Below are 56344 nucleotides of genomic sequence, written 5' to 3' on the forward strand. Positions count from 1 at the left end.
GTTGAACAGCCGCTCGCGGAAGTTGGGGTTGCGGAACTCCAGGGCGTCCATGACGACCTGGAGCGACGTCCGGTCGTACGGCTTGCGCTCCAGATCCTCGGGCCGGGCGGGCAGCTCGACGTTGCGGTCGAGCTCGGTGAGCCGGCGGTTGAGCTGCACCGCGTCGAGATGGTCGCGCAGGTTCTGCCCGGCCTTGCCCTTGACCTCATCGGCACGCTCGGCCAGCTCCGCGAGCGAGCCGAACTGCCTGATCCACTTGGCCGCCGTCTTCTCGCCGACGCCCGGGATGCCCGGCAGGTTGTCGGAGGGGTCGCCGCGCAGGGCGGCGTAGTCCGGATACTGCGCGGGCGTCAGGCCGTAGCGCTCCTCGACCTTCTCCGGGGTGAAGCGGGTCAGCTCGGAGACGCCCTTGGTGGGATACAGCACGGTCACGTGGTCGGAGACGAGCTGGAAGGAATCCCGGTCGCCGGTGACGATCAGCACCTCGAACCCGTCCTCCTCGGCCTGCGTGGCCAGCGTGGCGATGACGTCGTCCGCCTCGAATCCCTCGACGGCGAAGCGCGGCACGTTCATCGCGTCCAGCAGCTCGCCGATCAGCTCGACCTGGCCCCGGAAGTCGTCGGGCGTCGAGGTCCGGTTGGCCTTGTACTCCGCGAACTCCGCGGAGCGCCAGGTCTTCCGCGAGACGTCGAAGGCGACCGCCAGATGCGTCGGCTGCTCGTCACGCAACGTGTTCGACAGCATCGACGTGAAGCCGTAGATCGCATTGGTGACCTGCCCGCTGAGGGTGGAGAAGTTCTCCGCGGGCAGCGCGAAGAATGCCCGGTATGCCAGAGAATGTCCGTCCAGCAGCATCAGGCGGGGGCGATGGGTCTTCGATGCGTTCTCAGCCACGGCTCCGATCCTGCCATGCCTCAGTGACAACGGAGCCCGCGACGGTGTGGCATGGCAGGATCGGTCCCGTAGGCCCCACCGGAGAAAGGGTGACCGTCATGGCCGGAAAACCGCCCGTCGGCGACCCCGTCCAGGACTCCCCGGAGGTCACCCCTCCCCGGCAGTCCGCCGTCGGCGCCGCCGCCATCGCGCAGTCCCTGCGCGCCGGACAGGAGCAGATGGGCGTACGGCGTACGGCCCGTACCCTGCTGCGCGTCAACCAGCGCAACGGCTTCGACTGCCCCGGCTGCGCCTGGCCCGACCCGGACCGGCCGCACACCTTCGAGTTCTGCGAGAACGGCGCCAAGGCGGTCGCCGAGGAGGCGACGCTGCGCCGCGTCACCCCCGCCTTCTTCGCCGAGCACCCCGTCGCCGACCTCGCGGGCCGCAGCGGCTACTGGCTGGGCCAGCAGGGCAGGCTCACCCATCCCGTGTACCTGGCGGAGGGCGCCGAGAAGTACGAGCAGGTCTCCTGGGAGCGGGCGTTCGCCCTCGTCGCCGAGGAACTGACCGCCCTCGACTCGCCCGACGAGGCGGTCTTCTACACCTCCGGGCGCACCGGCAACGAGGCCGCGTTCCTCTACCAGCTCTTCGCCCGCGAGTTCGGCACCAACAACCTGCCGGACTGCTCGAACCTGTGCCACGAGTCGTCCGGCTCCGCGCTCACCGAGACCCTCGGCGTCGGCAAGGGCAGCGTCCTGCTCGACGACCTCCACCGGGCCGACCTGATCATCGTCGCCGGCCAGAACCCGGGCACCAACCACCCGCGCATGCTCACCGCGCTGGAACGAGCCAAGGACAACGGCGCCCGCATCATCACGGTCAACCCGCTGCCCGAGCCCGGCATGGTCCGGTTCAAAAACCCCCAGACCGTACGCGGTCTCGTGCGCGGCGGCACCGCGCTGACCGACCTGTTCCTCCAGGTCCGCACCGGCGGCGACCAGGCGCTCTTCCGCGCCCTGGCCCGGCGCGTCCTCGCCGCGCACGACTCCGGCGCGAAGGCCGTCGACGAGGAGTTCGTCGCCGAGTACACCCACGGCTACGAGGAGTACGCCGCCGCCGCCCGCGGCTACGCCGACGCCGACGCCGAGCGCGCCACCGGCCTGACCGCCGCCGACATCGACCGCGCCGCCGACATGGTGCTCGCCGCCGACAAGATCGTCGTCTGCTGGGCGATGGGCCTCACCCAGCACAAGCACGCCGTGCCCACCATCAAGGAGATCGTCAACTTCCTCCTCCTCGGCGGGCACATCGGCCGCCCCGGCGCCGGCGTCTGCCCCGTGCGCGGCCACAGCAACGTCCAGGGCGATCGCACCATGGGCATCTTCGAGCGGCCCGCTCCCGCCTTCCTGGACGCGCTGGAGCAGGAGTTCGGCTTCACGCCGCCCCGCCACCACGGCTACGACGTGGTACGCGCCATCCGCGCGCTGCGCGACGGCGACGCCAAGGTCTTCTTCGCGGTCGGCGGCAACTTCGTCTCCGCCTCGCCCGACACCGAGGTCACCGAGGCCGCGATGCGCCGCGCCCGGCTGACGGTGCACGTGTCGACCAAGCTCAACCGCAGCCACGTCGTCACCGGCGCCCGCGCGCTCATCCTGCCCACCCTGGGCCGCACGGAGCGCGACCGGCAGCCCGGTCCCGACGGCCGCGGCCACGACCAGTTCGTGACCGTCGAGGACTCCATGGGCGTCGTGCACGCCTCCCGCGGACGGCTCGCGCCCGCGAGCGACGCGCTGCTGTCGGAGGTCGCGATCGTCTGCCGGCTCGCCCGCGCGGTGCTGGGGGAGGACAGCGCCACGCCCTGGGAGGAGTTCAGCAACGACTACGCGCGCATCCGCGACCGCATCGCGCGCGTGGTACCCGGCTTCGAGGACTTCGACGCCCGCGTCCGCCGCCCCGGCGGCTTCACCCTCCCGCACGCCCCGCGTGACGAGCGCCGCTTCCCCACGAGCACCGGCAAGGCCAACTTCACCGCGGAACCGGTGACGTACCCCCAGGTCCCCGAGGGGCGGCTGCTGCTGCAGACGCTGCGCAGCCACGACCAGTACAACACCACGATCTACGGCCTGGACGACCGCTACCGCGGCGTGCGCGGCGGCCGGCGCGTCGTCCTCGTCCACCCCGACGACGCCGCGGACCTCGGCCTGGCCGACGGCGCGTACGCGGACATCGTCGGCGAGTGGCACGACGGCGTCGAGCGGCGCGCGGACGGCTTCCGCGTCGTGCACTACCCGACGGTCCGGGGCTGCGCGGCCGCCTACTACCCGGAGACCAACGTGCTGGTGCCGCTGGACTCCACCGCGGACACCAGCAACACCCCCACGAGCAAGTCCCTGGTGATCAGGCTGGAACCGGCCGCGTCTACGGTGGAGCCCGACACGACGGCGTAAAGGACGGAGCCGGGCGCCCATGGGCGAGCACACCACGACGAAGTTCCCGCAGGAGATCCTCGACGACTTCTCCGGCGTCGGCGTCGACCTGGAGAAGCTGTTCTCCGCCGGCGCCCTCGGGCGGCGCATGGGTCTGACGGTGCTGGAGGCGGCGCCCGACCGGGTCGTGGGCACGCTGCCGGTGGAGGGCAACACCCAGCCGTACGGGCTGCTGCACGGCGGCGCCTCCGCGGTGCTCGCCGAGACCCTGGGCTCGGTCGGGGCGATGCTGCACGGCGGCCCGGCGAAGGTCGCCGTCGGCGTCGACCTCAACTGCACCCACCACCGGGGCCTGCGCTCCGGCGTGGTCACCGGCGTGGCCACGCCGCTGCACCGCGGCCGGTCCACCGCGACGTACGAGGTCGTCGTCAGCGACGAGGAGGGCCGCCGGGTGTGCACCGCACGGCTCACCTGCCTGCTGCGCGACGCCTGACCCGCGGCGGACCGGCACACGGCGGCGACGGCCGCCCGGTTCGGTCAGCCGCGCGGCGCCCGCCGGCCGTCCCTGACGACGAACCTCTTCACGATCTTGCGGTGCCCGCGGGCGTGCGTCCGCCCGGGCTTCTTGCAGTGCCCCCGGGGCGTCTCCCGCACGTGCACCCGCCTGCCGGCCTCGCCCGACCAGCCGGCGGACCCGTGGGCGACGTGCTTGGTCTGCCCGCACGGCCGGTGCGGCGCGGGGTGCGACCCGGCGGCGCTCGCGGCCCCCGCGGTGCCCAGCAGGACCGACAGCGCCGCGGCCGCGGTGACCGCGGCGCGCTTCATCGTGATGCTCATACCGAGATATCCCTTCCGTGCCGGTCCGTCCGGCACCGGGCACCACGATCGACCGCGCACCCCGCCGACCCGGGCTCCCGCCGTCCGCCCGCGTGTCCCGCCGCGGACACCCGCCGCGGAAGCGGGGATGAGAAGCCCATGAGAATCGCTCACCCGATACGCTCAGACCGGCCGCCTCCGGGGCCGTCCCCTCTCATCCCGCTCTCATGATCCTCAGCACCCCCTCACCCTCGGCGGCGCCGACGTCCCGTGCGGAATTCACCCGTCCGGGCGGTGAGAGGCAGTGCCTGCGGCGGGATTCCGCAGGTCCCCGCGGGTCCCCGGGGGGCGCTGTGACCAGCGCCACCCCGCATCAATGAAACTAGCCATGACCTGCACGTTTAGCCAACATGGCCTACGGGTACGTTGCCCGTCTCACAAACGCCTTCTAGCCTCGGGGCGCATGAACCTCCTCCGGAAGCTGAATCACAAGCTCGGTGCAACCACGGGTTTCGAGATCCGTAAGGCCGGGCTGCCGCAACCGCCTGCCCCGAAGTCAGCCAAGGCCAAGGAGCGGCCCGCGGAGCCGAAGCCGCCCGTGCAGGTCGCGTACCGCCCACCGGAGGATCCCGAAGTCGACCGGCTGCTCAGGCAGCCCGTGTTCATCATGTCGCCGGTACGCTCCGGCTCCACCCTGCTGCGCCTGCTCCTCAACGCGCACTCCCGGCTGCACTCCGCCCACGAACTCCACTTCCGCCGGCTGGAGGTCAACGCCGGCACCAAGCTCGCCGAGCGCGCCATGGCGGAGCTGGGCCTGGAGCGCGGTGACCTGGAGCACCTGATCTGGGACCGGGTGCTGCACCGTGAGCTGGTCCGCTCCGGCAAGGACTTCCTGGTGGAGAAGACGCCCAGCAACACCTTCGCGTACAAGCGCATCGCCGCCTGCTGGCCCGACGCCCGGTTCATCTTCCTGCTCCGCCACCCCGCCTCCATCGCCCGCTCCTGGTACGAGGCCGACCCGGAGAAGCGCACCGAGGAGGAGGCCGCCCTCGACGCGCTGCGCTACATGCGCGCCACGGAACGCGCCCGCCAGGCCCTGCCCGGGCACGTCGTGCGCTACGAGGAGCTGACCGACGACCCCGAGTCCGCCATGAAGGGCATCTGCTCCTACCTGGAGATCGACTTCGAGCCGGAAATGCTCGACTACGGCTCCCGGACCCAGACGAGCTACAAGAAGGGTCTCGGCGACTGGAAGGACAAGATCCGCAGCGGCCAGGTGCAGGCCGGCCGCGCACTGCCCGCCGAGGAGGAGATCCCCGAGCCGCTGCGCGAGGTCAGCGCCGCCTGGGGCTACGTCGAAGGCAGGAGCGGGGACGCCCTGGCCGCCGCCCGCGAGCCGCACGCCGAGATCGCCGAGGTCTGGCCCCGCGACGGCGCCGTGCGCCTCACCGGCAGCCTTCACGGCGTCACCGACGGCAGCCGCGGCCCCTGGACGATGCTTCTCGTCCGGCGCGACCACGAGGACCAGCAGCTTCGCTACCCGGCGGAGCTCGAGGACGGCAGGTTCGACGTCACGGTGCCCGTGGCCGACCTGACCCCCGCGGGGCTGACCCCCCCGGCCCAGTGGGACATCCACCTGACCACGGGCGAGGGCGACGCGGAGGTCCGGCTGCGCGCCGGCCGCCACCTCGACGGGATCCCCGGCAAGAAGAACATCATGGTCTTCCCCGGCCAGACCGCCGAGATCGACGGCGCCGGCGTCGAGGTCAAGCCGTACTACACCATCAAGGACAACCTCTCCGTCGAGGTACTGCCGGCCTCATGAAGATCCGTTATCTGCTGATGCACGCCTTCGGCACGGGCGGGACCATCCGCACCGTGTTCAACCAGGCCGGTTCCATGGCCGCCGCGGGCCACGACGTCGAGATCGCCAGCATGCAGCGCACCCGCGACGAGCCCCACTTCCCCCTCCACCCCAAGGTCACCATCACCACCCTGGTCGACCAGCGGCCCGGCGCCCGCGAGGCCGAGCTGGCCGCGGCCGGACCCCGGGCGGCGGAGAAGCGCATCGAGCGGGAAGGACAGCCGCCCCGGTACATCCCGCCGGGCGAGTTCGCCTACGAGCGCTACAACCGGTACGTCGAGGACACCGTCATCGGCTGGCTGGAGCGCCAGCGCGACGCGGTGATCGTCCCGACCCGCCCCGGGCTGAACTTCCTCACCGCCCGGTTCACGCCGCGCTCCTGCAAGAAGATCGCCCAGGAGCACATGAACCTGGGTACGCACCCGGCGGACATCCGCGCCGCCATCCAGCAGGAGTACCCCGGCTTCGACGCCGTCGCCGTCCTGACCCACGGAGACCGGGAGGACTACCAGGAGCTGCTGCCCGACACCCGCGTCGTCCGCATTCCCAACGCCGTCCACACCGGTGAGAAGAAGCTCACCACCTACGCCAACCGCATCGCCGTGGCCGCCGGCAGGCTCTTCCCGCAGAAGGGCTTCGACATGCTGATCCCCGCGTGGGCGCAGCTCGTGGAGAAGCACCCGGACTGGCAACTGCGGATCTTCGGCACCGGTGAGAAGAAGGCCGAGCTGCGCCACCTCATCAACGAAAACCACCTGTACAACCACGTCTTTCTGATGGGGCACACGCACAAACTGGACGATGAACTTGCGAGAGCATCCTTTTATGTGCTCAGCTCGCGGTTCGAGGGTCTGCCCATGGTGATGATCGAATCGATGACCCACGGTCTGCCCGTGGTCAGCTTCGACTGTCCGACGGGTCCCGCCGACGTGCTCACCCACGGGAAGGACGGCCTGCTGGTGCCCCGCAAGGACGTGGACGGGCTGGCAGAGGCCATGGGACAGCTCATGGACGACGAGGGCCTGCGGGCCGACATGGGAGCGGCGGCACTGCAGACGTCGCGCTCCTACACTCCCGAAGCGGTCCATCCGCAGTGGGAGACACTGTTCGAGGAGATTCACGGGAGTGGGAGTGCCTGACAACGCACCCGGCACCGACGGCGTACACGCGCGCGGCGCCACGATCTGGCTCACCGGCCTGCCCAGCGCGGGCAAGACGACGCTGGCGCGCACCTTCGGTGAGCGGCTCCGGGAGGCCGGCCACCGGGTGGAGGTGCTGGACGGCGACGAGATCCGGGAATTCCTCACCGCCGGCCTCGGTTTCTCCCGCGAGGACCGCGACACGAACGTGCAGCGCATCGGCTTCGTCGCCGAACTGCTCGCGTCGCACGGCGTGAAGGTCCTGGTGCCGGTGATCGCCCCGTACGCGGACAGCCGTGAGGCGGTGCGCAAGCGTCACCAGACGGCAGGAACGACGTATGTGGAGGTGCACGTGGCGACGCCCGTCGACGTCTGTGCCGAGCGGGACGTGAAGGGCCTCTACGCCGCGCAGGCGGCCGGCGAGATCTCCGGACTCACCGGTGTGGACGACCCCTACGAGCCGCCCGCGGCCCCCGATCTGCGCATCCCCACCCACGAACAGAGTGTCGAAGAATCCGCGGCGATGCTTCACGCCGCACTGGTGGAACGAGGTCTCGCATGAGCCGGTTCGAAGAGGCCGCCGCCCAGGACTTCCAGTTGCCGCACCTGGACGTGCTGGAGTCGGAGGCGGTGCACATCTTCCGCGAGGTCGCGGGGGAGTTCGAACGTCCGGTGATTCTCTTCTCCGGCGGCAAGGACTCCATCGTGATGCTCCACCTGGCGCTGAAGGCGTTCGCGCCGGCGCCGCCGCCGTTCGCGCTGCTGCACGTCGACACGGGGCACAACTTCCCCGAGGTGCTGGAGTACCGGGACCGCGTCGCCGCGCAGCACAACCTGCGGCTGCACGTCGCCTCCGTCCAGGACTTCATCGACCGCGGCGAGCTGAAGGAGCGCGCCGACGGCACCCGCAACCCGCTGCAGACCGTGCCGCTGCTGCGCGCCATCGAGGAGGGCCGCTACGACGCGGTCTTCGGCGGCGGCCGCCGCGACGAGGAGAAGGCCCGCGCCAAGGAGCGCATCTTCTCCCTGCGCGACGAGTTCGGCGGCTGGGACCCGCGCCGTCAGCGCCCCGAGCTGTGGCAGCTCTACAACGGCAAGCACGCCGTCGGCGAGCACGTCCGGGTCTTCCCGCTGTCCAACTTCACCGAGCTGGACGTCTGGCAGTACATCGCCCGCGAGAAGATCGTGCTCCCGGAGATCTACTACGCGCACCGCCGCGAGGTCTTCCTCCGCAGCGGCATGTGGCTCGCCCCCGGCGACTGGGGCGGCGCCAAGAAGGGTGAGCGCATCGAGACCCGCATGGTGCGCTACCGCACCGTCGGCGACATGTCCTGCACCGGCGCCGTCGACTCCGACGCCGACACCATCGAGAAGGTCATCGCCGAGATCGCCGCCACCCGGCTCACCGAGCGCGGCGCCACCCGGGCCGACGACAAGCTCTCCGAGGCCGCCATGGAAGACCGCAAGCGCGAAGGTTACTTCTGACATGACCGTGAACCCACCCACCGCCACGGAGCCGGCCGCGCTCACCGAGGTCTCCCTGCTGCGCTTCGCCACCGCGGGCAGCGTCGACGACGGCAAGTCGACCCTCGTCGGCCGGCTGCTGCACGACTCCAAGTCGGTACTCGCCGACCAACTGGAGGCCGTCGAGCGCGCCTCCGCCAGCCGCGGGCAGGAAGCCCCCGACCTGGCGCTGCTGACCGACGGGCTGCGCGCCGAGCGCGAGCAGGGCATCACCATCGACGTGGCGTACCGCTACTTCGCCACCCCCCGGCGCCGCTTCATCCTCGCCGACACCCCCGGCCACGTGCAGTACACCCGCAACATGGTCACCGGCGCCTCCACCGCCGAGCTGGCGGTCATCCTCGTCGACGCCCGGCACGGCGTCGTCGAGCAGACCCGCCGGCACGCCGCGGTCGCCGCGCTGCTGCGCGTGCCGCACGTGGTCCTGGCGGTCAACAAGATGGACCTCGTCGGCTACGCCGAGGACGTCTTCGCCACGATCGCCGCCGAGTTCACCGAGTACGCCAAGGCCCTCGGTGTGCCCGCGGTGACCAGCATCCCCATCTCGGCGCTGGAGGGCGACAACGTCGTCACCCCCTCCGCCGTCATGGACTGGTACGCCGGGCCCACGGTGCTGGAGCACCTGGAGACCGTCCAGATCGACCACGACCCGCGCGGGCGCGTGACCCGCTTCCCCGTGCAGTACGTGATCCGCCCGCAGACCCCGGAGCACCGCGACTACCGCGGCTACGCCGGGAAGATCGCCTCCGGCATCTTCCACGTCGGCCAGCCCGTCACCGTGCTCCCCTCGGGCCGCACCTCCAGCATCGAGGCCATCGACGTGCTGGGCGAGAGCGTCGACGCCGCCTGGGCGCCGCAGTCGGTCACCCTCCGGCTCGCCGACGACATCGACATCTCCCGCGGCGACATGATCGCCCCCAGCGAGCAGGCCCCCGGCGCCACGCAGGACATCCAGGCCACCGTCTGCCATCTGCACGACACCGCCCTCACCCCCGGCGCGAGGGTGCTGCTGAAGCACACCACCCGCACCGTCAAGGCGATCGTCAAGCAGATCCCCGACCGGCTGACCCTCGACGACCTCTCCCACCACCCCGCCCCGGGGTCCCTGGAGGTCAACGACATCGGCCGCGTCGTGCTGCGCACCTCCGAGCCGCTGCCGGTGGACGACTACGGCGACTGCCGGCGCACGGGCTCGTTCCTGCTGATCGATCCCGCGGACGGCTCCACCCTCGCCGCGGGCATGGCGGGCGCGGCGTTCGCGGGCGCGGACAGCCGGAAGCGGGCCGAGCTGGACGACGCCGACTGGGACTTCTGACGGCACCCCGCCCGGCCACGGGCGGCGTACGCAGGCGGCGGCGGGAACGGGGCCCACGGCCCCCGCCGCCGTCGCGTACGTTCGGTAGTCGAACGCGGGTGCGTCCGGCCTCCTGCGCCGCGGCGCGTACGCCCTTACTCTGTCCGCCATGAGCCCGCCCACCCGGCCCGAGCCGGACCCCGAGCCGGACCCCGGCCCGCCCGCGGAGGTGATCGGCGGCGGCTCCGCCGGGCCGCGCCTGAGCGAGCGCTGGACGGCGCTGCCGCCCCGCTCCCGCCGGGTCGCCGTCGCCGGCGCCGGACTCGCCGCGCTGGCCGTTCTCGGCGCATACGCCCTGGCCACACGGCCGGAGCCGGAGCCGGCAGCGCTCGCGCCCTACCCGCTCCAGTCGACGGACTTCTCCTTTCTCGGAATACACACCCCCAAAGCGGGCGAAACCTTTTTTGACGCGCAGCTCATGGCCACCTCCGACAGTGGCGCCTCACTGGAGAAGATCACCCAGGGATACAGCGGGCTGAAGCTGTCCGTCCGGCCCGCGCTGCCGCTGGAACTCCCCGAGGGCCGGCCCACCCGGGTCACCGTCCGGTTCGAAGTCGTCCGGTGCGCCGGCCTCCCGCTCGACGCGAGCCTGCCCTCCCTGCGCGTAACGCTGCGTAACACGCGCGCAATACAGGACTACAGCTCCATCCTCGGCGGCACCTACGCCGCCGAACTGTCCAGGGCGCTGCGTACGATATGCGAACCCGCCGAGCGGGCCGCGCCCGGCGCATAGGACATCAGCAGCGGCTTCGCGCCCGTTCGGGCGTCCGGACTCCGTGAATCCGGCACAGACCGCGCCCGCCGGCGCGGAAGGCCGCTGTAAGGGTCATAACAAGAGAGTCACAGCATGGCCTGCCCCTCTGCCCCCCCGCCCCGGGGCGGCTTAGAGTCACGCCCAGTCACCGCGCAGCAGGTCACCTTCCGACGCCTGCCGCGTGCACCGGCCCACTCTGCGCAGTCGAGGCCGCGCCAGGGGAAAGGACTGATCGTGCGTCACCGCTCCTTGCTCATATTCACCACTGCGGTCACCGCAGGGGCACTCACTCTGTCTGCTTGCGGTTCCCGCGACGACGACAGTGAAGGCGGAGGCGGTGGCGACGGAACGACCGTCGTTATCGGCCTCGACGCCCCGCTGACGGGTGACCTCTCGGCCCTGGGTATCGGCATCCAGAACTCCGCCGAGCTCGCCGTGAAGACGGCCAACGACAACGAGGAGGTCAAGGGCGTCACGTTCGAGCTCGAGCCCCTCGACGACGTGGCGCAGGCCCAGCAGGGCCAGCAGAACGCCACCAAGCTCGTCGGCAACGAGGACGTCATGGGCGTCGTCGGCCCGCTGAACTCCGATGTCGGCCAGTCCATGCAGAAGGTCTTCGCCGACGCCGACATGGTCCAGGTCTCGCCCGCCAACACCAACCCCTCCCTGACCCAGGGCGAGAACTGGCAGTCCGGCGAGAAGTCGCGTCCGTTCGACACCTACTTCCGCGTGTCCACCACCGACGCCATCCAGGGCCCGTACGCGGCGCAGTACCTCTACAACGAGGAGAAGCTGAAGAAGGTCTTCGTCATCGACGACAAGAAGACCTACGGCGCCGGCCTCGCCGGCACCTTCGCCCAGGAGTTCGAGAAGCTCGGCGGCAAGGTCGTCGGAACCGACCACGTCAACCCCGACGACAAGGACTTCGCGGCCATCGCCACGAAGGTCAAGAACTCCGGCGCCGACTTCGTCTACTACGGCGGCGAGTACCCGGCCGGCGCCCCGCTCGCCGCCCAGGTCAAGAAGGCCGGGGCCAAGATCCCGACCGTCGGCGGCGACGCCCTGTTCAGCGCCGAGTACGTGGCCCTGGCCAAGGAGAACGCCGAGGGCGACATGGCCAGCTCCGTCGGCGCCCCGCTCAACGAGCTGGACACCGCCCAGGAGTTCATCAAGAACTACGAGGCCGCCGGCTACGAGGACTCCTACGAGGCCTACGGCGGGTACTCCTACGACTCCACCTGGGCGATCATCCAGGCCGTGAAGGCCGTCGTCGAGGAGAACGACGGCGAGCTGCCCGGTGACACCGACGAGGCGCGCTCCGCCATCGCGGAGGCCATGGCAGACATCTCCTTCGAGGGAGTGACCGGCACGGTCGCCTTCGACGAGTTCGGCGACACGACCAACAAGCAGCTTTCGCTGTACCAGGTCAAGGACGGCGAGCACGTGCCGCTGACCAGCGGCGAGTTCGAAGGCTGACCGGGGCGACCACCACCGCCCTTTGATCACACAGACCGCAAGCGGCGCGGGGGGCGCACACAGCGCCCCCCGCGCGGCCATATCTGACACCCACTCGGAGGCCCAGCGGTGAACGATCTGCCGCAGCAACTTGCCAACGGCCTGCTACTCGGCGCCTTGTACGGGCTCATAGCCATCGGCTACACGATGGTGTACGGCATCGTCCAGCTCATCAACTTCGCCCACGGCGAGATATTCATGATCGGCGGCTTCGGCGCCCTGACGATGTGGTTGTGGATGCCCGACGGCACCAGCCTTCTCGTCGCCCTGCCGCTGATGATCCTCATGGCCGTCATCTGCTCCGTACTCGTCGGCGTCGGCGCCGAACGCTTCGCCTATCGGCCCTTGCGCGGCGCACCCCGCCTCGCCCCCCTCATCACCGCGATCGGCCTGTCCATCGCCCTTCAGCAGGCCATCTGGGCCTGGTACCCCGACGCCACGAAATCGCGGCCCTTCCCCGAGTTCTCCGGCCCCCGCATCGACTTCGGCGCGTTCACCATCGAACGCGGTGAGCTGTACCTGCTCATCGCCGCCCCCGTATGCATGATCGCCCTCGGCGTCTTCGTCTCCAAGACCCGCACCGGCCGCGCCATGCAGGCCACCTCGCAGGACCCGGACACGGCCAAGCTCATGGGCATCAACACCGACCGCATCATCGTCATGGCCTTCGCCATCGGCGCCGCCTTCGCGGCCATCGCGGCCATCGCCCACGGCCTGCGCTACGGCGAGGTCAACTTCAAGATGGGCTTCATCGCCGGCCTCAAGGCGTTCACCGCCGCCGTCCTCGGCGGCATCGGCAACATCTACGGCGCCATGATCGGCGGCGTGGTCCTCGGCCTCGCCGAGGCCATGGCCACCGCCTACATCGCCGACATCCCCGGCATGGAACAGCTCGGCGGCGGTGCCTGGAAGGACGTCTGGGCGTTCGTCCTGCTCATTCTCGTACTGCTCTTGCGGCCCCAGGGCCTGCTGGGCGAACGCGTCGCGGATCGGGCGTGATAGCGATGACCACCCTGGACAAGACCACCGCCCCCGCGGCCGGCGTACTGCCCCTGCCGCCGGGCCCCGCCCGGCTGCTCGCCTACGCCGGCGCCCTCGGCACCTTCGCCTCCACCTTCCTCTCCTGGACCTACACGGAGGAATTCCCGGGCAACCTCACCGTCTACGGCTACCCCGGCGGCCTGCAGCTCCTGACGCTCACCGGCGCCCTGCTCACCCTGCTGTTCCTGCTCTCCGGAAGCGGCCTGCGCGGACTGCGCTGGCTCACCCCCGGCGGACCCAACAGCGCGGTACGGCTCCTCGCGCTCGGCACCCTCGGCGTCACCGGCTACTCCATCGGCGCCATCATCAAGAACCTCGGCGGCCTCATCAACGTCGACCCCGGCGGCTACATCGCCGTGGCCATGGCCCTGATCGCCGCCATCGGCGCCCTCGGACTGCCGTCGGACGTCCCCGTGGACACCGAAAACCCGCCGTCCGGCCCCTGGGCACACCTGGTGCACTCCCTGAAGGCGCCCGTCCCGCCGCGGCTGCGGCAACTGCCCGGCTGGGTGGAGATCGTCATCATCTCCGCCTCCTTCGCCCTCGGCCTGTACGTCTTCACCTTCGGGATCGACACCGACTACGCCGAACTCTTCATCGGCTACATGGTGCTCGTGTCCTTCGCGTTCCCCGCCGTGGGCCGCGCAGGACTCACCCGGCAACTGGGCCAGCTCACCGCCAAGCACCGCAACGTGACCGTGACCGCCGCCTTCGTCGCCGCGTTCGCCTTCCCGTTCACCCAGAGCAACGACGCCTACGCCAGCATCGGCACCAACATCCTCATCTTCGCCACCGTCGCGCTCGGCCTCAACGTCGTCGTCGGCCTCGCGGGCCTGCTGGACCTCGGCTACGTCGCCTTCCTCGGCGTCGGCGCCTACACCGCCGCCCTGGTCTCCGGCGCACCCACCTCCAGCATCGGGGTCACCTTCCCGTTCTGGGCCGCCGTGCTCACCGGAGCCGCCGCATCACTCGTCTTCGGCGTGGTCATCGGCGCCCCGACACTGCGGCTGCGCGGCGACTACCTCGCCATCGTCACCCTCGGCTTCGGCGAGATCTTCCGCATCGGCGTGCAGAACCTCGACGGCGACTCGGGCCCCGACGTCACCAACGGGCCCAACGGCATCCCGAACATCCCCGAGCTGGAGATCCTCGGCTTCAACCTCGGCGAGGAACACACCATCCTCGGCACCGAACTCGGCCGGTTCTCCAACTACTTCCTGCTGATGCTGCTGTTCACCGTCGTGATCGTCACGATCTTCCGGCGCGCGGACCAGTCACGCATCGGCCGCGCCTGGGTCGCCATCCGCGAGGACGAGACCGCAGCCCGCGCCATGGGCATCAACGCCTTCCGGCTCAAGCTCCTCGCCTTCGCGCTCGGCGCCACCCTGGCCGGTATGGCGGGCACCGTACAGGCGCACGTGACCTACACCGTCACGCCCACGCAGTACAAGTTCGTCGAAGCCGTGCCGCCGAACTCCGCGTTCCTCCTGGCGGCCGTCATCCTCGGCGGCATGGGCACCGTCAGCGGCCCGCTCATCGGCGCGTCGCTGCTCTACCTGATCCCCGCCAAGCTGCAGTTCGTGCAGGAATACCAACTGCTGCTCTTCGGCGTGGCGCTCGTCCTGCTCATGCGCTTCCGCCCGGAGGGCCTCATCGCCGACCGCCGGAAGCAACTGGAGTTCCACGACACCGGGCAGCTCGACGTGCCCAAGGAAGATACCGGCCTGACAAAGAAGGTGGGGGTGTGACCCCGATGGCCAGCGACACCATCCCCGCCCAGGGACCGGCGGTCGGCGGAACAGTCCTGGACGCCCGCGGCGTCACCATGCGCTTCGGCGGGCTCACCGCCGTACGCAACGTCGACCTCACCGTCGGCCAGGGCGAGATCGTCGGCCTCATCGGCCCCAACGGTGCCGGCAAGACCACCTTCTTCAACTGCATGACGGGGCTCTACATCCCCACCGAGGGCACGGTCCGGTACAAAGGCACGGTCCTGCCGCACCGCTCCCACCGCGTCACCGAGGCGGGCATCGCCCGAACCTTCCAGAACATCCGTCTCTTCGCCAACATGACGGTCCTGGAAAACGTCCTCGTCGGCCGCCACACCCGCACCCACGAAGGGCTGTGGTCCGCGCTGCTGCGCGCCCCCGGCTTCAAGCGGGCGGAACGCGAGTCCGAGGCGCGTGCCATGGAACTCCTGGAGTTCACCGGGCTGGCCGCCAAACGCGACCACCTCGCCCGCAACCTCCCCTACGGCGAACAGCGCAAGCTGGAAATCGCCCGGGCACTGGCGAGCGAACCCGGACTGCTGCTCCTCGACGAGCCCACCGCGGGCATGAACCCGCAGGAGACCCGCGCCACCCGCGAACTGGTCTTCGCCATCCGCGAACAGGGCACCTCGGTACTCGTCATCGAGCACGACATGCGGTTCATCTTCGGGCTCTGCGACCGCGTCGCCGTCCTCGTCCAGGGCGAAAAGCTGGTCGAAGGCACCCCCGACGTCGTCCAGAGCGACGAACGCGTCGTCGCCGCATACCTCGGCACCCCCTTCGAAGGCGCCCCCGAGGACGACGACGCCGCCGAGGTCGCCGCCGCCGAGGACGCGCTCAGGAAGAACACCGGGAGCGGCAGCACCCCCGAGAAGAGCAAGGAGGGCGACGCGTGACCCCGCTACTGCAGGTCGAGGACCTGAAAGTCGCCTACGGCAAGATCGAGGCCGTCAAAGGCATCTCGTTCAGCGTCCGGAGCGGCGAGGTCGTCACCCTGATCGGCACCAACGGCGCCGGCAAGACGACGACCCTGCGCACCCTGTCCGGACTGCTGAAGCCCGCGGGCGGCAAGATCTTCTTCGACGGCACGCCGCTCAACGGCGTCGGCGCCCACAAGATCGTCGCCATGGGCCTCGCCCACTCCCCGGAAGGCCGCCGGCTCTTCCCCCGCCTCACCATCACCGAGAACCTCCAACTCGGTGCCTTCCTCCGGAAGGACGCGGCGGGCATCGAGCAGGACATCAGGATGTGCTACGAGCTGTTCCCCATCCTCGGTGAACGGCGTAAGCAGGCCGCGGGCACCCTCTCCGGCGGCGAGCAGCAGATGCTGGCCATGGGCAGGGCCCTGATGTCCCGGCCCAAACTGCTCATGCTCGACGAACCCTCCATGGGCCTCTCGCCGATCATGATGCAGAAGATCATGGAAACGATCCGGGAGCTGAAGGCCCAGGGCACCACCATCCTGCTCGTCGAGCAGAACGCCCAGGCCGCGCTCTCCATCGCCGACCACGGCCACGTGATGGAGGTCGGCAAGGTCGTCCTGTCGGGCACCGGAGAGGAACTGCTGCACGACGAGTCCGTCCGCAAGGCATACCTCGGCGAGGACTGAGAACCGAACCGCACACACGAAAGCGGCCCGCGCCCCGGGGAGGGGGGCACGGGCCGCTTCCGTCTCCGGAGACTACCCCTGCTTCTTCTTGGCCTTCTTCTCCGCGTCGTCCTCGATCACGGCCTCGGCCACCTGCTGCATCGACAGCCGGCGGTCCATCGACGTCTTCTGGATCCACCGGAACGCCGCGGGCTCCGACAGCCCGTACTCGGTCTGCAGGATGCTCTTCGCCCGGTCCACCAGCTTGCGCGTCTGCAGCCGCTGGGTGAGGTCGACGACCTCCTTCTCCAGGGTCTTCAGCTCCGTGTAGCGCGAGACGGCCATCTCGATGGCCGGGACCACGTCACCCTTGCTGAACGGCTTCACCAGATACGCCATGGCCCCCGCGTCCCGCGCCCGCTCGACCAGCTCGCGCTGGGAGAACGCGGTGAGCATCAGCACCGGCGCGATGGAGTCGGCGGCGATCTGCTCGGCGGCGGAGATCCCGTCGAGCACGGGCATCTTCACATCCAGGATCACCAGATCCGGCTGGTGCTCCCGCGCCAGCCGCACCGCGGTCTCCCCGTCCCCCGCCTCCCCGACGACGGTGTACCCCTCCTCCTCCAGCATCTCCTTCAGATCGAGCCGGATGAGAGCCTCGTCCTCGGCGATGACGACCCGGGTGGTCTGCGGCGGCACGTGTTCGTCGCCTCCGGCGCTGGCGGCGGTGATGTCCTCCGGGGTTTCGGGGGTCTCGGGGGCGCTCACGGTGCTCCTCGGGGTATTGCCTGGCTGCGGGTGGGGCACCCACGAGGGTACCGACCCCGCGAGAGGAGGCGGGTACACGGTAGGCTTGGGTCCGCACCGAGCGAGCCCGGTTGGTGGAACTGGTGAGACACGCGGCTCTCAAACAGCCGTGCCTTCGGGCATGTGGGTTCGAATCCCACACCGGGCACTTTTTCGCTCCAGCGGAACGCACCGTTCTCGTGAATTCCAGCGGTGAAGCGGTGTGATCGCGTCCAGTCGCGCACAGTTGTTCCATGTACACGCACGGCACAGATGCACGTGATCGGGCACTTGCCATGCTGCGCGGGGGTGTGCGGAACGCCGGCGTCGCCCGGGCCCTCGGTGTTCCCGCAGGGACGGTCGGCTACTGGCTCCACCGGGACCGGGCCGCACGCAGCGGCTTGCCCGGTGTCCCGGACCGGCCGTGCCCACGATGCGACGGCCGGTTGCTGGACGACGCGGCCTACGCCTATCTCCTCGGTCTCTACCCGGGTGATGGCCGGCCCTTCATCCGCGGGCTCATCCACTCCGACGGGTGCCGGATCACGAACTGGACCACCCGGCTCGTCGCCGGGGTGCGTGCGCGCTACGAGTACCGCGTTACTTCTTCAGCAACAAGTCCGACGACATCCGCAAGCTGTTCACCGACGCGCTCGACCGGGTGGGTGTCGAGTGGACGACCGCCGCTCGCGGGTGCGATCCGTTCAGCATCTCCGTCGCCAGGCGCGCGTCCGTCGCTCTCATGGACGCGAACGTGGGGCCGAAATACTGACGTCCCGCCCCCGGTTTCCGCGGATGTCCGGGGGCCGTCACCGTTCATCCACAGGCGGTAGAACGCGGCATCAACTTGACGTATGGTCGCGAGCATTGCTGTGCGGGGGACCCTGCAGACCTACGGAGGGGGACGGGTAGGCGATGGCTGCGCCGACGCGACGACGACTGCGCAAGGGTGCGATGACCGCGGCGGTGGCGGCCGCCGCGATGGCCGCGCTCACGGCCTCACAGGCGCCGGGGCTCTCGGCGGGGCCGGAGGCCCCCGGGAAGAGCGCCCCCGACCAGGCGCCGGGGGGCGGGGAGGACTCGATCACGGGTGGCTCTCCGTACTACACCGATCTGCCGCCGCTGGAGAGCGCCAACCCCTCCCCGGGTGACGAGGTGGAGGACGAGGCCGACGAGTCCGGTATCCCCGCGACGGTCCTCGACGCGTACAAGCAGGCCGAGAGCCGGCTCGCGCGCAGCAACCCCGGGTGCAACCTGGAGTGGGAGCTGCTGGCGGCCATCGGCCGGGTGGAGTCGGGGCATGCCCGCGGCGGTGACGTGGAAGCGGACGGGACGACCCGGAACCCCATCCTCGGCCCCGTGCTCAACGGCAACGGCTTCGCCACTATCACGGACACCGACGGCGGCGAGTACGACGGGGACGCCGACTACGACCGTGCCGTCGGCCCGATGCAGTTCATTCCCTCGACGTGGGCCACGTGGGGCAGTGACGGCAACGACGACGGTGAGCGCAATCCGGAGAACGTCTACGACGCGGCGCTGGCCGCCGGGCGGTATCTGTGCGCGGGCGGGCGTGACCTGTCCTCGCAGTCCGATCTGGAAGCCGCCATCCTGGGGTACAACCACTCGCAGTCGTATCTGCGTACGGTCCTGACCTGGTACGACTTCTACAAGGAGGGCGGCGCCGACCCGGTGCCCGACGGCACCGGCGCGGACCCGGGCGACCGGAGCGACGGCATCAACACGCCGACGCCTTCGCCGAGTCCCTCGGAGAGCGACAAGCCGGGGAGGGGCGACGACGACGGCAAGGGCGGGGACAACGGCGGCGACAACGGCGGGGACAACGGCGGGGACGGCGGCAACAGTCCCGGCCCCGGCCCGAGCCCCAGCGACCCGCCCGGCGGGGAGGACCCCGAGGAGCCGGCGCCGGCGATCTCGGATCTGCGGGTGGTGAGTCCGCAGTCGTCCACCGCGTACACCGGCGCCGACTTCGCCGAGCGCCCGAAGGTGCGGGGCGTGACCTCGCGCGGCGCCGGCGTTTCCGGCAAGACGGTCACGTTCACGATCAGCGGCCAGACGGGTGCGGTGTTCGCCGGTGGCGAGAAGACCGCGTCGGTCACCACCGACGCGTCCGGTTACGCGACGGCGCCGGTGGTCAACGCGGGGAAGCTGACCGGGGAGTTCACGATCCGCGCCACGACGGGCGGCGAGGTGAGTCCGGTGGACTTCGCCGCCGAGGTGAAGGCGTCGTACGGGCTGGTCCGCATCGGTGACGAGGCGCTGACGGCCGCGGCGGGCGGCGAGTTCGGCGCCGTCGAGGCCAAGGTGACGTACCGGGGCGGCCCCGCCGCGGAGGCACCGGTGACGGCGGCGATGGTCACGGAGGCCGGCGAGCCGAACGACAAGGGCCCGTACTTCGAGGACGCGGAGGGCAATCCGGTCCGCAAGCTGAACCTGACGACGGAGGGGGACGGCACGGTGAAGCTGCCGGCGATCCAGGCGGGCGACGAGACCGGGACGTTCCTCCTGCTGCTGACGACGAGCGAGGGCGTGACGCTGACGCTGGAGCTGACCGTCGAGTAGGACGTGGTGGTGCCCGGGCGGCCGGTCAGCGGCCGGCGCCCGGGGCGGCCCGTCAGCGGCCGGCGTTCGTGCGGCGCGTGGTGTGCCGGGTGGGCGTGGCGGCGGCCGGGTCCTCGGGCCAGGGGTGCTTCGGGTAACGGCCGCGTAGGTCGGCGCGGACCGCGGGGTAGCCCTGTCGCCAGAAGGATGCCAGGTCGGCGGTGACGGCGGCGGGGCGGCCGGCGGGTGACAGCAGGTGCACCAGGAGCGCTACGCGGCCGTCGGCGATCCGCGGTGTGCGGTCGAGGCCGAAGAGCTCCTGGAGCTTGACGGCGAGTACGGGCTGCTGCGGGTCGTCGTAGGCGACGCGGATGCGGGAGCCGCTGGGTACTTCGATGCGTTCCGGGGCGAGTTCGTCGAGCCGGGCGGCTTCGCCGCGGGCCCAGGGGAGGAGCCCCTGGAGGACGCGGCCGGCGTCGATGCGGCGCGGGTCGTCGTCCAGCCAGTCGTCGGCGCGGGTGAGGAGGGCGTCGTCGGAGACGTCGGGCCAGGGGTCACCGAGTGCGTGGTGCAGGAACGCCAGCCGGTGCCGTAGCGCGCGGGCCCGGTCGGACCAGCGCAGCAGGGCGGTGCCTTCGCGGCGCAGCCCGTCGAGGCGGGCGGCGCGGAGGCGGGCGGGGTCGGGACTGCGGAGGGGCCGGGCGCGGAGTTCGACGGCGCCGAGGCGGGTGACGCGTCGGGCGACGGTTTCGTGCCGTTCGGTGGACCAGGTGACGTCGTCGTCGGTGCGGAGGAGGGTTTCGGCGGCCCGCAGCGCGGTGTCCTCGTCGACGGGGGTGCCGAGCCGGAGCCGGGCGCCGGCGGCGCCGACGGGCCGGTCGGCGACGGCGACGGCGAGCCAGGGCTGGCCGCGCAGGGCGGAGTCGGGGCCGGTCTCGACGCGGGTTCCGGAGGCCATGAGGTAGGACCCGTCGCCGCGCCCGCGGGCGACGCGCTCCGGGAAGGCGAGTGCGGCGACGAGTCCGGCGACGGCGTCGTCGCCGGGCCGGTGGCCGCTCTCCCGGGCGGGGGAGGGGGGCGGAGGGGTGGGTCCGGCCGCGTCCTCGCCGGGGGCGGTGGGTGTGGGGGGCGGGCCTTCGTGGGGGTTCGTCGCCGGGGTGCCCGGCCGCGGGTGCGGTCCGTGCGGTGGGGTGTCGGTCCCGGCGTTCGGGTCGTCCGCGGGTGCCTCCAGGGCCCGCCGCAGGCGCCGGGCTTCGCGGCGCCAGCGGGCGGCGTAGGCGTCGCCGCCGCGGCGGGCCCGGCGCCAGGCGGCGGCGAGGTCGTCGCCGTAGGCGCGCGGCGGTTCCTCGCTGAGCAGCGCCACGGCTTCGGCCGCCGGTCCTGGTCCGGCTTCGGCGGCGGCGTCGAGCAGGGCGCGGCCGAGCCGGGGGTGCAGGCCGAGGCGGGCGAGTCGGGTGCCCCGGGGTGTGGGGCGGCCGGCGGCGTCCACGGCGCCGACGGTCCGCAGCACGTCGCGGGCGGCGGCCATCGCGCCGGGCGGCGGGGCGTCGAGGAGGGCGAGCCCGGTGGCGTCGGGGTCGCCCCAGCAGGCGGCCTGCAGGGCGAAGGCGGCCAGGTCGGCGACGGCGATCTCGGGTGAGGGGTAGCGCGGCAGCCGCCCGTCTTCGGCCTCCGGCCAGCAGCGCAGTGTCAGCCCGGGGCCTTCGCGGCCGGCCCGGCCGAGCCGCTGTGTGGCGGTGGCGGCGGACACCCGTACGGTCGTGAGGGCTCCGAGTCCGCGGGCGTGGTCCATGCGGGGTTCGCGGGCGAGACCGCCGTCGACGACGATCCGTACGCCGGGCACGGTCAGGCTGGACTCGGCCACCGCGGTGGAGAGGATCACGCGGCGCTCGCCGGGTGCGCTTCCGCGCAGGACGGCGTTCTGCACGTCGGCGGGCGCCTGCCCGTGCAGTTGCAGCACCTCCGCGGTGACGCCGGTCAGCAGCCCGGCCACCCGGGCGATCTCGCCGACGCCGGGGAGGAAGCACAGCACGTCGCCGTGGGGCCGGCGCAGTCCTTCGCGGATGACGTCGGCGATGTGGGCGAGCAGCGCCGGGTCGACCCGGGTGCCGTGTGCGGGGCGTACGCCGGCGGGTGGGGGGCGGTAGCCGATCGCCACGGGGTGCATCGTGCCTTCGCCGTGGACGACGGGTGCGGGTGCGGTCCCGTCGGGGGCGGTGAGGAGCCGCGCCCAGGCATCGGTGTCGGAGGTGGCCGAGGCGGCGAGGAGGCGCAGGTCGGGGCGGAGGGTGGCGCGTACGTCGACGAGGAAGGCGAGGGCGGTGTCGGCGTCGAGGTGCCGTTCGTGGCACTCGTCGAGCAGGACGGCGTCGACCCCGGCCAACTCGGGGTCACGCTGGAGGCGTTGGAGGAGGACGCCGGTGGTGACGACTTCGACGCGGGTGCGGGGCCCGGCGCGGCGTTCGCCGCGGACGGTGAACCCGACCTGTGCGCCGGTCTCTTCGCCGAGCAGCCACGCCATACGGCGTGCGGCGGCCCGCGCCGCCATGCGCCGGGGTTCGGCGACGAGCACCCGGCGGGGTGCGGCGCCGGCGCCGGGGACGAGTCCGGCGAGGGCCAGGGGCACGAGCGTGGTCTTGCCGGTGCCGGGGGGCGCCCCGAGCACGGCGGCGCCGGGGCCGTCGAGGGCCGCGCGCAGGGCGGGCAGCGCGTGGCGTACGGGCAGGGCGTCGAGTGCGTCGGAGCGGAGGGCCACGGACGCCAGTGTGCTACGGCCCGTGCCTGCGGTGTCCGCCGGCGGCCCCGTCCGGGCGGGCGGGTCTTCTCAGATCGCTTCGCAGACGAAGATCGCGGTGCCGGGGATCAGGTGTCCCCGCAGCGGCGACCAGCCGCCCCATTCCTGGTCGTGCCACTGCGGCCATTCCGGTTCCACCAGGTCCAGTAGCCGGAAGCCGCCTCCGACCACGTCGCGGACCCGGTCGCCCAGCGTCCGGTGGTGTTCGACGTACAGTGCGCGCCCGTCCTCGTCCTGTTCGACGTAGGGGGTGCGGTCGAAGTAGGACGCGGCGACGGACAGGCCCTCCGGGCCCGGTTCGTCCGGGAAGGCCCAGCGCACGGGGTGGGTGACGGAGAAGACCCACCGTCCGCCCGGCCGCAGTACCCGCCGGACCTCCCGCATCACCGTGACCGGCTCGGCGACGAACGGCACCGCGCCGTAGGCGGAGCACGCCAGGTCGAACGCCCCGTCGCGGAACGGCAGCGCCGCCGCGTCCGCCTGGAGCAGCGCAAACGGCGCGGGTGAGGTGGACGCTTCGAGGGCCAGGCGGCGCGCGTGCTGCAACTGCCGGTGCGAGAGGTCCAGCGCTACGGGCCGTGCCCCCTGCCCGGCGAGCCATCGGGAGCATTGCGCGGCCCCCGCGCCCACCTCCAGCACCGCGCGCCCCGCCAGTGACTCCACGGGCCCGAGCAGCCGCGCCTCCTCCTCGTCCAGGCCCTCGGGGCCCCAGATGAAGCGCGCGCCGTCCGCGCCGCCGAGGAAGCCGCCGTGCTCGCGCTGGTAGTCGTCGGCGTTGCGGTCCCACCAGCCTCGGCTGGCAAGCCGGGTTTCCCGCGCGGGGACGGGCCGTCGGGTAGCCTCTGCCGGAGCATCCGCGTCAGCGGGAGCGTCGGCGCTGTTTTCGTACTCGTGGACCATGGGCCGGATCGCCGTAGTACCTTCCTGCCACGCGCGTGAGTGACGGAGCGCCACTACTGCCAGGTATGGGGCGGCATGCCCCAGGTGCACTCTTCGCGCATTGACCATGCCCGGCTGCCCCCGTATGCTACAAGTTGCGCTGCGGGCCTGCGCGCCTCGGACGGAGCAGGCCGCGCTCGCATCTGTTGTATGTCCCCTCGGTTCACGAGGCGCTGCCGGACTCCCTCGGGGGTCGGGAAAGCGCCTCTTAGGCTGTCCGGCTTCGGCGGTGCGATCACAGGGCTCTCGGCGTGGAGTGACGACGACTCAACTTGCCCGTACCGGAGCCCAATCCCACATGACGAGCAGCACCGAGAACACCGCGGCCGCCACGACGCAGGTCGCGGTCAACGACATCGGTTCCGAGGAAGCCTTCCTCGCCGCGATCGACGAGACGATCAAGTACTTCAACGACGGCGACATCGTCGACGGCGTCATCGTGAAGGTCGACCGGGACGAGGTCCTGCTCGACATCGGCTACAAGACCGAGGGTGTCATCCCTTCCCGGGAGCTCTCGATCAAGCACGACGTCGACCCGAACGAGGTCGTCGCCGTCGGCGACGAGATCGAGGCCCTTGTTCTCCAGAAGGAGGACAAGGAAGGCCGGCTGATCCTCTCGAAGAAGCGCGCGCAGTACGAGCGTGCGTGGGGCACCATCGAGAAGATCAAGGAAGAGGACGGCATCGTCACCGGTACCGTCATCGAGGTCGTCAAGGGCGGTCTCATCCTCGACATCGGCCTGCGGGGCTTCCTGCCCGCGTCGCTGGTCGAGATGCGCCGCGTGCGCGACCTGCAGCCCTATGTCGGCAAGGAGCTCGAAGCCAAGATCATCGAGCTGGACAAGAACCGGAACAACGTGGTTCTGTCCCGCCGTGCCTGGCTTGAGCAGACCCAGTCGGAGGTCCGCCAGACCTTCCTCACCACCCTGCAGAAGGGCCAGGTGCGATCGGGTGTGGTCTCCTCGATCGTCAACTTCGGCGCCTTCGTGGACCTGGGCGGCGTGGACGGCCTGGTGCACGTGTCCGAGCTGTCCTGGAAGCACATCGACCACCCCTCCGAGGTCGTCGAGGTCGGCCAGGAGGTCACGGTCGAGGTCCTGGACGTCGACATGGACCGCGAGCGTGTCTCGCTGTCCCTGAAGGCCACCCAGGAAGACCCGTGGCAGCAGTTCGCGCGCACGCACCAGATCGGTCAGGTCGTGCCCGGCAAGGTCACGAAGCTGGTGCCGTTCGGCGCGTTCGTCCGCGTCGACGAGGGCATCGAGGGCCTGGTCCACATCTCCGAGCTGGCCGAGCGCCACGTGGAGATCCCGGAGCAGGTCGTCCAGGTGGGCGACGAGATCTTCGTCAAGGTCATCGACATCGACCTGGAGCGCCGCCGCATCAGCCTCTCGCTGAAGCAGGCGAACGAGACCTTCGGTCCCGACCCGATGGCCGTCGACTTCGACCCCACGCTCTACGGCATGGCGGCGTCCTACGACGACCAGGGCAACTACATCTACCCCGAGGGCTTCGACCCCGAGACCAACGAGTGGCTCGACGGGTACGAGAAGCAGCGCGAGGAGTGGGAGGGCCAGTACGCCGAGGCCCACGCCCGCTTCGAGCAGCACCAGGCGCAGGTCGTCAAGTCCCGCGAGGCCGACGCCCAGGCGGCGGCCGAGGCGGGCGAGTCGGCGCCGGCACCGTCCGGCGGCGGCTCGTACTCCTCCGAGGGTGCCGACGACTCCGGCGCGCTGGCCTCGGACGAGGCGCTGGCGGCGCTCCGCGAGAAGCTGGCCGGCGGCCAGAGCTGATCGCGCGGGCCTGCCGGCCCGGCGTGTAGACGCAGCAACAGGCGGAAGCCCGTCGTCCCCTCCGGGGGCGGCGGGCTTCCGCCTTCCGCGCGTCAGCGGGCTCCGGCACGGCGCTGGGCAGGGCTCCGTGCAGCGCTCCGGGGCGTGCGTCCGGGCACGTACGCTGGGCTCATGTCCCTGCGCGTACGCCGGCTCCGCCTGCCCCAGGGCCGTGCGGCGGACACCGCCCTCGCGGCCGGGACGGGCGTGCTCGTGGCGTTGGGCACGCTGCAGGCGTTCGTCGGTGAGCGCAAGGAGCCGTGGGCGACGACGGCGCTGGGCTGGATGCTGATCGCGCTCGCGTGCGGGGCGCTGTACTTCGCCCGCCGCCGTCCGGTCGCCGTGGGCGCGTTCGTCGTCCCGGTCGTCGGCGTCTACTACGTGACCAGCGCGTACGACGGTCCGCTGTTCGGCGTGCTCGTCATCGCGCTGTACGGCGTGGCCGCCGCGGGGCGGGTGCGCGCGGCGGCGGCACTCGGCGCGCTGGTCGTCGCCGGCAGCACCGCGGGCACGCTGTCGGGAAACGACGACGTCAACGGGGTGGCGCTGTTCATGCTCACCGGCTGGATCGTCGCCGTGGTGGCGCTGGGCGCGATGCGGCACGGGCGGCGGGCGTACGTCGAAGGCGAAGCGCGCCGCCGCGCAACGGAGGAACGGCTGCGCATCGCACGCGAATTGCACGATGTCATCGGACACAACATCTCGCTCATCAACGTCCAGTCCGGAGCCGCTCTGCACCGGCTGAGAAAGAGCGATGCCCCCGATCCGGCCGCCGCCGACGCGCTGGCCACCATCAAGGAGACCAGCCGCGAGACGCTGCGCGAGCTGCGCGCGACGCTGGGGGTGCTGCGGCAGGTCGACGACGAGGCGCCGACGGTGCCCGCGCCCGGACTGGCGCGCCTGGGCGACCTCACGGAGCGGGCGGCCGGCACGGCGGGGCTGCGGGTGAGGACGGTGGTCGCGGGTGCGGAGCGGGCCCTGCCGGCGGAGCTGGACCTGACCGCGTACCGCGTCGTGCAGGAGTCGCTGACCAACGTCGCGCGGCACGCGCGGAGGGCCACCTCGGTGACCGTTCGGCTGGACTACGGTGAGCGCGAGCTGCGGCTGGCGGTGGAGGACGACGGCCGGGGCGCCGCAGGCACCCGCGCCGGGGACGGCGCGGGAGACGGATCCGGCGCCGGGCCCGGGACCGGTGCGGCCGGCGGCAGCGGCATCGGCGGGATGCGGGAGCGGGTGCGGGCGGTCGGCGGGGAGCTGGCCGCGGGGCCGCGGCCGGGGGGCGCCGGCTTCGCCGTCACCGCCCGGCTGCCCTATGGAACGGAGCACGCCCGGGCATGATCAGGATTCTGCTCGCGGACGACCAGAAGCTGGTGCGGGCCGGCTTCCGCTCCATCCTGGCGGACGAGGACGACTTCGACGTGGTCGGGGAGGCGGACGGCGGCGCCGAGGCGGTGGCCGCTTGCCGCGAACTGCGCCCCGACGTCGTGCTGATGGACATCCGGATGCCGGACACCGACGGCCTGGAGGCCGCCCGGCGGATCGCCGCGGACGAGCGGCTGGCGGACGTCCGGGTCGTCATCCTGACGACGTTCGACCTCGACGACTACGTCTACGGGGCGCTGCGCGCCGGCGCCGCCGGGTTCCTGGTCAAGGACACCGAGCCGGAGGAGCTGATCCACGCGGTGCGGGTGGCGGCGCGCGGCGACGCGCTGATCAGCCCTTCGGTGACGCGGCGGCTGATCGCCGAGTTCGCCGGCCGGGTCCGGGCACCGGAGCCGAGCCCGCGGCTGAACGTGCTGACGCTGCGGGAGACCGAGGTGATGCGACTGGTGGCGGCGGGGCTGACGAACGACGAGATCGCGGCGCGGCTGGTGCTGAGCCCGGCGACGGCGAAGACGCACGTGAGCCGGATCATGACGAAGCTGGGCGTGCGGGACCGGGCGCAGTTGGTGGTCATGGCCTACGAGTCGGGGATGGTCCGGCCGGGCTGGCTGGCACCCTGACGGAAGCAACCGGCGGCGCGTGAGAGCTTCCCCGTCCCCCGCGCACCCGCCCCAGGGTAGGCCGCCGCGCCGACATCGACCTGCCCCGCAGAGCCCGGGCGGCCCTCCGCCGCGCCGAGGGCGGTGTGGCGCCGTAGGGGTTCCCCCGCGCTTCCCCTAGGGGAGGCGGCGGGATCCGGGCGGCGGACGCAACCCGGGTAGTACGGGGCGGGCGGCGGTGCAACCCGTGGGGTAGAGCGGTTGCCCGCGTCCGGACGATGTGCCCGCCGCGGATTCCCGGCACGCTGCCGCCATGTCCGCACACAGCACAGCTCCACCGTCCGCCACCACCGGCGTACGCCCCGGGCTCTTCGCCCGGCTCGCCGACTGGTCCCGGCGCCGCCGCCGGGCGGCGATCCTCCTGTGGATCGTCGTCCTCCTCGGCGTCACCGCCGCCTCCCAGACCGCCGGGAGCAACTGGCGCAACGACTTCTCCCTCCCCGGCACCGACTCCCAGGCCGCCACCGACCTGCTGGAGCGGCACGGCTCCGCACAGGCCGGCGACAGCGTGGAGATCGTGTTCAAGGACGAGCGGGGGGTGCGCACCGCGGGCACCGAGCGGGCCGTCGAGAGCGTGCTGGAGCAGGTGCGCGGGCTGGCGAGCGTCGTGGACGTGCGCAGCCCGTACGCTGACGGCGCGGCGGCGGTCTCCGACGAAGGTGACATCGCGTACGCCACCGTCACCCTGGACGACAAGGCGGAACTCGTCCCGAAGGCGGACGTCGAGAAGATCATCGACACTGCGCAGAACGCGCGGACCGACGCGCTCCAGGTCGAGCTGGGCGGCGACGCCGTGCGCGCCGCGGAGGAGTCGGGCGGCGGCGGCGCCGAGGGCGCGGGGATGCTCGCCGCGCTGGTGATCCTCGTGCTGCTCTTCGGCTCGCTGGTGGCCGCGGCCGTGCCGCTCGGCACCGCGCTGTTCGCGGTCGGCACCGCCGTCGGCCTGATCACCCTGGCCGGGCACGTCTTCACCGTCGCCGACTTCACCCCGCCGATCATGATGCTCGTCGGCCTCGGGGTCGGTGTCGACTACGCACTGCTCATCTTCTACCGGTACCGCCACGAGCTGATCCGCGGAGCCGACCGGGACAGCGCCGCGCGTATCGCGCTCGACGCCGCCGGGCGGACGGTCTTCTTCGCCGGCTGCACCGTGATCATCGCGCTCCTCGGCCTGGTCGCCCTCGGCCTCGGCGCGCTGCAGGGCGTGGCCCTCGCGGTGGCGCTGACCGTCCTGGTCACCATGGCCGCGTCCCTGGTGCTCCTGCCCGCTTTGCTCGCCGTGCTCGGCCGGCGCATCCAGCGCCACGTCCTCAAGCGCGCCGAGAAGGCGGCGGCCAGGGGGAGGACCGAGGGCCGCCGCTGGCGGGCCCTGGCCGGCGCCGTGCAGCGCCGGCCGCTGCCCGCGCTCGTCGCCGCCCTGGTCGCGCTGCTGGCCCTGGCGGCGCCCGCGCTCGGCATGCGGCTGGGCTTCGCCGACGCCGGGAACGACGCCCCCTCCAGCACCAGCAGGAAGGCCTACGACCTGCTCGCCGAGGGCTTCGGGCCCGGCTTCAACGGCCCGCTCGTCGTCGTCGCGCAGGGCGGCGGCGCGGCCGGCGCCGCCGAGGCCGGGGAGCAGGCGCAGGCCCGGATCGCCCGGGCCGACGGCGTCGCCGCGACGACCCCGCCGCTGCCGTCGGAGGACGGTGAGGTCGCCACCCTCATCGTCTTCCCCGAGTCGGCGCCGCAGGACGCGGCGACCGCCGACCTGGTGCACGACCTGCGCGATGACGTGCTGCCGCCGCTGGCGGCGCAGACGGACGCGGAGTACCTGGTCGGCGGCGCCACCGCCGGCACGCAGGACTTCTCCGACACCGTCGCCGACCGGATGCCGCTGTTCGTCACCCTGGTCGTCGGGCTGTCGACGCTGCTGCTGACGGTGGTCTTCCGCTCGCTGTGGATCCCCCTCAAGGCGGCGGTGCTGAACCTGCTGTCCATCGGGGCCGCGCTCGGCGTGATCACGCTGGTGTTCCAGGAGGGCTGGTTCGGCGTGGAGCCGGGGCCCATCGAGGCGTTCATCCCCGTGATGATCTTCGCGATCGTCTTCGGGCTCTCCATGGACTACGAGGTCTTCCTCGTCTCCCGGATGCACGAGGAGTGGGAGCGTACGAAGAACGCGGCCCACGCGGTACGCGAGGGCCTGGCCGTCACCGGACAGGTGATCACCGCGGCGGCGCTGATCATGATCGTGGTGTTCGCGGCCTTCATCCTGAGCCCGAGCCGGATGCTTCAGCAGTTCGGCCTGGGCCTGGCGGTGGCGATCCTGCTGGACGCCCTGGTGATCCGCTGCCTGATCGTGCCCGCGGTGATGCAGGTGCTCGGACGGCACGCGTGGTGGCTGCCCGGCCCGCTGGCCAGGACGCTGCCCAGGGTGGCGCTGGAGCGTCCGGAGGACCCGGAGGTGCGGGAGCCGTCCGGGCAGCGGGGCGTCGGGGTCCCGTAGGACGGCGGGCCACCGGTGAACGCGCGGCGGCCCGCCCGTACGGCCCCTTCCACGGCCGTACGGGCGGGCCCTGTCCGTACGCGGGGTGCGCCCGGGTCCGTACGAAGGGCGCCCGGGTCCGTACGCACCGCGTGCCGACCGCGGCCCCGCGCCTCAGCGGCGCTTCTCCGCCTCCTGCCGCCACTCGCCGCCCTCCCGGCGGTCGAGCCACACCACCGGGTGCGCCTCCGCCTCCGACAGCTCCTTCCACCAGCCGCCCAGCGTCCCGCGCACCGGCACCGTCGGCAGCGCCTCGGCCAGCGCGGCGCGCGCCAGGTCCGGCTCGTTGCTGTTGCGCTCCTCCGCCGAGACGGTGTCCCAGGCGGAGAGCATGGCGCGGGCGGCGTCGTAGGCCTCGACGGCGTACGGCCGGGTGGCCAGCTCGTCGCCGAGGGCCCGGCGGACGGCGGCGCGGCGGTCGGCGTCGGGGTCCAGACGGACGTCGTAGTGGCCGCGGACGGTCAGCCAGCCGTCCGGTACGGAGAGGTCCGCGTCGGCGGCGGCGTTGCGGCCGGTGCACGTCGGCGCCGTCGGGTCCCACAGTGTCTTCACGCCGGCGAACCCGCTGTCCTCGACCTGCTCCAGCCACTCCGCCAGGTTCCGTGCCCCGCCCTCCAGGAACACCGCGTCCGGCCGGAACCGGTCGATGCCGTCGGCGAGCTGACCCGCGTCGTCGGCGCGGACCTCGACGCCGTCCGCGCGCAGCCGGTCGACCAGGGTCCGGGTGGGTTCGGCGGCGGTGTCGCCGCGGACGTAGACCTTGCGGACGCCGGGCGTGCCGGCGAGGTGGCGGGCCAGGACGACGCCCATGTCGGCGGTGGAGGCAGAGGAACGCAGCTCGTTGGTGTCGGCGTAGCTCGGCTCGGGGCCGGCGCCGGTGCCGTCGTGGCGGCAGGCGCGTACGACGGGAAGGCGGAAGGACGTCAGGCCGCTCTTCGGCAGCTTGAGGGCGGGATCGCCGCCGACGACCCCGGTCAGGCCCGGTTCCATCTCCAGCCAGCGGGCTATCAGCCTGCGGTTCGCGGGCTCGGTGGACTCCTTGTGGGAGGTGAGGTCCGAGACGCCCAGCGGCGGTGTCGCCACACCTCCGCCACCGTTCCCGCCGCCGTGGTCGGCGAGCGCCCGGGCCACGCTCCGGGTCAGGACGGTGTCCCGCCCGCCGCCCGGGTCGGCGTCGCCGAGGGCGCCTATGCGGTACACGCCGGTGAAGGCGGCGGCCGTGGTGGTGTCGGGGGACGGCGACCCCGGCGGTCTCAGCCCGGTGCCGCCGGGCCATGCGGAGACGACGATGCTGGCGATCACGAGGATGCTGGCACCTATGGCGGCGAGCGTGAGGGAGCGCGACACACGACGCCGCCCCCCTCGGCGGGGCCGTAGCGGCTCCCGCAACCCGCCGCGCCCGCCCGGGACTTCTTCTCCCGGCCGCTGCTCAGGCACGACGACCCCCTCCTTCCGCGGAGAAGGACGCAATCCGCCGCGGCGAGGTTCCGCCGTCGCACGGCATGATCCGGCCAGTTGAGGAGGCCGGCTTCCGGCCTCGGCAGCCCGGCTGACCTGGGGCACCGGCGCCCCGGCCGGATCGCGCGCAAATCCGTCCGCGTCACCGGGAATCACCGCGGGCACGCGGGGTGTTACCTCCCCATGAGCATGTACGAATGGGACCCCAGCGGGCTCGCGGCCGTCGACGCGGTGCTGGAGCACGACTCGGCGGGGCTGACTCTGCTCTACCACCTTGAGGGCTTCATGGACGCCGGCGAGACCGGTGCCCAGATCAGCGAGCGCCTGCTGGACGACCTTCCGCACGAGGTCGTGGCCCGTTTCGACCACGACCGGCTCGTCGACTACCGCGCGCGCCGGCCCCTCATGACGTTCCGCCGCGACCACTGGGCGGCGTACGAGGTGCCCAAGCTCGAACTCCACCTCGTACGCGACGCGACCGCCAGTCCCTTCCTGCTGCTGTCCGGCCCCGAGCCCGACGTGGAGTGGGAGCGCTTCGCCCATGCCGTCCGCGAGATCGTGGAGCGGCTGAACGTGCGTCTGGCGGTCAGCTTCAACGGCGTCCCCATGGGCGTGCCGCACACCCGCCCGGTGGGCCTCACGCCGCACGGCAACCGCATCGACCTGGTGCCGGGCCACCGCGGCGTCTTCGACGAGGCGCAGGTCCCCGGCAGCGCCGACGCGCTGCTGGAGTACCGGCTCGGCGAGGCCGGGCACGACGTCCTCGGCATCGCCGCCCACGTGCCGCACTACCTGGCCCGCACCCCGTACCCGGACGCGGCGCTGACCGTCCTGGAGTCGATCACTTCCGCGACGGGACTCGTGCTGCCGGGCGTGGCGCATGCGCTGCGCTCCGAGGCGCTGAAGGTGCAGAACGAGATCGAGCGCCAGGTCGACGAGGGCGACGAGGAGCTGGTGGGCATGGTCCGCGGGCTGGAGCACCAGTACGACGCGATGTCCGGCGGTGACGACCGGGAGAATCTGATGGCCGAGCCCGCCGAGCTGCCCTCTGCGGACGAGCTGGGCAGCGCCTTCGAGCAGTTCCTCGCGGAGCGCGAGGAGGGCGACTGAGACGCGGAGCGCGCGGGGGCCGGAGCGGGGATCGTACGTTCCGGCCCCGCGCTCCTGCGCGCAGGCCGCCTACGCTGGGTCCATGCTGACGGTAGGACTGACCGGCGGGATCGGCGCCGGCAAGAGCACGGTGTCGAGGCTGCTGGCCTCGTACGGGGCGGTCGTCATCGACTCCGACGCGATCGCGCGCGAGGTGGTGGAGCCGGGCACGCCGGGGCTGGCGGCGGTCGTCGCGGAGTTCGGCGACGAGGTGCTGGCCGCCGACGGGAGCCTGGACCGGGCGAAGCTCGGCGGCATCGTCTTCGCCGACGCCGACCGGCGGCAGGCGCTGAACGCCCTCATCCATCCCCTGGTCCGTGAGCGCTCCGCCGCACTGCAGGAGGCGGCGGGTCCGGACGCGATCGTCGTGCACGACGTGCCGCTGCTGGCGGAAAACGATCTCGCCGGGCTCTACGACGTCGTCGTTGTCGTCGACGTCACGCCCGCCACCCAGCTCGACCGGCTGGTGCGACTGCGCGGCATGACGGAGGACGAGGCGCGCGCGCGGATGGCGGCGCAGGCCACGCGCGAGCAGCGGCTGGCGATCGCCGACATCGTCGTGGACAACAACGGCACGCCGGAGGAGCTGGAAGAGCGGGTGCGGAAGGTCTGGGAGGAACTGGTGGCACGCAAGGGGGTCAGGGGGCGGAAGAGCGGGGCATGATCCCGTGTTGGGAGGCGCATCGTCTCCGGCCGTCCCCGGTCGCCTCCCGGCGACCGGCGAGGAAGAAGGCGAAGAGGAAGCAGCCGCCGAAGACGCAGAGGACGAAGAGGACGAAGAGGCCCAGGAAGGAGCCCGCCGTGGCCGAGCGCAGCCCGGAGACCGACGTCGTCGACTACCGGGCGGCCGAGCAGTTGCTCGCCGCCCGCGACCCGCGAGGCGCGGTCCAACTGCTCGATCCGCTGGTCGAGGCCCATCCGGAAAAGGTCTCGCCGCGGCTGCTGCGCGCCCGCGCGTACTTCATGAGCGCCCGGCTCCGCGCGGCGGAGGCCGATTTCCGCACGGTCATCGACCGGGAGCCGGACAACGCCTACGCCCACTTCGCGCTGGCCCGCACGCTGGAGCGGGCCGGGGGCGACCCGGACGAGGTGCGGCGGCACTTCCGGCTGGCGGCGGCACTGGACCCGCGGCCGGACTTCGTGGACGCGGCGGGATTCGAGGAGTAGCCGCCGGGAGTGGGCAGGGGCGGGCCTTCGGCGCGTACCGGATCCCGGGCGGGTCGCCGGGTGGTGTTCTCCCGGCCTGACGAGGCCGCGTCCGGTACTGCAGAGGGAGCCGGTCGGCGTCGCCGTCTGCTCCCCCGCCCGCGTCGCCGTGCCAGGCGGGGCGCGCGACGCTGACGCCACGCCGAGCGCCATGCGGTTCTCCGGTAGGTGGGTGAGCGAACGCCGGGCGGCGTATCTGATTCCGGCCGGCTGCCCGGCGGACTGTGCGCCCCCCGTCGGCCTGCGCTGTCGTCCACCCGGTCGCCCCGTGTGCGTCGCAGAAGGCGCCCCGGTGCGGTCGACCCGTTGACCGCGTGACGCGGGCCGCTTACTCTGATGCGCGCATGCCAGAAAGCGCTTTCTAGGCGGGACACGGCAGACGCGGGAGAGGCGGTTGTGCGCATGAACGGCAGGCACGAAACGGACCACGGAGGCGACGGCAGAGGCACGCCCCGGCGGCCGGCGAACGGCGGCATGGGGCGGCGCGCGCTGCTCAGCGCCGCGCTCGGCGCCGGTACCGCCGCCGCCCTCGGCGGCGCGGCGGCACCCGCGGCGGCGGCCGAGGCCAAGGCGCCCGGCGGCCGGCCGGGCAAGCGGCGCATCCCGCCGGGCGGCATCGGCATGCACCTCTACACCATGCGTGGCCCCCTGGCCACGGACTTCGCCGGCACGCTGCAGCAGTTGTCCGACATCGGCTACGCCACCGTCGGCGTCAGCGGCAGGCACGGCCACAACGCGCAGCAGATCCGCGGCATGATCGACGACGCCGGGCTCTCCGCCGTGCTGGAGCACGTCGCGTGGGACATCGTCTCCGGCAGCGGACTGCCGCAGGCGATCGAGGACGTCCACACCCTGGGCGGCCAGTGGGTCGTCGTGCCCAGCCTGCCCGGCGCCATGCACACGCCGGACGGCTTCCGTGAGGCCGCGCGCATCATGAACGAGGCGGGTCGCGCCTGCCGCGACGCCGGCCTGCAGCAGGTGCTCTTCCACAACCACGGCAGCGATCACGAGACCGTCGACGGCGAGGTGCTCTTCGACATCCTCGTCAAGGAGACCGATCCCCACCTGGTCGCCTTCGAGTTCGACGTGTACTGGGCCACGCGCGGCGGCGCCGACCCGCTCACGTACTTCCGCCGCCACCCGGGCCGCTTCCCGGCGCTGCACGTCAAGGACATGGCGGAGAACGGCGACTTCGCCGACGTCGGCTCCGGCGTACTGGACTTCCCGCGGATGTTCCAGGGGGCGAAGAGCGGCGGGGTCAGGCAGTGGCTCGTCGAGCACGACAACCCGGCCGACCCGTTCGCGACGGCGCGCAACAGCTACGCGTACCTGTCGGCGCTGCGCTACTGAGGCGCGCCACGGCGCCGCGCCGCCGGTGCCGAGGAGCCGACGGCTCCTCCGGCGCCGGCGGCGTATCCGCCGCGTCGGTGTTGCCGGCTCTTTCCGGTGCTCCCGGTGCGTTCCCGGGCGGGGAACGCACCGGGCGGACCCGCACCCGGGCGGGTGTTCGCGGGTCCCGGCCGCGCGGCAGCGGCCATCCCGGCGGGCTCTCCTGACTCCCGTCGACGGCCGCTGCCGCTCGGGCCGCCACCGGCCCGAACCCCAGGCCCGGCGTCACTCCGTCCGCACGAGCCGCTTCGCTAGGGCCGGTTCAGGGCCCGTGCGGCGCCGGCGGCCACCGCGGTGGCGAGGATCCACCCGGCGGCGGTGAGCAGATACGCCACCCACTGCGAGCCGCCGTCGGGCGCGAACGCGTTGCCCTGGCCGAAGTCGACGACCGGCAGCAGCGTGTCGAGGGTGTAGACGAACGGGTTGAACCCGATCCGCTTCTCGGGCTCCAGCTCCCGCGGCGGGTCCGCCCAGAAGAGCAGGGAGCCCAGTGCCAGCAGCCCGGCCAGCCAGGCGACGGCGCGCTCCGGGCGGTAGCCGTAGCCGACGACGCCGTCCTGGACGACGCCCCAGAGACGGGCGTACCAGGGCAGCCGGACACGGCGGGCGCGCTGCTTGGCGAGCAGGACCCGGCGGGCGTCGTCGTCATGGCCGAGACGGCGGTACTCGGCGGCGAGTTGCTCGTACGGCTGCGGGACGTACGCGCTGTCGCCCCGGCTCAGCCAGGGCAGCCGCTCGGCGGCGGAGAGCGGGTGGCGGAGCTGTTCGTACACCGCGCCGTCGAGGCGGAGCCGGACCGGCCAGGTATCGGCCGCGTCGTGCAGGACGCCGAGGGTGGAGTAGCGCAGGTCCAGGATGCCGTCGAGGCGTGTGGTGCCCAGATCGGCCTCGCGGGCGGCGGTGCGGCGCAGGCTGAGGGCGGTGCCACCGGGCGTGTGACCGCTGATGCGGCTGCCCCCGGCCTGGATACGGCCGGTGATCTGCGCGCCCGACATGCGGACCAGACCGGTGGCCGTCAGCCGGTCCAGCACGACGTCGGCGCCGATCTGTATCCCGTACGCGTCGAGCGCGGCGTCGTCCGCCTCCGCCCGCAGGCGCGCCCCGCTCATCACCAGCCGGCCGCCGACGGTCGCGTCGGCCAGCCGTATCTGGCCGTGGGACCGGAAGTGCTTGTCGAGCACGACGTCCGACCCGACGTGCACACCCGGGGCGTCCAGAGTGCGTCCGGAGGGGTTGTCGAGCGTGGCACTGCGCAGGAACGCCGCTCCCGCGACGGCGGCGTTCCTCAGGCCGAGCCTGCCGGTCGCCGACAGCCGGTACGCGGAGAAGTCGCCCTCGACCTGGATCCGGGCGGCGTCGAGTGCGGCGTCGCCGGAACCGGCGTCGAGCCGGGCCGCGCGCAGGTCGATGCTGCCGCCGATGCGTGCGCTGCGCAGCACGATCGTGCCCTGGGCGGAGAAGTCGTCGCGCATGAGGATGTCGTTGTCGACCTGGAGGCGGGTGGCGTTGAGCGCCTCGCCTTCCGGGTCGTGAAGGCGGGCGCCGTTGAGGATGAGGGTGCCGGCGATGCGGGTGGCGACGAGCCGGATCCTGCCGCTGGTCGTGCAGCCCGTCAGGCGGAGGCTGCCCTCGGCCCAGAGGTGGGAGGCGAGCAGCCCCGGCAGATGAGAGCCGTTGAAGCCGAGCTGGCGTGTACGGGCCCCGAAGAGGTCGACGGACTCCTCGAACGAGCAGTCCTGGAGCCGCAGATGGTGCTCCACGTCGGCGTGGTCGAGCGAGAGGCGGCCGGTGATCCGCGCGCCGGCGAGCTGCACGGCGGCGGTGTGCCCGGACTCGGTGTCGCGTGCGCCGAGCAGGAGTGCGGCGACGACCTCGGCGCGCACGACGCGCTCCGGGCCCCAGGCGGCACCCCCGGCCGGGGCGTCCGCGACGGGATCGCCGACGCGGAGGTCGACGCGCCCGGCGGTGGGGAAGGCGTCCCACAGCCGCCGCTCGGGCGGGCTCAGCTCGTCCGGTCCCACGTGTGTCGTCCCCCTCGCTCCCCGTTCGGCCACGGTGCGCGTCTTCGTATCCGGTGCCCGTACTCAACCACTCCCGCGCACCGCCCGGTTGGGCAGCCCACGGGCCCGCGGCGCGGGACCGCGGCCTCCGGCGGCATACCGGCACCGTGGCCCGCCGCGGCAACCACCTCCGCGCCCGTCCCGCGCCCGTCCCGCGCCCCCGGGCGGCATCATGGAACCGTGCGGTTGGAAGCGATCTCCTGGGAGCGGCTCACCGAGGCGCTCGCCGAGCGCCTCGCCGAGACGAAGGCGGCCGACGGCGGCCCGTGGCTGCGCGTCGCCGTGGACGGTGCCCCCGCGGCGGAGCCGGGCGTACTCGCCGCACGGATCCGCGACGCCCTGCGGCTGCGCGGACGCGAAGCCCTCGTCCTCGCCGCGGGCGGCTTTCTGCGACCCGCCTCCCTCCGCTACGAGTTCGGGCGCGAGGACCCCGACGCCTACTACGACATCTGGCTGGACACCGGCGCACTCTGGCGCGAGGTCTTCGGTCCGCTGGAGCCCGGCGGCGACGGGCGCGTCCTGCCCGACCTCTGGGACCCCCTCACCGACCGCGCCACGCGCAGCCCGTACGTCTCACTCCCGCCCGGCGGCGTCCTGCTCCTCCACGGGCCGCTGCTGCTCGGCCGCTGGTTCCCCTTCGACCTGGTCGTTCATCTGCAGCTCTCCGCCCCCGCCCTGGCCCGGCGCACACCGGAGCGAGACCGCTGGACACTGCCCGCCTTCGCCCGCTACGAGGAAGAAGCCGGCCCCGCCGAAGCCGCCGACGTGCTGGTACGCCTCGACGACCCGCGCCGCCCGGCCTGGCGCCCCGAGCAGCCGTAGCCCCTTCTCGTCACCAGCGGGCTGTCCGGCAGCCCCGGCCGCTCACGCAGACGCGGCGACCCGGCTCAGGGCATCCGCCTCGGCCTGTGTTCTTCCTCGTCCTTACGCATCGGCTCGTACGGCGGCACGTCCCGGCCCGGCTGGAAACGCGGACCCTGCCTCATGCGCCGGAGCACCACCACGATGTCGACGATCGTGAGGGCCGCGAGAGCCGCGGTCACCGCGGCCCAGGCCGGTTCGTCGACGGCGACGAAGAACACCGTGCCCGCGATCATCCACAGCGTTCCCCACAGCGCCAGCCAGAAGCGCAAACGCAACGGGGAGCGGGCGTGCACAGGCTCGTCACCAGAGCGTATGAGCCTCATGCCTAGCACCTCCTACCCCCAGCATCCGACTCCGCGGGGCCGAGGTCCAACCGGGCACGCTGCGCGCACGGCCCCCTACCGCACGCCGCGCGCCAGGGATATCTGCCGGCCCTGCGGCCACTGCGCTTCGGGCAGCCCCTCCGCCCGCTCGGCCTCCGCGAGCCCGTCGGCCCGGCCGGCGGTCCACACCGCCGCGTCCGCCCCGTCCCGCGTCCGGGCGGGGGCGCCGGGGCGGCCCGCCCCGGTGGGTTCCGTGCGTTCCGCCAGCTCGGCGGCCAGCCCGGCCAGGTCCAGCCCGGCTCCTTCGGTCTCGTCCACGTCGCACGCGGCCAGGCCGAGCTCCTGCTCCGCTGATTCGAGCTCGTCGACGACGTCGTGGTAGTCCATGCCCTGGAAGCTACAACCCCGCACCGACACCGCTTGCCCCGGCCGCCCTCAGCGCCCCATTTCCCCCGGCATATGACGCCCTGCGCCCCCTGAGGCAGACGCCCCGCTGCGCCGCCCCGCGGCAGAGCGGTGTCGGGTGCCGGGCGCCGGCCGCCACCGCCCTGTCGCCCGCCCGGCCCCCGTTGCTACGGTGCCTCGCGTGACCACGCCGACCGATGAGAACGGCCGAGCGGCCTGGCCCGGCCAGCACGGCCCCGCCGCCACCACCGAGATAGACCCGCGCGCCGCCGGAGTCGTACGCACCTCCTACGCGCCCGACCCCGACGGCGACCCCGACCCCGGCGAGATCGTCTGGACCTGGGTCCCGTACGAGGAGAACGACGGCCGCGGCAAGGACCGTCCCGTCCTGGTCGTCGCCCGCGAGTCCGCCGGTACGGTCCTGGCCGTGCAACTGTCCAGCAGGCGCCGCGACGACGACCACGACTGGGTACGCATCGGCGCCGGCCCCTGGGACCGCGCGGGCCGCGAGTCGTGGGTCGACCTGGATCGCGTGCTGCGCCTCCACGACGGCGGTATGCGCCGTGAGGCGTGCTCGCTGGACCGCCGGCGTTTCCACCTCGTCGAGCACCGGCTGCGCCTGCGCTACGGCTGGAGCTGACCCACGGGTCCCCGGCGCGCGGGCCCTCACAGCGCCGTCAGCACCCGTGGCCCGTCGTCGGTCACCGCGATCGTGTGCTCGATGTGTGCCGCTCTGCTGCCGTCCGTCGTACGCAGCGTCCATCCGTCGCCGTCGACGCCGTAGTCGTCGGAGCCGCCGGACAGCAGCATCGGCTCGATCGCCAGCGTCAGCCCGTGCCGCAGCGGGTAACCGCGCCCTGCGCGCCCGCGGTTGGGCACGTGCGGGTCCTCGTGCATCCGCCGCCCGATGCCGTGCCCGCCGAAGTCCGCCGGCATCCCGCAGCCGGCCTCGGCGGCCACGCGTCCCACGGCGGACGAGATGTCGCCCAGCCGTCCGCCCGCGACCGCGGCCGCGATCCCGGCGTCGATCGCGCGCTGCGTGGCGGCGATCAGCGCGGTGTCCCCGGGCCGCGGTGTGCCCACGGTGAAGCTGATCGCGGCGTCGCCCGTCCAGCCGTCCAGCTCCGCACCGAAGTCGAGGGACACGAGGTCCCCGTCGCGCAGCCGGTAGCCGGTCGGGATGCCGTGCACGATGGCGTCGTTGACGGAGGTGCAGAGGACGGCGGGGAAGGGCGTGGAGGCGAACGCCGGCCGGTAGCCGAGGAACGGCGATCGCGCCCCCGCCTTGTCCAGGACCGCCCGGGCGACCTCGTCCAGCTCCAGCAGGCTGACACCGACGCCGGCCGCGGCCCGCGCGGCGTCGAGGGCCTGGGCGACGACGCGGCCGGCCTCCCGCATGGCGTCCAGCGCGGCGTCGTTCTTGATTTCGACCATGACGTGGCTCTCCCTCGGCCTCCCCAATTACTATACCGGTATTAGTATCACGCACATGGTTCGTACTCCACTGACCCCCGAGGAGCGCCGCCGCGGCGAGCGCTTCGGCGCCCTGCTGCGCACCGCCCGGGGCGAGCGCAGCATGACCGACGTCGCCGCCGCGGCCGGCATCTCCGCCGAGACGCTCCGCAAGATCGAGACCGGCCGCGCTCCCACTCCGGCCTTCTTCACGATCGCCGCCCTGGCCACCACCCTGGGCGTCTCCCTCGACGCCCTCGCCGACACCTGCGCCGCGGCCGAGCCGGACGCGCCCGCCGACCGTGCGGTGCACGCGGCGTAGCGCCTGCGGGTCAACCTCCGGGCCCCGGGCCGCCACCCGACCCGGTGAGTCCGCCGCCGCAACGCCGTAGCGGGGCGCCGCGGCGGGCATGGCGCACCCATGACGTACGCGAACGCCCTCCGTGAACCCCCCGGCGGCGGCTGGGAGACGCGCTACCGCGCCGCTCTGGAGCGGGGCGCCGGCCGCGGGGAGGCGCTGCTGACGGGAGTGGCGGCGCTGGCGCTGTACGGGTTCCGCGGCGTGCCTGCCGCCGCGGAGGTGCGCGTGGTCGACGTGCTCGTCCCGCCGCGCCGCCGCTTCACCCCGCCGCCCGGGATCCGCGTCCACCACGCCCGGCGCCGCCTGCCCCCGCCCGTCCGGCTGCCACCCGGACTCCCCGCCGCCCCGCCGGTCCGCGCCGCCGCCGACGCCCTGCGCGACGTCCTCGACCACGACCGCACCGCCGCCCTCCTGCGCGAACTGCTCGACGCCCGCGCCACCCCGCCCGCCGCCGCGGCCACCGCGCTGCGCGCCGCCGGCCTGCACACCCGCCCCGACGTCGCCGCCGCACTCGCCGCACTCGGCCCGGACGCCCGCCCACCCGCCGAGAACCGCGCCCGCACCCTTCTCCGCGCCGCCGGCCTGCCGCCCCCGCTCTGGCACACCCCGCTGCACCTCGACGGCTACTGGCTCACCACCGCGCACGCCCACTGGCCTCGCACCGGCGTCCTCCTCCACCTCACCGAGCCGCCGTACCGCACCGACGACGGGACCGTCGAGCACCACAACGCCCTCGAAGCCCTGGGCCTGCACCTCGTCCACACCACACCGCGTCAGTTGTTCCGCGAACCGGACGCCTTCACCGCTGCCGTCCGCGACGCCCTCGCCGCGGCCCCGCACGGCCCGGACCCCGGCCGCCTGCGCGCACGCCCGGGGCGCAGGCGCATGATCTGAGGCGTACGGGCCCTTGGACCCGCCCTCGTGCGCCTCAGGCCCGCCGGCCGCGCCGCTACGCCCCTTGCCCCGGCCGTCCGCCCGATGTCCGGACCGCCGTTGCCGCCGTGGCGCACCCGGCCGCCGCGGCGGTACGCGGGGCGCTGCCGGACTGCACGGCCGCCAGATAAGCGCCCGCGAACGCGTCGCCGGCTCCCGTGCTGTCGAGGGGCGTGACCGGGGTGGCGGGAATGTGCACCGCGGGAGCGCCCGGGGCGGCGAGGTACGCGCCGTCGGCTGCGGCGGTGACCACGGCGGTGGCGCCGAGGGAGGCCGCCAGGGACCGGGCAGCGGCGGCGGGGGAGGGATGCCCGGTGAGCAGCGAGGCTTCCGCGGAGTTGGGAAACACGGTGTCGGCCCCGGCGAGCGCGGCGAGGACGGCCCGTACACCCGAGCCGGCGATGAAGCCCGCCGATGCCGGATCCACGCTGACCGTCGCCCCGCGCGCGTGCGCCTCCGCGGCGGCGAGTGCCGCGAGCGCGCTGCCGGAGGCGGTGAAGAACAGGTAGCCGGAGAGGTGGACGTGCGTGACGCCGGTCAGCAGCCCCGGCTCCCAGTCCTCCGGGCCCAGCCGGACGGACGCCCCGCTGTCCGTCAGGAACGACCGCTCACCGCCGCCGTCGACCAGGGCGACCACCTTGCCGGTGGGCGCTTCGGGGTCGATACGGACATGGGCGTCGACGCCGGCGCGTACCAGCGCGGCGCGATGCCAGTCCGCGGAGTCCCGGCCCGCGCGCGCCAGCAGACGCACCCGCGCGCCACAATGCGCCGCCCATGCGGCGACGTTCGCGCCGGCGCCGCCGGGGAGGACGGCGATCTCGGCCGGCGTGTCCGTGCCGGGGGCGGGTGGCGCGGCGTGGCGGGCGACGACATCGGTGACGACGTCGCCGATCACGAGCAGCACCGCACGGCCAGCGCCGCCCCTGCGCGTCCCCGCACCACCCTGCGCGCCCGGACCCCCGTTCACAGCCGCCCCCTCAGCTCGCGTCCTGCACCGCGATCTCCGCCGCCAGCCGCACGTTCCCGCGCACCGCGGCGAGGTTCGCCTCCAGTGACGCCCCCCGCGTGTGCTCCGTGAGGTACCCGAGCAGGAACGGCGTGATCGCCTGCCCGCTCACGCCCCGCCGCCCCGCCTCGCGCAGCGCGTCCGCGAGTACCGCGTCGTGCACCGCCGGGTCCAACTGCTCGCCGGCGGGCACCGGATTGGCCACGATCACCGCCGAGGGGGACACGTCCAGTTCCCGCTGGGCGCGCAGCACCGCGGAGACCTCCGCGGGCGTACTGACCGTCCACTCCACCGGCTCCCCGGACGTGCGCAGGTAGAACCCCGGGAACTCGTCCGTACCGTAGCCCAGCACCGTCACGCCCAGCGTCTCCAGGCGCTGCAGCGTCGCCGGCACGTCCAGGATCGACTTCACCCCGGCGCAGACCACCGCGATCCGTGTCTGCGCCAGCAGCCGCAGATCCGCCGACTCGTCCTGCGACTCCGTCCACTCCCGGTGCACCCCGCCGAGACCGCCGGTGGCGAAGACGCCGATGCCGGCGCGGGCCGCGAGGAACGCGGTGGCCGCGACGGTCGTCGCGCCGCTCGCGCCGAGGGCGGCGGCCGGCGCGAGGTCGCGTACGGTCAGCTTCCGCACGGTCTCGTCGGAGGCGATGCGCGCCAACTGCGCGCTGCCGAGCCCGACATGCGGAGTGCCGTCGAGGACGGCGATGGTGGCGGGCACGGCCCCGGCGGAGCGGACGATGTCCTCCAGCTCGGCGGCCACCCGCAGGTTGCGGGGGCGGGGCAGGCCGTGGGCGATGATCGTCGACTCCAGGGCGACGACCGGTCGCCGGTCCGCGAGCGCGGCGCGTACCTCGTCAGTCAGGTGCATGCGCCCACGGTACGTGCCGGCCGTGCCCGGTGATCAGGCCCTACGTGTCGTACAGGCCGTCCCACGGTTCGTGGAACCCGAGCCGGTCCGGGTACAACTCCGCCCAGTCCGGCTCGTCTTCGCCGGCGTCCGTGGCGCCCGCGCCCCCCGGCCCGGCCGCCGCGTGCCGCTCGGCGACCAGCCCGAACCGGATTCCGTCGGCGGAGACCTCGAACGGCCGGATCGCGATGTCGCCGAACACCAGCCCCGGCAATCCGTCGAGCCAGCCCTCCAGCTTCGCGTCCAGCCGCCCGTCCGCGGGCACGCCGGGACCCGGGGTCCAGATATCGGAGCCGGTGTGGTGGCCCTCGGCGTCGAAGCGGTGCAGCACGGCGTACCAGCGCCGGTTCTCCAGCCAGTCGGGGCCCATCCGGTAGTCCGGCGGGTACGCGGCGGTGATCGAGGCGAGGAACTGCCCGTGGTCGTAACGGCCGATGTTCTCGGTGCGGTAGCCGGGCTCGTGACGTATCGGGATGACCTCAGGGATCGCCATGGCCCAGACCTTAAGGGGTGGCCGCCGGGGCCGGCATCCGGGTCCCGCCCGCCGCGCCCGGGCGGGGGATCGGGAGAGGGCCACGGAGGCGCGCGCGAGGGGGATACGCGGGCGGCGTCAGCCCTTACCTTCGGAGGATGGACGACGTTGACCGCGCTGCCGACCCTGACGCCGCCCCGGCCCCCGACCCCTGCGCACCCGGCGCTCCCGTCCGCCCGCTCCTCCTGCTCGACGTCGACGGGCCTCTCAACCCCTACGCCGCGCCCGTACAGCCGCCCGGCTACGGCGAGTACGTGGTCACCGGCATGCCCGCAGGGCCCCTCCGGCTGTGGCTGCGGCCGGCGCACGGGGCGCGGCTGCTGTCGCTGCCCTACGACCTGGTGTGGGCGACGACGTGGATGCACGAGGCCAACACCGTCATCGGCGACAAGGTGCTCGGGCTGCCGCCGCTGCCCGTGATCGAGTGGCCGTCGATGTTCACCACCGATGATCCGGACGGGTTGTACTGGAAGACGCGGCACGTCGCCGCCTGGGCCGCTTTACCGATCACTGCTCTCATCGTGTCGCTGTGAAGTGGGAAGACGCGTCACGGACGTGTCAGGGACGGGGGAGAACGAGACCAGGACCGGAGAAAAGGCCAGGCGGGGTCGAATTGGCCTCGGAGTCCTACCCCTACGCGAGGCCGCAAAGCAGACAGAATGTGATGTCTTCCACACAAAGAGCGTTCGTCGGACGGAGTGGAGGGCCGTCCTGTACCGTCTCGTGTTGCCCCTCCGGGGCATGCGCTGCGCGCGTACACGAGACGGTACAGGACGGCCCTCCAAAGCATCTGACCTGCGCAAATGAGGTTTGCGCGACGACGCGGCCTGCCCTCAGGGTGGCTGTTGTGCCCGAGCGGGCGCAACGACTTCACGGGAGGAACTCCATGGACCCCAACACCCCGAGCCCTGCTGCTGTCCCCCCGCGCCCCGTGTTGTGGGCGACGGCCGGGCTCTCTGCCTCCGCCGTCGTCGCACTGGGCCTCGCCGTCGTCCTCGCGAACCTGGAGATGGCCAGCTGGGTGGCCTCTCTGATCGGCGCCGTCCTGAGCGCGGCTGCACTCGTCTGGTCCGTCGCCTCCCTCACCCCCAGCACCCCTCAGCGTCGACGTATCCAGATTTACGGCGGACGGGCTTCCGCCGTCGGGGACATCGTCGCCCCCGGCGCCGCGTCGTCTTCGCTGTCGAATGGCGCTGCCGACGTGGATGCGGATGTGGACGTCCGATCGGGCCCCGACGGCATCGCGGCCGGGCGGGACATCATCGGCGTCAACCTGGACCGGCATCAGTGATCCGCTGGCCCTGGCGCCCCCGGAATGCCGTCGTCACCCAGGTGCACAGCGGGTATGTCGCGGCCGGGCGGGATGTCATAGTCCATGCCGGAGAGACGAATCCGGTGGTCCGCCTGTCCAATGCGGCCCGTGACTTCATGTCCCGGGCGGATCTCGTCTGGCTAGTCCACGCGAGTGCCGACCTCACCGGCGGAGGGCCGGGCTACCTCTGGGAGGACCGGGCCCTGATCCATGTTGACGATGCTCTGGTCCACCTGCGGGCGGAGGCCGCCCGAACCGGAGCACTGCGCCCCGACCTGGCCGCTCTGGCCGACCAGATCGCTACCGATGCACACAGCACCCGCAAGTTCTGCATCGAGGACTACATACCCGGGGAGACCACAACCTCGTACTTTCTGGAGTACCTGAACAAATTACGGGCCGCGCTGACCGAGTTCACCCACGCTGCGTCGGCTTCTCTCACGCTCGATCGCGCCTCTGACACCCAGGAGATCAGAACTAGATACTCAGCGTGACTGCTGCAGCTCCAGGACGTGTGCTTCGAGGTCGGCGATGCGCTTGTCGGCGAAGCGGAGGTTGGAGCGGGCGCCTTCGAGCCGCTCTTGGAGCTTGCGGTGCTCCTGGGTGAGCTGGTGGACACGGTGCTTGAGGGTGGTGTTCTCGGTGGCCAGCTGCTGGACGGACTCGCCGGGGACCATCTGGTCGAAGTCGCGGAGCTGTCCCATGAGCTCGCCGATCCGCTGCCGCTGGGCGAAGACCTCCTTCTGGGTGCGAGTCAGCTCGGCCTCGGCGTTCAAGGCTCGTTCCCGCCAGGACGCCTCGATCCTGTCGTGCTGTTCCTGCCCGAGACGGTCATGTCGGCTGCGGCTGTCGGCGACTGCGGCCTTCACGAGGGTGCGGGCGTCGGTGTTCTCGTAGAGGAACGTGGCGGACACCCCGGCCCGTTCGGCGATGGCCCGGACGGTCAGGCGTCCGCGTTCGCGGCGGAGCTGGCCGATGGCCTTCTCCACCTGGGCGAGCTTGTCCTGGGTCTGCCGCCGACGGGCGGCGATAGCGGCCATGGTGGATTCGGGCCCGGAGCTCATGCGGCTGCCCCGGTGTCTTCCCGGGCAAGTTCACGAGCCCGGAACGCGGTGCTCCAGACGCGACCGAAGTAGTCCTGGGGCCGCCGCAGATCGAGTGCAAGGGCTTCCTCGAGGAGCCCGACGGCTTCCAGCGCTCTCTCCAGGCCAGCGATCGCCCGAGCGGTGGGTTCGAAGACCTCGTGTAGGTAGTCGGCGGTTACGCTGTCCGGTGCCCGTTCTGCGAGCATCCGCCACTGCTCGCGCTTGCGGTGCCAGTAGACGAGGTCGGCGCCGGTCATGACGAACTTGTCGCAGTTATGGCAGTTGAGTTTCCAGGGGCAGGCATCTCCGTCGACGACGGGCTGGAAGGTGCAGAAGCCTCCTTCGGCCGGTGTCGACTTGCGGGTGAGATCGACGAGCATGGCCTCGGCCTCTTCCCGTGCCATCGGCTCGCCGGTGGTCAGCAGGGTCCCGGGTTCCGGGGCGCCCGGGCCGGCGACCCAGATGGCGTTGAGGGCGTCGTTGAGCCGGGGGTCGGTGTGAGCGAGATGGACGTAGTGCTCGGCCATTCGCTCGGACACCTGGCCGAGGTAGCGCTTGACGTGGCTGAGGTCCGCGCCGTTGCGCAGGAGCTGGGTGGCCAGGGTGTGCCGCGTCTGGTGGGGGACGCAGTGTCCGATGTCGAGGGTGATCACCCATGCGCGGAAGAGGCGGTGGAACCATCCGTAGCTCACGCCCTTCAGGCATTCGCGGTTGGCGGTCCGCCGTGGGAAGAGTGCGATCTGCGCTCTCTCCTCGGCGGTTGGCTCGTGCCCTTGCCGCTGGACGAAGCGGGCGATCGTGGTGGCCTGCCGTCGCTCGATGGTCTGGTAGAGGCGTTCGGGGATGCGGATCGCGGCGTCCAGGTTGCCGACCTTCGTCTGGTCGTGCCAGAACAGCGGGACTCCGTTGTGGCGGCCGATGCAGTTCAGGCGGGCGTTGAGGACTTCCTTACAACGTCGGCCGGTGAAGACGAGCGTTACCCAGATGTCCCGCAGGCCCCTGTCGCCGGGATCGCTGGCCGCCAGGCGGGCCAGGTTGTCGGGGTGGGCGAGGGCGCGGGCGACGTCGTCGGGGTAGGGGCGGCGGCGTCCGACTTTGATGCCGCTGGTGGGGAGCGCGACGATGAATGCGCGGTGCAGTCCGGCGCGTTCGGCCTCGCCCGACTCGAGTGCCTCTCGAAGGAGCTGGCGAAGGCCGTTGAGGAGCCCGCCAACGGACATCTTCGTCATCCGGGTCGGTTTCCGGCCTCCTCTTTGGGTGGGAAAGGCGAGCGAGGGCAGTCCGTGTTCGGCGCGGTGGCGCTGGTCAGTGAGGAAGTCGATCATGTGGTCTGCGGTCAGCAGCGCGGGGTCGTGGCCGCCCTCCGGTGCCTGGGCCTCAAGGTAGGCACTCAGTTCCATGCAGCCGCGCCGTCTGGTCTCGAGGGGGTTCCTGCTGCGGGGAGGAGCCTTGACCAGCCGGTCTGCCAGAGACTCCCAGAGCAGGTCACGCAGCCAGCGCTGCGAGATGCCGCTGAGGTCGAACAGGCCGTCGCATTCCTCGATCCGGACGCCGAAGTGCCCCAGGTCGATGAAGCCCGCGTCCTTGGTGTCCTGCCGGGTGAAGTAGATCAGGCGCAGGTAACGCAGCATCGTCTTCACGATCTTGCGTGAGACCTGTCGGCAGCGTCCGACGTCGAGATCTGCCAGCGAGTCGGCCCCCTGCCGACGGCAGTCCTCCGCGACGTGCTGGAGCCACTGGACAGGCCACGGGTTGCCTTCCACGGGCATCTGTGTGTGCTGGAACATCGACCACTGGATCTCACGCTTCACCAGCGGACGCAGACGAAGCAGGCTCAGGCAGCCGTTCATCCGCGCGATCGGGCCGGTCTCGGTGCACCACCGCCGGAAGCGGGCTTCGTCGGTGTAGGTCACCGGGATGGGCTTGCCGAAGTCGGCCAGCCATCTGCCCCAGTTCTTGGGCAGGTTGGCGCCGCCGGGCTGCCCCTCGCTCTTGTAGCGGTAGCGGTGCCGACTGCACAGCCCCAGAGGACTCACTGCCTGATCGGGGCAGACATCGACCCGGCACTTGCCGAACGGCACGAACGCGGACTCGGACGCCAACCACCCGTCGAGATCGGCCAGTTGTCCCTGCCGCTGCTGCCGCAGACGGTGCTGATACCAGCGGTCCACGTGCAGCTTGCACAACCCGATCGAGCTGGCCGCCGGAATCCCCGGACAGATCAGACAGTCCGGCGGGTCGTGCCACGACACGGTCGGCAAAGGCCGGGCGTTCTTGAGGAAGGCGTCCAGCCGCTTGCCTTCCCGCTTAAGGTTCCGCCACTCCACATCGTGGTTGAAACAGAAGTCGGCCGTGGCCTCCCGTCCCCGTTGGCACTCCGGAACACCGCAGATCCATCCGTAGACGGGATGGTCTCCGGGAACCTTGATGACGTCCGGGCGGAACAGCGGGTCGAAGGACGGGGCGTCCATCAAGGCGGTGAGGAGCTCCAACCGGTCCCGCGTGGTGCGTCCGTCCCGCCCAGGAACGATCAACGGCAAGGCCCGCAGTGCCGGTGCAGGGTGCGTCATTCGTCCTCACCCCAGACGGCCTGGAGAGCGGCCGTGAACTCGGGCGAGTGCACGTCGGGATGGCCATAGACCTCATCGACCATCCTGGCCGACACCCAGTTCCCGACGGCCTTGGCCACCATCGAGTCGCCGTTCGTGACGTCCAGCACGTCGTTGGTGATCTGGTGGCGAAAGGCCTTGGGCGTGATCCTCCCGGGCAACCCGGCCCTGCGGCCGGCTCGCCGCAGCATCCCCCGGGCGGCATCCGCGCTCCAGGGCTCTCCACGGTTCGGGCCGGCCAGCTGGATCAGCAGCATCCCGTGGCCCGTGGCGTATTCCGCGTACTCCGTCGTCATGTACTTGAAGTAGCTGCTGATCATCGCGGGGCTGGCGCGGTAGATCTCTCCGCCGGTGATCACCCCGTCAATCACCTTCCACTCCGGCTTGATCTTCGCGGCGGCCCGGTTCGGGTTGCCCCAGCGATGACAGACATGCAGGTGAGGGCTCTTGCATTCGCCGCAGGCCGCGTTCTCCCTCAGGTGCAGGTCCATCAGGTGAAGCCCAGCCAGCCCACCCGGCCGCAGGCTCGTGTCCGACAGCCACTGCAGGACCATGTCGTCGCGGGCCGTGTTCATGACGCCCCGCAACTCCTCCTTGGCCCCGTCCGGCAGCATCTTGGGGTGCCGACGCCGCGGCGGCCGCTTCGGAGCCAACGGGTTGGCCGTCATCGACGTCTTCACGTGCCCCAACAGAGCCCGGTCCCGGTCCACCCTCGTAGGTAGCCGGGTGACCGCCAGGGCCTGCATCAGCTCTTCGTTCACGCCGTTGCTGGCACACGCGTTGAGGTAGAAGCCCTTCAGGCATGCCGCCGCGACCTGGAGAGCCGAGGCGCCGTACGGACGCTGAGGAGGCACCCGCCACGGCTGCCCGTACGGCATCGGCACGTGGGCACCCACCGCCCCCATATAGCGGTGCAAGTCACGCATCGTGATCGTCTCGGTGGTCAGCCGTTCCCGGATCCGCCACCGCAAGTGATCCACCAACGAGTAGGCGTACGTCTTCTGTGACCCCGAGCCTTCGAACGGCCGCAGATACGAGTCCGCCTCCGCGTCGACCGTGCAGTCCGGCCACACGACGGTGTACGACCTGCCACCACCAGCCCTCTCCAGCACCTGCACCCGCAAGTCCCCGAGGACCACTCGACTACGTGCCACCCCTGCCTCCCCAACCGATCTCCTACACGTACTGAAAAGAACGGAGATAGTCGGTTAACCGGCACGGGTTGCCGGTGGAGGGCACCCAAACGAGGGACACGAACACTCACAGACCAGTTGGAAAAGGCCGCCGGCCGGACGTTCGCCTGGGTGGACGACGAGATCACGGCTGCCGACATGGCATGGATCGCCGAGCACCACCCGGGGGAGGCGCTGCTGCGGCGGATCGATCCGGCGCGCGGCCTGGTGGAGGAGGACTTCGAGGCGCTGGAGGCGTGGGCCCGGGAACGGGGCCAGAGCCGCCCGGGATGACCCCGCGGACGCGGGGCGCCACCGCGGCGCGTCTCGCCGCGCACGGACCGGGCCGGGCCGCGCCCCGGCGTCAGCCGTCCGCCATCTCCAGCAGCTTGAGGACGGTGTTCCAGTTGCGGGCGGTCGCCGTCACGGCCAGCGCGCGGCCGGAGAAGTCGCCCGCCAGCTTCGACCGGCCCAGCCCGCCGGGGCACCAGACGTAGACGACACGGTCGCCGATCTCGAACCGGTCGGGCGCGTACGACGCGGGGTCGACGGTACGGAACCACGCGTCGTCCGGCGCCGGCCCGGAGAGGAACACCGCGAGGAAACGGGCCGGTTCCGCGGCACCTTCCGGCAGCGGATTGCCGGCGACGACGGCCGCGAGCTCGTCCCGCGTGCGTGCGACGACCGGTATCCGCAGGCCGAACTCCTCCCGCACGACCGCCTCGACCGCCTCGGCGGTTCTCTCCGGCGGCGTGCCGGGGTCGTCGAAGACGACGTTCCCGCTGGCGACGTATGTGGCGACACCGCTGAATCCGCGGTCGGTCAGCGCCTTGCGCAGCCCCGCCATGGGGACCTTGTTCCTGCCGCCGACGTTGATGCCGCGCAGCAGGGCGATCTGCTTGCCCACGCCCGTCGCCTCCCTTCGCTCTCCGGCCTGCGCGCCCGTGCCCGACGGCCGGGCACGGGCCGTCCTTCTCGCACCGTCAGAACAGCGGTTCCGGCAGCACGCCTTCCAGTGCCAGCAGGCTCCGCTTGGTGTCCAGGCCGCCGCCGAAGCCGCCCAGGCCGCCGTCGCTCTCGATCACGCGGTGGCAGGGCACCACGATCGGCAGCGGGTTCGACGCCATGGCCCGGCCGACCGCCTGCGCGGCGCCGGGCTCCCCGACGCGGTCGGCGAGGAACTGATAGCTGACGACCGAGCCGAACGGCACCCGGGCCGCCAGCTCCTCCAGCACCCGCCGGCTGAAGCCGTCGGACAGCGACCAGTCCAGCTCCAGCCGGAACTCCTTCAGCTCGCCCGCGAAATACGCCCGCAACTGGCTCTCGGCCACCGCTATGTGCTCGGCCGCACGCGCCGGCTCCTCCGCCTCGCCCGCGCCCGCGGCGTCCTGCCGGGCGTGGAACCCGACCTTGACCAGACCCCGGTCCGTGGCGGCGAGCAGCAGCGGGCCGATCGGCGAGCCGACCACCCGGCGGCCCGTCCGCGGTGCGATGGCATCGGTGGCGTTCATGCCGCGAGCGTAGGACACGGCACTGACAGCCGCCTCCGCCCGCCCCCGGCCCTCGCAGGACAGGACAAATCGACCGCGTACCGATTGCGTATCGGCTGGGCCGAGCGCTGCCGAACCATTCCGGTCGCGACTCGCACAGACCTACGATTCCCCCCTGGTTGCCCACTACATCTGTCGATACGTCCGCCGCCGTCCCGTCCCCAGACACACGCCCTCAGTAGACCCGGGAGTTCCTCCGTGCTCGCTGCCCCCGTGCCCGTCGACGGGCTCACGTACGGCCTGCTCACCCCCGCCACCGCCTTCATCATGGCCGCGGCCGGCAGCGCCCTGGGGCTGCGCTGCACCATGCGCGCGCTGACCGTCGAGCCCGCGCGGCGGGCAGGCTGGCTGCTGCTGGGCGCGGTGGCCATCGGCACGGGCGTCTTCACCATGCACTTCATCGCCATGATGGGCTTCACCGCCGAGTCCGTTCACCTCAACTACGAGGTGCCGATCACGCTGGCGAGCCTCGGCGTCGCCATCGTCGTCGTCGGCATCGGCCTCTTCACCGTCGGTTACCTCGGCCGCACCGCGTTCGCCCTCACCGCGGGCGGCATCGTCACCGGGCTCGGGATCGCGGCCATGCACTATCTGGGCATGGCCGGCATGAAGATGGACCGGGGGCGGCTGGTCTATGACGGCACGGTCGTGGCGCTGTCCGTGCTCATCGCCGTGGTGGCCGCCACGGTGGCGCTGTGGCTGTCGATGACCGTCAAGAGCTTCGGCGCCGCGGTGGTCGCCGCGCTCATCATGGGCGTGGCCGTCTCCGGCATGCACTACACGGGGATGGCGGCGCTGGAGGTGCACGCCCGCGTCACCAACGCGGTGGCGGAGGGCAGGAGCCCCGCGGAGATCCTCGCGCCGATCCTGATCGGGCCCGTGCTGCTCCTGGTGTTCGTCGGTCTGTTCGTCGGCATGGACCCGCTGGAGAACGAGTGGCGGGTGCCCGTGGAGGACGAGGGCATCGCCGGGGGGTACGCCGCTCCCGAGCCGGCGGGCTCGGGAGCGGCGTCCTCCTTCGAGAGGGGCGGCGGCCGGCCGGGCGGAGTGTGACGCCGGGGGCTTACCGCCCGCCGTCCCCGGTCCGCACCCGGACGCCCCCGGCCGCTACTCCGCGGCGACCCGGAATCCGGCGTTCTCCAGTGCTTCGGCGATCACGTCGGGCTTGTTGGTGATGATGCCGTCCGCGCCCCACCCGGCCAGCTCCACGGCCCGCGCCGGGTCGTCGACCGTCCAGGTGTACGCCTCCAGCTTCTTGCCGTGCGGCCCGTCAAGGGCGTGGACGGCCGCGTAGTACTCCGCCGACATGGTGCCGTGGTTGGAGTTGATCTGGTCCGCGAAGGCGGCGTACTCGGGCAGGTCCGCCACCTCGGGAGCGCCGAGGAAGCCGGTCTTCACATCCGGCCGCAGCTCGTGCACGGTCTTGATGGAGTCCGCGCCGAAGCTCTGCACGACCAGCTTGTTCTTCACCGCCGCGCGGCTCAGCCAGCCGGTCTTGCGCAGTTCGGTGAGGATCTCCTCCTCGATCCCCGGGTACGCTTCCGGCTTTTTGATCTCCAGCACCAGCTTCTGGCGGTTCTGCGTGACCCGCTGCATGTACTGCTTCAGCGTCGGCACCCGCGTGCCCGCCCACTCCTCGCCCTTCCAGCTCCCGGCGTCGAGCGTGCTGATCTCCTTCCAGGTGAAGTCGGCCACCTTCCAGGGCGCGCGGTCGGGGAAGAGCTCCTCCACGTTGGTGGTCCGGGCGAGGTTGTCGTCGTGCATGATGACCAGCTCACCGTCCTTGCTGCGCTGCACGTCGTTCTCGACCCAGTCGATCCCTCTCTCACGGGCCAGGTCGATGGCCGGAAGGGTGTTCTCGGGGGCGTCGGCGGAGGCGCCGCGGTGCGCGACGGTCACGACCGGTGCGGGGGCGGCGGAGTCGGCTGCGGGCTCGGCGGCGGTGGCGGTGGCGGACGTGGCGGCAGCGGTGAACATGAGACCGGCCAGGGCCGTCAGAGCGCCGGACGCGCGCAGAAGCGTGCGGGAGGGCATGCAGTCTCCTCGACTAGAGGTGATCACTTACGCCGCAGGGTCCCAGTGGCAGGCGACAGAGTACGAGGCCGCGGATGGCCAGAGATTGAACGCCGATATCGGCGCGGTGAACGCGGGCCGGTGACGGTCGGCGCAGGTGACAGGCTTGTGGAAGCGCTTGCTATGCCGTTTTGGACATCATGGATCTGGCCGGAAATCATCTGGTCGGCTCACCGGGACGTTCGGTATTGGGCCAGGTCGGCGAGGGCGCCGGAGCGATCCGCGTCGCGTTGTCAGTGGCGGGTCGTACGGTGGGGGCATGCGGCCCGTCACAGACATCGAACGCACCATGGCGCCCTTCGAGGTCGTCAGCCCGTATCGGCCGAGCGGCGACCAGCCCGCCGCCATCGACGAGCTCGAACGGCGGATCCGGGCGGGCGAGCGGGACGTCGTGCTGCTCGGCGCGACCGGCACGGGCAAGTCGGCGACGACCGCCTGGATGGTCGAGCGGCTGCAGCGCCCCACGCTGGTCCTCGCGCCCAACAAGACACTGGCCGCCCAGTTGGCGAACGAGTTCCGTGAACTCCTGCCGAACAATGCGGTGGAGTATTTCGTCTCGTACTACGACTACTACCAGCCCGAGGCGTACGTCCCCCAGACGGACACGTACATCGAGAAGGACTCCTCGATCAACGAGGAGGTGGAGCGGCTGCGCCACTCCGCGACGAACTCGCTGCTCACCCGGCGCGACGTCATCGTGGTCGCCTCCGTCTCCTGCATCTACGGCCTGGGCACGCCGCAGGAGTACGTCGACCGGATGGTCCCGCTGAAGGTCGGCGAGGAGATCGACCGGGATCAGTTGCTGCGCCGCTTCGTCGACATCCAGTACACCCGCAACGACCAGGCGTTCACGCGCGGCACGTTCCGGGTCCGCGGCGACACCGTCGAGATCTTCCCGGTGTACGAGGAGCTGGCCGTCCGGATCGAGATGTTCGGGGACGAGATCGAGGCCCTGTCCACGCTCCACCCGCTGACGGGCGAGGTCATGAGCGAGGACGACGCGCTGTACGTCTTCCCCGCCTCGCACTACATCGCCGGCCCCGAGCGCATGGCCAAGGCCGTCGCCGGCATCGAGACCGAGCTGGACGAGCAGCTCGGCTCGCTGGAGAAGCAGGGCAAGCTGCTGGAGGCGCAGCGGCTGCGCATGCGCACGACGTACGACCTGGAGATGCTCCAGCAGATCGGCACCTGCTCCGGCGTCGAGAACTACTCACTGCACATGGACGGCCGCGAGACCGGTTCCCCGCCGCACACCCTGCTGGACTACTTCCCGGAGGACTTCCTCCTCGTCATCGACGAGTCGCACGTCACCGTCCCGCAGATCGGCGCCATGTACGAGGGCGACGCCTCCCGCAAGCGCACCCTCGTCGACCACGGCTTCCGGCTGCCCTCCGCGCTGGACAACCGCCCGCTGAAGTGGGAGGAGTTCCTGGAGCGCATCGGGCAGACGGTCTACCTCTCCGCCACCCCCGGGCCGTACGAGCTGTCCCGTGGCGACGGTGTCGTGGAGCAGATCATCCGGCCCACCGGGCTCGTGGACCCCGAGGTCGTCGTCAAGCCGACCGAGGGGCAGATCGACGACCTGGTGCACGAGATCCGCACCCGCGCGGAGAAGGACGAGCGCGTCCTCGTCACCACGCTGACGAAGAAGATGGCCGAGGACCTCACGGACTACTTCCTGGAGCTGGGCATCCAGGTGCGCTATCTGCACAGCGACGTCGACACGCTGCGCCGCGTCGAGCTGCTGCGCGAGCTGCGCGCCGGGGAGTACGACGTCCTGGTGGGCATCAACCTGCTGCGTGAGGGCCTGGACCTGCCGGAGGTCTCCCTGGTGGCCATCCTCGACGCCGACAAGGAGGGCTTCCTCCGCTCGGGCACCTCGCTCATCCAGACCATCGGCCGTGCCGCGCGCAACGTCTCCGGCCAGGTGCACATGTACGCGGACAAGATCACGCCGGGTATGGAGAAGGCGATCGACGAGACCAACCGGCGCCGCGCCAAGCAGATCGCGTACAACGAGGCGCACGGCATCGATCCGCAGCCCCTGCGCAAGAAGATCAATGACATCGTCGCGCAGATCGCCCGCGAGGAGGTCGACACCGAGGCGCTGCTCGGCTCGGGCTACCGGTCCACGAAGCCGGACGCCCCGGCGAAGGCGCCGGTGCCGGAGCTGCGGCAGAAGCCCGGGCCCGGCCGCGGTGCCGAGGCCGCCGCGGCGCCCACGGAAACGCCTGCCGCCGACCTCGCCGCGCAGATCGAGGACATGACCGCCCGGATGCGGTCCGCCGCGGCGGACCTCCAGTTCGAAGTGGCGGCCCGGCTGCGGGACGAGGTGGCGGAGATGAAGAAGGAGC

The 56344-nt window shown here is 72.1% G+C and carries 50 protein-coding genes, 1 tRNA gene and 2 pseudogenes (2 of these 53 only partly in view); 34 read left to right on the forward strand and 19 right to left on the reverse strand.

What is annotated here, in order from left to right:
* Window positions 1–855: the start of a DNA polymerase I gene (gene polA, locus I003_RS0109225; protein WP_027771271.1), read on the reverse strand. The gene continues 1821 nt to the left of window position 1, outside the view; the window shows 855 of its 2676 coding nt (coding positions 1–855); it begins with the start codon at window positions 853–855; its stop codon lies off the left edge, out of view.
* A 137-nt stretch (window positions 856–992) separates the two neighbouring features.
* On the opposite strand from polA, the gene I003_RS0109230 reads away from it, so the two are divergent.
* Both I003_RS0109230 and I003_RS0109235 read left to right on the forward strand, forming a co-directional pair.
* Window positions 993–3323, forward strand: a complete 2331-nt coding sequence (locus tag I003_RS0109230; RefSeq protein WP_027771272.1) for an FdhF/YdeP family oxidoreductase — start codon at window positions 993–995, stop codon at window positions 3321–3323.
* A gap of 19 nt (window positions 3324–3342) precedes the next feature.
* On the forward strand, window positions 3343–3795 hold the full coding sequence (locus I003_RS0109235) for a hotdog fold thioesterase (RefSeq protein WP_027771273.1): 453 nt from the start codon (window positions 3343–3345) through the stop codon (window positions 3793–3795).
* Between the two features lie 44 nt (window positions 3796–3839).
* Here I003_RS0109235 and I003_RS0109240 read toward each other — a convergent pair whose 3' ends face one another.
* Window positions 3840–4139, reverse strand: a complete 300-nt coding sequence (locus I003_RS0109240) for a hypothetical protein (RefSeq protein WP_027771274.1) — start codon at window positions 4137–4139, stop codon at window positions 3840–3842.
* Window positions 4140–4581: 442 nt separating this feature from the next.
* Between I003_RS0109240 and I003_RS0109245 the strand changes: the two genes are divergently transcribed.
* The 11 genes from I003_RS0109245 to I003_RS0109295 all read left to right on the forward strand — a co-directional run bounded on the left by I003_RS0109245 (window position 4582) and on the right by I003_RS0109295 (window position 16687).
* On the forward strand, window positions 4582–5943 hold the full coding sequence (locus tag I003_RS0109245) for a sulfotransferase family protein (protein WP_027771275.1): 1362 nt from the start codon (window positions 4582–4584) through the stop codon (window positions 5941–5943).
* Entirely contained in the window at window positions 5940–7121 is a 1182-nt protein-coding gene (locus tag I003_RS0109250; RefSeq protein ID WP_027771276.1) for a glycosyltransferase family 4 protein, read from the forward strand. Before I003_RS0109245 ends, I003_RS0109250 begins: the two co-directional genes overlap by 4 nt.
* Window positions 7114–7683, forward strand: coding sequence for an adenylyl-sulfate kinase (gene cysC / locus I003_RS0109255; RefSeq protein WP_027771277.1), 570 nt, complete (start codon window positions 7114–7116; stop codon window positions 7681–7683). The genes I003_RS0109250 and cysC overlap by 8 nt, the downstream gene beginning before the upstream one ends.
* Window positions 7680–8606, forward strand: a complete 927-nt coding sequence (cysD, locus tag I003_RS0109260) for a sulfate adenylyltransferase subunit CysD (RefSeq protein ID WP_027771278.1) — start codon at window positions 7680–7682, stop codon at window positions 8604–8606. Before cysC ends, cysD begins: the two co-directional genes overlap by 4 nt.
* 1 nt (window position 8607) lies before the next feature.
* Window positions 8608–9960 carry a GTP-binding protein gene (locus tag I003_RS0109265; RefSeq protein WP_037720448.1) on the forward strand — a complete coding sequence of 451 codons (1353 nt, stop codon included), beginning with the start codon at window positions 8608–8610 and terminating at the stop codon, window positions 9958–9960.
* A 148-nt stretch (window positions 9961–10108) separates the two neighbouring features.
* Window positions 10109–10732, forward strand: a complete 624-nt coding sequence (locus tag I003_RS0109270) for a hypothetical protein (protein ID WP_051368151.1) — start codon at window positions 10109–10111, stop codon at window positions 10730–10732.
* Window positions 10733–10987: 255 nt separating this feature from the next.
* Window positions 10988–12229 (forward strand): branched-chain amino acid ABC transporter substrate-binding protein, encoded by a 1242-nt coding sequence (locus I003_RS0109275; protein WP_027771281.1) that lies wholly within the window; start codon window positions 10988–10990, stop codon window positions 12227–12229.
* Window positions 12230–12337: 108 nt separating this feature from the next.
* The gene (locus I003_RS0109280) at window positions 12338–13267 is read left to right on the forward strand and encodes a branched-chain amino acid ABC transporter permease (RefSeq protein ID WP_027771282.1); all 930 of its coding nucleotides are present in this window, start codon (window positions 12338–12340) and stop codon (window positions 13265–13267) included.
* Window positions 13268–13272: 5 nt separating this feature from the next.
* On the forward strand, window positions 13273–15057 hold the full coding sequence (locus tag I003_RS0109285) for a branched-chain amino acid ABC transporter permease (protein ID WP_027771283.1): 1785 nt from the start codon (window positions 13273–13275) through the stop codon (window positions 15055–15057).
* Between the two features lie 5 nt (window positions 15058–15062).
* Window positions 15063–15974, forward strand: a complete 912-nt coding sequence (locus tag I003_RS0109290; RefSeq protein WP_027771284.1) for an ABC transporter ATP-binding protein — start codon at window positions 15063–15065, stop codon at window positions 15972–15974.
* The gene (locus tag I003_RS0109295; protein ID WP_027771285.1) at window positions 15971–16687 is read left to right on the forward strand and encodes an ABC transporter ATP-binding protein; all 717 of its coding nucleotides are present in this window, start codon (window positions 15971–15973) and stop codon (window positions 16685–16687) included. The genes I003_RS0109290 and I003_RS0109295 overlap by 4 nt, the downstream gene beginning before the upstream one ends.
* Before the next feature lie 72 nt (window positions 16688–16759).
* Here the strand turns inward: I003_RS0109295 and I003_RS0109300 are convergent, their stop codons facing one another.
* A complete protein-coding gene (locus I003_RS0109300; protein ID WP_027771286.1) occupies window positions 16760–17434 on the reverse strand; it encodes a response regulator in 675 nt (224 codons plus the stop codon).
* A gap of 104 nt (window positions 17435–17538) precedes the next feature.
* Between I003_RS0109300 and I003_RS0109305 the strand changes: the two genes are divergently transcribed.
* The 3 genes and pseudogenes from I003_RS0109305 (at window position 17539) to I003_RS0109315 (ending at window position 20035) form a co-directional block, all read left to right on the forward strand.
* Window positions 17539–17621, forward strand: a tRNA-Leu gene (locus I003_RS0109305).
* 85 nt (window positions 17622–17706) lie between these two features.
* A pseudogene (locus I003_RS34630) lies at window positions 17707–18224 on the forward strand (hypothetical protein).
* A gap of 383 nt (window positions 18225–18607) precedes the next feature.
* On the forward strand, window positions 18608–20035 hold the full coding sequence (locus I003_RS0109315; protein WP_078563853.1) for a lytic transglycosylase domain-containing protein: 1428 nt from the start codon (window positions 18608–18610) through the stop codon (window positions 20033–20035).
* Between the two features lie 52 nt (window positions 20036–20087).
* On the opposite strand, the gene I003_RS0109320 is transcribed toward I003_RS0109315, so the two are convergent.
* On the reverse strand, window positions 20088–22769 hold the full coding sequence (locus tag I003_RS0109320; RefSeq protein ID WP_027771288.1) for an ATP-dependent helicase: 2682 nt from the start codon (window positions 22767–22769) through the stop codon (window positions 20088–20090).
* A gap of 69 nt (window positions 22770–22838) precedes the next feature.
* The gene (locus I003_RS0109325) at window positions 22839–23708 is read right to left on the reverse strand and encodes a class I SAM-dependent methyltransferase (RefSeq protein ID WP_027771289.1); all 870 of its coding nucleotides are present in this window, start codon (window positions 23706–23708) and stop codon (window positions 22839–22841) included.
* A 337-nt stretch (window positions 23709–24045) separates the two neighbouring features.
* On the opposite strand from I003_RS0109325, the gene rpsA reads away from it, so the two are divergent.
* The 4 genes from rpsA to I003_RS0109345 all read left to right on the forward strand — a co-directional run bounded on the left by rpsA (window position 24046) and on the right by I003_RS0109345 (window position 30102).
* Window positions 24046–25539 carry a 30S ribosomal protein S1 gene (rpsA, locus tag I003_RS0109330; protein WP_027771290.1) on the forward strand — a complete coding sequence of 498 codons (1494 nt, stop codon included), beginning with the start codon at window positions 24046–24048 and terminating at the stop codon, window positions 25537–25539.
* 171 nt (window positions 25540–25710) lie between these two features.
* Entirely contained in the window at window positions 25711–26916 is a 1206-nt protein-coding gene (locus I003_RS0109335) for a histidine kinase (protein ID WP_027771291.1), read from the forward strand.
* The gene (locus I003_RS0109340; protein ID WP_027771292.1) at window positions 26913–27581 is read left to right on the forward strand and encodes a response regulator transcription factor; all 669 of its coding nucleotides are present in this window, start codon (window positions 26913–26915) and stop codon (window positions 27579–27581) included. The genes I003_RS0109335 and I003_RS0109340 overlap by 4 nt, the downstream gene beginning before the upstream one ends.
* 292 nt (window positions 27582–27873) lie before the next feature.
* Window positions 27874–30102, forward strand: coding sequence for an MMPL family transporter (locus tag I003_RS0109345; RefSeq protein ID WP_051368152.1), 2229 nt, complete (start codon window positions 27874–27876; stop codon window positions 30100–30102).
* Window positions 30103–30255: 153 nt separating this feature from the next.
* On the opposite strand, the gene I003_RS0109350 is transcribed toward I003_RS0109345, so the two are convergent.
* The gene (locus I003_RS0109350) at window positions 30256–31488 is read right to left on the reverse strand and encodes an ABC transporter substrate-binding protein (RefSeq protein ID WP_027771294.1); all 1233 of its coding nucleotides are present in this window, start codon (window positions 31486–31488) and stop codon (window positions 30256–30258) included.
* A gap of 294 nt (window positions 31489–31782) precedes the next feature.
* Here I003_RS0109350 and I003_RS0109355 point away from each other — a divergent pair, with 294 nt between their 5' ends.
* From I003_RS0109355 to I003_RS0109370, 4 genes are all read left to right on the forward strand, one after another.
* Window positions 31783–32709, forward strand: a complete 927-nt coding sequence (locus I003_RS0109355; protein ID WP_037720451.1) for a PAC2 family protein — start codon at window positions 31783–31785, stop codon at window positions 32707–32709.
* 82 nt (window positions 32710–32791) lie between these two features.
* Window positions 32792–33412, forward strand: a complete 621-nt coding sequence (coaE, locus tag I003_RS0109360) for a dephospho-CoA kinase (RefSeq protein ID WP_027771296.1) — start codon at window positions 32792–32794, stop codon at window positions 33410–33412.
* Window positions 33413–33549: 137 nt separating this feature from the next.
* A complete protein-coding gene (locus I003_RS0109365; RefSeq protein ID WP_027771297.1) occupies window positions 33550–33915 on the forward strand; it encodes a tetratricopeptide repeat protein in 366 nt (121 codons plus the stop codon).
* Between the two features lie 513 nt (window positions 33916–34428).
* On the forward strand, window positions 34429–35304 hold the full coding sequence (locus tag I003_RS0109370; protein ID WP_027771298.1) for a sugar phosphate isomerase/epimerase family protein: 876 nt from the start codon (window positions 34429–34431) through the stop codon (window positions 35302–35304).
* 290 nt (window positions 35305–35594) lie between these two features.
* Here I003_RS0109370 and I003_RS0109375 read toward each other — a convergent pair whose 3' ends face one another.
* Window positions 35595–37364 (reverse strand): hypothetical protein, encoded by a 1770-nt coding sequence (locus I003_RS0109375; protein WP_027771299.1) that lies wholly within the window; start codon window positions 37362–37364, stop codon window positions 35595–35597.
* A 219-nt stretch (window positions 37365–37583) separates the two neighbouring features.
* Between I003_RS0109375 and I003_RS0109380 the strand changes: the two genes are divergently transcribed.
* Entirely contained in the window at window positions 37584–38225 is a 642-nt protein-coding gene (locus I003_RS0109380) for a uridine kinase (protein WP_027771300.1), read from the forward strand.
* A gap of 65 nt (window positions 38226–38290) precedes the next feature.
* On the opposite strand, the gene I003_RS0109385 is transcribed toward I003_RS0109380, so the two are convergent.
* Together I003_RS0109385 and I003_RS0109390 are read right to left on the reverse strand one after the other, a co-directional pair.
* Window positions 38291–38590 carry a DUF6343 family protein gene (locus I003_RS0109385; protein WP_037720454.1) on the reverse strand — a complete coding sequence of 100 codons (300 nt, stop codon included), beginning with the start codon at window positions 38588–38590 and terminating at the stop codon, window positions 38291–38293.
* Window positions 38591–38665: 75 nt separating this feature from the next.
* Window positions 38666–38977, reverse strand: a complete 312-nt coding sequence (locus I003_RS0109390) for a hypothetical protein (RefSeq protein ID WP_027771302.1) — start codon at window positions 38975–38977, stop codon at window positions 38666–38668.
* A gap of 199 nt (window positions 38978–39176) precedes the next feature.
* Here I003_RS0109390 and I003_RS0109395 point away from each other — a divergent pair, with 199 nt between their 5' ends.
* On the forward strand, window positions 39177–39635 hold the full coding sequence (locus I003_RS0109395) for a type II toxin-antitoxin system PemK/MazF family toxin (protein ID WP_027771303.1): 459 nt from the start codon (window positions 39177–39179) through the stop codon (window positions 39633–39635).
* Between the two features lie 26 nt (window positions 39636–39661).
* On the opposite strand, the gene map is transcribed toward I003_RS0109395, so the two are convergent.
* Window positions 39662–40429 (reverse strand): type I methionyl aminopeptidase, encoded by a 768-nt coding sequence (map, locus tag I003_RS0109400; RefSeq protein ID WP_027771304.1) that lies wholly within the window; start codon window positions 40427–40429, stop codon window positions 39662–39664.
* Window positions 40430–40484: 55 nt separating this feature from the next.
* On the opposite strand from map, the gene I003_RS0109405 reads away from it, so the two are divergent.
* Both I003_RS0109405 and I003_RS0109410 read left to right on the forward strand, forming a co-directional pair.
* Window positions 40485–40769 (forward strand): helix-turn-helix domain-containing protein, encoded by a 285-nt coding sequence (locus I003_RS0109405; RefSeq protein ID WP_027771305.1) that lies wholly within the window; start codon window positions 40485–40487, stop codon window positions 40767–40769.
* 99 nt (window positions 40770–40868) lie between these two features.
* Window positions 40869–41702, forward strand: coding sequence for a hypothetical protein (locus tag I003_RS0109410; protein WP_027771306.1), 834 nt, complete (start codon window positions 40869–40871; stop codon window positions 41700–41702).
* A 55-nt stretch (window positions 41703–41757) separates the two neighbouring features.
* On the opposite strand, the gene I003_RS0109415 is transcribed toward I003_RS0109410, so the two are convergent.
* From I003_RS0109415 to I003_RS0109425, 3 genes are all read right to left on the reverse strand, one after another.
* Window positions 41758–42645: a PfkB family carbohydrate kinase gene (locus tag I003_RS0109415; protein WP_027771307.1), complete on the reverse strand. Its 888-nt coding sequence runs from the start codon at window positions 42643–42645 to the stop codon at window positions 41758–41760.
* Between the two features lie 73 nt (window positions 42646–42718).
* The gene (locus I003_RS0109420; RefSeq protein WP_027771308.1) at window positions 42719–43618 is read right to left on the reverse strand and encodes a pseudouridine-5'-phosphate glycosidase; all 900 of its coding nucleotides are present in this window, start codon (window positions 43616–43618) and stop codon (window positions 42719–42721) included.
* Between the two features lie 40 nt (window positions 43619–43658).
* Window positions 43659–44150 (reverse strand): hypothetical protein, encoded by a 492-nt coding sequence (locus I003_RS0109425; protein WP_027771309.1) that lies wholly within the window; start codon window positions 44148–44150, stop codon window positions 43659–43661.
* A 137-nt stretch (window positions 44151–44287) separates the two neighbouring features.
* Here I003_RS0109425 and I003_RS31750 point away from each other — a divergent pair.
* From I003_RS31750 to I003_RS31755, 3 genes and pseudogenes are all read left to right on the forward strand, one after another.
* Window positions 44288–44689: pseudogene (locus I003_RS31750) on the forward strand (hypothetical protein); the annotation flags it as partial.
* 386 nt (window positions 44690–45075) lie between these two features.
* Window positions 45076–45480 (forward strand): hypothetical protein, encoded by a 405-nt coding sequence (locus I003_RS0109435; RefSeq protein WP_027771310.1) that lies wholly within the window; start codon window positions 45076–45078, stop codon window positions 45478–45480.
* Entirely contained in the window at window positions 45477–45995 is a 519-nt protein-coding gene (locus I003_RS31755) for a hypothetical protein (protein ID WP_027771311.1), read from the forward strand. The genes I003_RS0109435 and I003_RS31755 overlap by 4 nt, the downstream gene beginning before the upstream one ends.
* Here the strand turns inward: I003_RS31755 and I003_RS0109445 are convergent.
* The 3 genes from I003_RS0109445 to I003_RS0109455 are packed head-to-tail and all read right to left on the reverse strand — an operon-like array spanning window position 45987 to window position 50313.
* Window positions 45987–46565, reverse strand: coding sequence for a DUF6262 family protein (locus I003_RS0109445; protein ID WP_027771312.1), 579 nt, complete (start codon window positions 46563–46565; stop codon window positions 45987–45989). The two genes, I003_RS31755 and I003_RS0109445, sit on opposite strands and share 9 nt — an antisense overlap.
* Window positions 46562–49156: a tyrosine-type recombinase/integrase gene (locus tag I003_RS34635; protein ID WP_486584145.1), complete on the reverse strand. Its 2595-nt coding sequence runs from the start codon at window positions 49154–49156 to the stop codon at window positions 46562–46564. Before I003_RS34635 ends, I003_RS0109445 begins: the two co-directional genes overlap by 4 nt.
* Complete coding sequence (locus tag I003_RS0109455; protein ID WP_486584146.1) at window positions 49153–50313, reverse strand: tyrosine-type recombinase/integrase; 1161 nt, start codon at window positions 50311–50313, stop codon at window positions 49153–49155. The genes I003_RS34635 and I003_RS0109455 overlap by 4 nt, the downstream gene beginning before the upstream one ends.
* 186 nt (window positions 50314–50499) lie before the next feature.
* Here I003_RS0109455 and I003_RS31760 point away from each other — a divergent pair, with 186 nt between their 5' ends.
* Window positions 50500–50661: a hypothetical protein gene (locus tag I003_RS31760; RefSeq protein WP_486584147.1), complete on the forward strand. Its 162-nt coding sequence runs from the start codon at window positions 50500–50502 to the stop codon at window positions 50659–50661.
* A 70-nt stretch (window positions 50662–50731) separates the two neighbouring features.
* On the opposite strand, the gene I003_RS0109465 is transcribed toward I003_RS31760, so the two are convergent.
* Window positions 50732–51274 carry a DUF1697 domain-containing protein gene (locus tag I003_RS0109465; protein WP_027771315.1) on the reverse strand — a complete coding sequence of 181 codons (543 nt, stop codon included), beginning with the start codon at window positions 51272–51274 and terminating at the stop codon, window positions 50732–50734.
* 76 nt (window positions 51275–51350) lie between these two features.
* Window positions 51351–51878 (reverse strand): methylated-DNA--[protein]-cysteine S-methyltransferase, encoded by a 528-nt coding sequence (locus I003_RS0109470; RefSeq protein ID WP_037720459.1) that lies wholly within the window; start codon window positions 51876–51878, stop codon window positions 51351–51353.
* A gap of 237 nt (window positions 51879–52115) precedes the next feature.
* Here I003_RS0109470 and I003_RS0109475 point away from each other — a divergent pair, with 237 nt between their 5' ends.
* Complete coding sequence (locus I003_RS0109475) at window positions 52116–52970, forward strand: MHYT domain-containing protein (RefSeq protein ID WP_486584148.1); 855 nt, start codon at window positions 52116–52118, stop codon at window positions 52968–52970.
* Between the two features lie 54 nt (window positions 52971–53024).
* Here the strand turns inward: I003_RS0109475 and I003_RS0109480 are convergent, their stop codons facing one another.
* Window positions 53025–53951 (reverse strand): glycerophosphodiester phosphodiesterase family protein, encoded by a 927-nt coding sequence (locus I003_RS0109480; protein WP_027771318.1) that lies wholly within the window; start codon window positions 53949–53951, stop codon window positions 53025–53027.
* Window positions 53952–54249: 298 nt separating this feature from the next.
* On the opposite strand from I003_RS0109480, the gene uvrB reads away from it, so the two are divergent.
* Window positions 54250–56344 carry the 5' portion of an excinuclease ABC subunit UvrB gene (gene uvrB, locus I003_RS0109490; protein WP_027771319.1) on the forward strand. The gene runs 32 nt beyond the window's last position, so the window shows 2095 of its 2127 coding nt (coding positions 1–2095); it begins with the start codon at window positions 54250–54252; the stop codon falls past the right edge of the window.

It is taken from the genome of Streptomyces sp. CNQ329 (genome assembly GCF_000482585.1).

What these genes read in the sequence shown, in the direction of transcription:
- rpsA (WP_027771290.1), top strand. Translation starts at nt 24,046, where the DNA reads ATGACGAGCAGCACCGAGAACACCGCGGCCGCCACGACGCAGGTCGCG.
- I003_RS0109425 (WP_027771309.1), bottom strand. Translation starts at nt 44,150, where the DNA reads ATGGCGATCCCTGAGGTCATCCCGATACGTCACGAGCCCGGCTACCGC.
- I003_RS34635 (WP_486584145.1), bottom strand. Translation starts at nt 49,156, where the DNA reads ATGACGCACCCTGCACCGGCACTGCGGGCCTTGCCGTTGATCGTTCCT.
- I003_RS0109420 (WP_027771308.1), bottom strand. Translation starts at nt 43,618, where the DNA reads ATGCACCTGACTGACGAGGTACGCGCCGCGCTCGCGGACCGGCGACCG.
- I003_RS0109470 (WP_037720459.1), bottom strand. Translation starts at nt 51,878, where the DNA reads ATGAACGCCACCGATGCCATCGCACCGCGGACGGGCCGCCGGGTGGTC.
- map (WP_027771304.1), bottom strand. Translation starts at nt 40,429, where the DNA reads ATGGTCGAAATCAAGAACGACGCCGCGCTGGACGCCATGCGGGAGGCC.
- I003_RS0109240 (WP_027771274.1), bottom strand. Translation starts at nt 4,139, where the DNA reads ATGAGCATCACGATGAAGCGCGCCGCGGTCACCGCGGCCGCGGCGCTG.
- I003_RS0109250 (WP_027771276.1), top strand. Translation starts at nt 5,940, where the DNA reads ATGAAGATCCGTTATCTGCTGATGCACGCCTTCGGCACGGGCGGGACC.
- I003_RS0109270 (WP_051368151.1), top strand. Translation starts at nt 10,109, where the DNA reads ATGAGCCCGCCCACCCGGCCCGAGCCGGACCCCGAGCCGGACCCCGGC.
- I003_RS0109340 (WP_027771292.1), top strand. Translation starts at nt 26,913, where the DNA reads ATGATCAGGATTCTGCTCGCGGACGACCAGAAGCTGGTGCGGGCCGGC.
- I003_RS0109265 (WP_037720448.1), top strand. Translation starts at nt 8,608, where the DNA reads ATGACCGTGAACCCACCCACCGCCACGGAGCCGGCCGCGCTCACCGAG.
- I003_RS0109355 (WP_037720451.1), top strand. Translation starts at nt 31,783, where the DNA reads ATGAGCATGTACGAATGGGACCCCAGCGGGCTCGCGGCCGTCGACGCG.
- I003_RS0109385 (WP_037720454.1), bottom strand. Translation starts at nt 38,590, where the DNA reads ATGAGGCTCATACGCTCTGGTGACGAGCCTGTGCACGCCCGCTCCCCG.
- I003_RS0109345 (WP_051368152.1), top strand. Translation starts at nt 27,874, where the DNA reads ATGTCCGCACACAGCACAGCTCCACCGTCCGCCACCACCGGCGTACGC.
- I003_RS0109235 (WP_027771273.1), top strand. Translation starts at nt 3,343, where the DNA reads ATGGGCGAGCACACCACGACGAAGTTCCCGCAGGAGATCCTCGACGAC.
- I003_RS0109285 (WP_027771283.1), top strand. Translation starts at nt 13,273, where the DNA reads ATGACCACCCTGGACAAGACCACCGCCCCCGCGGCCGGCGTACTGCCC.
- I003_RS0109370 (WP_027771298.1), top strand. Translation starts at nt 34,429, where the DNA reads ATGGGGCGGCGCGCGCTGCTCAGCGCCGCGCTCGGCGCCGGTACCGCC.
- I003_RS0109335 (WP_027771291.1), top strand. Translation starts at nt 25,711, where the DNA reads ATGTCCCTGCGCGTACGCCGGCTCCGCCTGCCCCAGGGCCGTGCGGCG.
- I003_RS0109230 (WP_027771272.1), top strand. Translation starts at nt 993, where the DNA reads ATGGCCGGAAAACCGCCCGTCGGCGACCCCGTCCAGGACTCCCCGGAG.
- I003_RS0109390 (WP_027771302.1), bottom strand. Translation starts at nt 38,977, where the DNA reads ATGGACTACCACGACGTCGTCGACGAGCTCGAATCAGCGGAGCAGGAG.
- I003_RS0109325 (WP_027771289.1), bottom strand. Translation starts at nt 23,708, where the DNA reads ATGGTCCACGAGTACGAAAACAGCGCCGACGCTCCCGCTGACGCGGAT.
- coaE (WP_027771296.1), top strand. Translation starts at nt 32,792, where the DNA reads ATGCTGACGGTAGGACTGACCGGCGGGATCGGCGCCGGCAAGAGCACG.
- I003_RS0109410 (WP_027771306.1), top strand. Translation starts at nt 40,869, where the DNA reads ATGACGTACGCGAACGCCCTCCGTGAACCCCCCGGCGGCGGCTGGGAG.
- I003_RS0109435 (WP_027771310.1), top strand. Translation starts at nt 45,076, where the DNA reads ATGGACCCCAACACCCCGAGCCCTGCTGCTGTCCCCCCGCGCCCCGTG.
- I003_RS0109245 (WP_027771275.1), top strand. Translation starts at nt 4,582, where the DNA reads ATGAACCTCCTCCGGAAGCTGAATCACAAGCTCGGTGCAACCACGGGT.
- I003_RS0109445 (WP_027771312.1), bottom strand. Translation starts at nt 46,565, where the DNA reads ATGAGCTCCGGGCCCGAATCCACCATGGCCGCTATCGCCGCCCGTCGG.
- I003_RS0109405 (WP_027771305.1), top strand. Translation starts at nt 40,485, where the DNA reads ATGGTTCGTACTCCACTGACCCCCGAGGAGCGCCGCCGCGGCGAGCGC.
- cysD (WP_027771278.1), top strand. Translation starts at nt 7,680, where the DNA reads ATGAGCCGGTTCGAAGAGGCCGCCGCCCAGGACTTCCAGTTGCCGCAC.
- I003_RS0109480 (WP_027771318.1), bottom strand. Translation starts at nt 53,951, where the DNA reads ATGCCCTCCCGCACGCTTCTGCGCGCGTCCGGCGCTCTGACGGCCCTG.
- I003_RS0109290 (WP_027771284.1), top strand. Translation starts at nt 15,063, where the DNA reads ATGGCCAGCGACACCATCCCCGCCCAGGGACCGGCGGTCGGCGGAACA.